Below are 54,641 nucleotides of genomic sequence, written 5' to 3'. Positions count from 1 at the left end.
GCCAGGCGCCCCGCCTGGACCGGCAGACTCAGGCTGCAGCCGAGCAGACTGCTCTTGAAATGCGCGGGCAGGTCATCCGGCCCTTCGTAGTCGTGTTCATAACCGGCCTGCCCCTGGGGCACCAGCTGATTGAAGAACCGCTCGAAGTCGCGACGCACCGCCCCATCGGCATTTTCATTGATGGTCAACGAAGCCGAGGTGTGCTGCAGCCAGAGGTGCAGCAGGCCGATCCGGCATTCGCCAAGCTCGGGCAATTGCTCCAGCACCTCAGCGGTGATGAGATGGAAGCCACGCGCCCGAGCGCGCAGGGAAAAGCTCCGCTGCAGCCACATGAACAACCCCCGCCGACTGACTGGGCGCGCATTCTAGCGCGACGATCGGAAAAGCAAAGCGGTGATTGCACACCGCTGGCGTGCAGTCTAGACACAGCAGGCTGGCGGTTGTTCCAGCCGTATGGCGGACATGAAAAAGGCGCCTCGCGGCGCCTTTTTGCAGAGCGGCGGCTTACAGGTTGTAGCCACGCTCGTTGTGCAGGGTGAGGTCCAGACCCACGGTTTCCTCTTCCTCGTTGACTCTCAGCCCCATGACCACGTCCAGAACCTTGAGGATCACGAAGGTGACGATACCGGTGTAGACGATGGTGAAGGCCACGCCCTTGAACTGGATGAACAGCTGGGCACCGATGTCGGTCACGGTACCGAAGCCACCCAGGGACGGGGCAGCGAAGACACCGGTCAGCAGGGCGCCGACGATGCCGCCGATGCCGTGCACGCCAAAGGCGTCCAGGGAGTCGTCGTAGCCCAGCTTGCGCTTGAGGCTGGTGGCGGTGAAGAAGCAGATCACGCCGGCGGCGAGGCCGATGATCAGGGCGCCCATGGGACCGGCGGTACCGGCGGCCGGGGTGATGGCGACCAGACCGGCGACCACGCCGGAGGCGATGCCCAGGGCGCTCGGCTTACCGTGGGTGATCCACTCGGCGAACATCCAGCCCAGGGCGGCAGCGGCGGTGGCGATCTGGGTGGTCAGCATGGCCATGCCGGCGGTGCCGTTGGCAGCGGCGGCGGAACCGGCGTTGAAGCCGAACCAGCCGACCCACAGCATGGCGGCACCGACCAGGGTATAGCCCAGGTTGTGCGGAGCCATGGGGGTGGTGGGATAGCCCTTGCGCTTGCCCAGGACCAGGGCCGCGACCAGACCGGCCACACCGGCGTTGATGTGCACCACGGTGCCGCCAGCGAAGTCCAGTACGCCCCAGTCCCACAGCAGGCCGCCGTCACCGCTCCAGACCATGTGGGCGATGGGCGCGTAGACGAAGGTGAACCACAGGCCGGTGAAGACCAGCATGGCGGAGAACTTCATGCGCTCGGCGAAGGCTCCGACGATCAGCGCGGGAGTGATGATGGCGAAGGTCATCTGGAAGGTGACGAAGACGCTTTCCGGGAACAGGGCGGTGGCCGAGGTCACGGCATCATGCTGCAGACTGGACAGGAAGGCCTTGCCCAGACCGCCGATGAAGGAATTGAAGTTGGTGACGCCCTTCTCCATGCCGGTGGTGTCGAAGGCCAGGCTGTAGCCGTAGACCATCCACAGGATACTGACGAGGCCGGTGATGGCGAAGCACTGCATCATCACCGAGAGGACGTTCTTGGCACGCACCATGCCGCCATAGAACAGCGCGAGACCCGGGATGGTCATGAACAGCACCAGGGCTGTCGAGACCAGCATCCAGGCCGTATCCCCGCTGTTGATGGCTGGTGCCGCAGCCGCTTCCTGGGCCATGGCCAGGCCCGGCAGCGCTACGAAAGACATGAGGGCTCCTAGCCCTGCGTAGGTGCGCAGAGTCATCGTTGTTTCTCCTGGGGCTCGTGTGGGGTTGGGCGGTCGGTTAGCGCGTCAGATGGCGTCTGTGTCGGTTTCGCCGGTGCGGATGCGGATGGCTTGCTCGAGATTCACCACGAAGATCTTGCCGTCACCGATCTTGCCGGTGTTGGCGGCCTTGGTGATGGCCTCGATGACGCGGTCGAGCTGATCGTCGGCGATGGCGACGTCGATCTTGACCTTGGGCAGGAAGTCGACGACGTATTCGGCGCCGCGATAGAGCTCGGTATGGCCCTTCTGACGGCCAAAGCCCTTGACCTCGGTAACGGTGATGCCTTGCACACCGATCTCGGACAGCGACTCACGCACGTCGTCGAGCTTGAACGGCTTGATGATGGCGGTGACTAGTTTCATGAACTTCTCCCGATTGAGTTGACTGGCCCCAGGAAAACAAACCCCGGCCCAAGTCTAGCGCAGTGACCGTCTGTTTAACCGTTGGCGTGGTAATCGCCGTGGTCACGGCAGAAGCGGCCAGAGCGCGCCTCTGCCCCAGGCGCCCTCTGACGCCCGTCTCTGCTATCGGCAGTAGCAGAAAGCTTGCCAGGTTTGTGAAGGTGTACGGATTTCGGGCGCCAGCCCGCCTGGCGCGCCTCCTGAAGGGGCAATGCCCAGTCCCGCGGGCAACACTTTGCACCAACAGCGAACAGCTCTGGCCCGGGACTGGCACCAAAGCGGTGCAGAGGCGCGGCCGGGGGCGGCACACCCGCTGTGCTACACTCGGGCCGTGATCCATTGCAGGGGATAAGCCATGTCTACCACCCGTTCGCTGTTCGATTCCCTGACTCAGCAGGCCAGCCGGCTGTTCGGTCAGGACTCGCCGCTGCCCAAGGCCGAGATCGAAAGTCAGTTCAAGGCACTGCTGCAAGGCGCCCTGAGCAAGCTCGATGTGGTCAGCCGTGACGAATTCGATGCCCAGATGGCCGTGCTGGCCCGCACCCGTGCGCGCCTGGAAGCCCTCGAGGCACGCCTGACCGAGCTGGAAAAGCCGCAGACCGCCGAGGTCAAGCCGCCGGTCACCCCGGCCACGGACGTCGCGCCCGCCGATTGATCCCCAAGGGCGCGCCAGGATGGTGCAGCCCTGAGTCTGGCGAATCACGATCAAGGAGAGATCATGTCGCTTGCCCTCGTTCATACCCGCGCCCAGGTGGGCGTGGAAGCGCCGCCGGTATTGGTCGAGGCGCACCTGGCCAATGGCCTGCCCGCCCTCACCCTGGTCGGCCTGCCGGAAACCGCCGTCCGCGAAGCCAAGGATCGGGTGCGTAGCGCCATCCTCAATGCCGGCTTCGAATTCCCCAGTCGCCGTATCACCCTCAATCTCGCGCCCGCCGACCTGCCCAAGGACGGCGGCCGCTTCGACCTCGCCCTGGCCATCGGCATCCTCGCCGCCAGCGGACAGCTACCGACGCAGGGCCTCGACGGCTATGAATGCCTGGGTGAGCTGGCCCTGTCGGGCGCGGTGCGGGCGGTGCGCGGCGTGCTGCCTGCAGCGCTGGCGGCCCGAGCCGCCGGCCGCATCCTGGTGGTGCCCCGCGCCAATGCCGAGGAAGCCTGCCTGGCCAGTGGCCTCAGGGTGCTGGCGGTCGATCACCTGCTGGAGTTCGCCGGTCACCTGAGTGGCCAGGCCGTGCTGAACACCTATCAGCCCAGCGGCCTGCTGCGCACCCCACTGCCCTATCCCGATCTCGCCGAGGTCCAGGGCCAGCAGGCGGCCAAGCGCGCCCTGGTGGTGGCCGCGGCGGGTGCCCACAACCTCCTGCTGGCCGGTCCACCGGGAACCGGCAAGACCCTGCTCGCCAGTCGCCTGCCAGGGCTCCTGCCGCCCCTGGATGAAGAAGAGGCGCTGCAGGTGGCCGCCATCCATTCGGTGGCCGGTCCCGAGCCGCTGGAACACTGGCCGCAGCGACCCTTTCGCCAGCCGCACCATTCGGCGTCCGGCCCGGCGCTGGTGGGCGGCGGCAGCCGACCCGGTCCCGGCGAGATCACCCTGGCCCACCGCGGCGTGCTGTTTCTCGACGAGTTGCCGGAATTCGATCGCAAGGTGCTGGAAGTGCTGCGCGAGCCTCTGGAAAGTGGCGAGATCGTCATCGCCCGGGCACGGGAGCGGGTGCGCTTTCCGGCCCGCTTCCAGCTGGTGGCGGCGATGAATCCCTGTCCCTGTGGCTACCTGGGTGATCCCAGCGGCCGCTGCCGCTGCAGCCCGGAGCAGATTCTGCGCTACCGCGGCAAGCTGTCCGGTCCGCTGCTGGACCGCATCGACCTGCACCTGACGGTAGCCCGCGAGCACCTACGGCTGGGCGCCTCAGCGGCCAGTGAGCTCACGACGGCGGAGGCCGCGCGCCAGGTGGCCGAAGCCCGGGCCCTCCAGCTGGCGCGCCAGGGGCGACCCAACGCCCTGCTCGGCCTCGATCAACTACACCAGGTCTGCGCCCTGAGCGAGGCCGATCAGCGCTGGCTGGAAGGCGCGGGCGAACGCCTGAATCTGTCCCTGCGCGCCCTGCACCGGGTGGTCAAGGTGGCCCGCACCCTGGCCGATCTCGCCGGCCAGGCCGAGATCCAGCGGCCACAGCTGGCGGAAGCGCTGCAGTATCGGGCGAGTCACTAGGCACCGGCAGGCGGGCCGTAGTGTCGCGGCGGCTCCTGCAGGCGATCTCGCAGCGCCTGGTTTTCCTGGGCCAGCTCGAAGCACATGGCCCGCCACTGGTGGGCCAGCTCGCGATAATCGTCCCGCTCCGCCCGCAGCATGGTCAGCATGCGTTCGACGGCCTGCACCGCCTCGTTGGATACGCCCATGACACCCCTCCTCTTATACTGTATTTGTATACAGTAGTCAGAGTATTGCAGCCAGGCAAGGGTCAAGGTGCGCAGGAATGAAAAAGGGAGGCCTGAGCCTCCCTTTCACTGCTGCCGGAACGCTCCGGTCAGCTGAACCGACCCACCTCGGCGCTCAGGTCTTCCGCCAGATGACGCAGCTCGCCAGCGGTGCCGGCCAGCACCTCGGCGGCATCGCGCTGGGCGGCGTTGTCCACGGCGATCGCCTGGATGTTGCGGCTCAGGGCAGTGGCGGTGGTGCTCTGCTCGGCAGTGGCCTGGGCGATGCCGGAGAATTGCTCCACCGCCTCGGCGACCTGCTGGTCGATGCTGCGCAGTGCGTGGGCCACGTCGGCGTTGCGCGCCAGGCCCTGCTCCATCAGGCGATTGCCTTCGTCGATGGCGCCCATGGCACGCTGGGTCTCGCCCTGCACCGCGCCGATCATCTGCGAGATCTCGCGGGTGGCTTCGCTGGTGCGACCGGCCAGCTGCCGGACTTCGTCGGCGACGACGGCGAAGCCACGGCCCTGCTCGCCGGCCCGGGCCGCTTCGATGGCCGCGTTGAGCGCCAGCAGGTTGGTCTGTTCTGCGATCCCGCTGATGACGCCGATGATGCCGCCAATCTGCTGGGAGCGGCCGTCCAGGCCCTTGATGAGTTCGGCGGTGCTGGCCAGGGAATCGGCGATCTGTTCCAGGGCGCCCGAGGCGCCCTGCATGGCCTGGGTCCCGGTGCGGGTCTGCTGGGCGTTTTCCTGCACCAGGCGTTCGGTGCGCTGCATGCCGTCGGCGATGTTCTGGGCGGTGGCGCTGAATTCCTCCACGGCGCTGGCCATGCTGTCGACCTGGCTGGACTGCTCGGCGGAGCGCCTCAGGGTCTGGTCGGAGAGCTGGCTCAGTTGCTGGGACCGCTCGGTGACCGCGCGCGAGGAGCCACGCACCTGCTCGACGGTGGAGGCCAGGGCATCGGCCATCTGGTTGAAGCTCTGGGCGAGTTCGCCGATCTCGTCCTGGCTGCGCGCCTCGACGCGCACGCTGAGCTGACCGCGACCCAGGGCCTGGGCCCGCTCCACCAGCTGGCCCAGGGGGCTCAGCTTGTGCCGCAGCAGGACGACCGAGGCGACCACCGCCAGCACCAGGGCGATCAGGCTGCCGATGGCCAGGCGCAGGCCGACGGCGTGCACCGGGGCGTCCAGCTCGGCCTTGGGCAGGGTGGCGACCACGGTCCAGCCTTCGCCGGCGACCGGCGCGCTGACGCTGAGGAAGTCTTCATTGCCGTCCTGCCAGGTGTGCTCGCGCTGCTTGGGATCGCTCTTGAGCGCGGCGAGCAGTTCGTCATTCTTTTTCGCATTGGCCGGCGGCACCAGCCAGTGGCCCTGCTCGTCGAGCAGGGCCAGGGAGCCGGTCTCGCCGATGCGCAGCTGGGTCAGCTGGGCCAGTTGCTGGGCCTGGGCGTCGGTGTAGTCGAAGCCGACGAAGAGCACGGCGATGACCTTGCCGGCGCCGTCGCGGACCGGGGTGTACTGGGTCATGTAGGAGCGCCCGAACAGCTGGGCGCGCCCGACGTAGTTCTGCCCCTGCAGCAGACCCGCATAGGCCGGGTGCTTGCGATCAAGCTGGGTGCCGATGGCGCGGCTGCCGTCCTGCTTCTTCAGCGAGGTGGTGATACGGGTGAAGTCGTCGCCATCGCGGACGAAGATGGTGGCGACGCCACCGGTCAGCCGGGTGAAGTCGTCGACCTTGCTGAAGTCGCTGTTCAGCGCCTGACCGGCGAACAGCAGGGCGGGGGCCGTGGCGCTGCCCAGGGGCAGTCGCTCGCCAGCCAGGCTCAGGCCGCCATCGAAGCGACGCTCGAACAGATTGGCCAGCCGCTGGGTGCTGATCTTCAGGGTGCTGAGAAAGGTCTGCTGCTGATCGGAAAGCAGCCGGGCCTCGCTGCCCAGGTGCTTGCGCTGGGTGCCCTCGATGGACACGCTCAGGGCATGCAGGGCGAACAGACAGCTGCCGGCGATCACGACAATCAGTACCAGACTGAGGGCCAAGGCAAGTTGTCGGGCGATACTACGACGCGGGGAAATGACCATAGGGGGCTCCAAAGCGCCTACATCCCTGTAGGGCAGTACGAATTTGAGGGCAAGGGCGGTATCAGCGAGCGACCGCTCTAGGGCAGTCTTCTTGGCGGTTAACTGTTCTTTTATCGGCAGAGGTACGATGAACTAAAGCGAATGGCAGCAGTCTGGCGCCTTATTTATGGCGAATGACCTCTGGAAGGCTTTGGGACGCCACCTCCTGCTGCAGGAAGTCAGCCAGCTGGCGCAGGCGCGCCTGCCCCCGGCGATTGCGTGGCCAGACCAGGTAATAGGCATCGCCGCTGGCCACCGCCTCGGGCCAGGGCAAGGCGATGAGCCCGGCCGCCACGTCTTCGGCGAGCATCACCAAATCGCCGATGGAAACCCCGTAGCCACGCGCCGCCGCGGCCATGCCCAGCTCCAGGGTGTCGAACACCTGACCACCACTCAGGGGCACCGCCTGGATCAGGCCCATGGCCTGCAGCCAGCGGCGCCAGTCACGACGGTCGAAGGTAGGATGCAGCAGCTCTTCCCCTTGCAGCCGCGCCAGGTCCCAGACGCCCTCCCGGGCGGCAGCCGGCGAGCAGACCGGCACCAGCCACTCCTCGAACAGCGGCACCACCTCCCAGTCCGCCGGGAAGCGGCCGTCGCCGAGCAGCACCGCGCAGTCGAAGGGTTCATGGACGAAGTCGACCCGGTCGCTGGCCATCCAGACACTGGTGAGCTGGATGTCCAGTTGCGGACTGAGCTGGCGAAAGCGCGCCAGACGCGCCAGCAGCCAGCGCAGCGACAGGGTGGTGGGCGCCTTGAGTCTCAGGGTGCCCTCGGCCACGGCGAGATTGCCGCAGGCCCGCGCCAGGGCCTCGAAGCCCTCGCTCAGCCCCGGCAAGAGCAGCTTGCCGGGCTCGGTCAGCGCCAGCTGACGCCCGGCGCGCTCGAACAGGCGGCAGCCAAAGGTCTCTTCCAGCGTCCGCACATGGCGACTGACCGCACTCTGGGTCAGTGACAACTCCTGGGCCGCGCGGGTGAAGGAGCCATGGCGAGCGGCGGCCTCAAAGGCGCGCAAGGCATACAGCGGCGGCAGACGCGAGGAGTGCTCGGGCATGACTCAGACTCATGGATGGCATGGTTATTTTCCGATTGTGGGCGGCGCGCCCGCATCCAACAATGAGTTCTTGTCAAACGTCGGCCACCTGCTCAGCGAGATCCACCCATGTCTCTGCCGCGTCTCGAACTGCTCGCGCTGTTGCGTCTCGCCCTGCCCCTGATCGGTGCACAGCTGGCCTATGTAGCCATGGTCTTCACCGACACCCTGATGATGGGCCGCCTGGGTCTGGCAGCTCTGGCCGGTGGCGGCCTGGGGGCGGCGGTCTACTCCTTCGTCTCGGTGATCTGCGTGGGCGTGATCACCGCGGTGGCCAATCTGGCGGCCTTGCGCCGGGGTGCGGGGGATACCGCAGGGGTGGCGGCGGTCACCGCGGCCGGGATCTGGATCGCCGGGGTGCTGGCGCTGCTGGCCGGCACCCTGCTGTGGCATATCGAACCGCTGCTGGCCCTGGCCGGCCAGCCGGAAGAGAGTCGCCAGGCGGCCGGCGTCTTCCTGCGCTGCCTGGCCTTCGCCCTGCCCGGCCACCTGCTGTTCATGACCCTGCGCGGTTTCACCAGTGCCCTGGAAAGACCCGGGCCGGTGCTGACCATCGTGCTCGGCGCGGCGCTGCTCAATGCCCTGTTCAACCTGGCGCTGCTGCACGGCTGGAGTGGCCTGCCGCAACCCGGGCTGCCAGGCATCGGCGCGGTGACGGCGGTGGTGATGAATGGCGCGGCGCTGTGCCTGGCACTGTACATCGCGCGCCATCCGGCCTACGCCGCCTATCCCCTCGCCCACTACCTGCGGCGTCCGGACCGCCGTGCCCTCGCCGACACCCTCGGCCAGGGCCTGGCGATCAGTGGCACCTATGCGGTGGAAGCCTGCCTGTTCCTGTCGGCGGCGCTGTGCATGGGCGCCCTGGGTGCCACCGCCCTGGCGGCCCATCAGATCGCCAACCAGCTGGTCTACCTGGTGTTCATGCTGCCGGCCGGCCTCTCCTATGCCACCAGCATCCGCATCGGCCAGCACCAGGGCGCGGGCCGGCCGCGCGAGGCCCTGCTGGTGGGCCGGCTGGCCATCGGCGGCGGCGCCCTGGTGATGCTGGGCATCGCCCTGCTGTTCTGGAGCTTTCCCGGCTGGCTGGTGAGGCTGTTCCTGGCGGATGCGCAAAGCCCGGTGGCGGAGCTGGCACGCCAGCTGGTGCTGATCGCGGCGGTGTTCGTCCTCTTCGACGGTACCCAGAGCATCGCCCAGGGTGCGCTGCGGGGTATCCGCCAGGCACGCCTGGGCTTCTACGGCGGATTGCTCTGCTACTGCCTGATCGGCGCCAGCGGTGCCTGGCTGCTGGGCGTCCAGCTGGGTATCGGCCCCCATGGCGTCTGGTGGGGCCTGGCATTTGGACTGGCCTGTGCGGCGCTGCTGCTGACCGGTGCCTTCGAATGGCTGATGCGGCGGCAGCTGGGCGCGGGCTCCGCGGCGGTTGCGCCGGAGCCGCTGGCCGCGCCGCGCGGCGTGGCACAAAACGGCTGAGCGCCGCGGCGGCGCAAGCGTTTTACCAAGTGGTCCACTTTTGCCCGCTGCGCTAGACTAAAGGCTTTGGGCCACCCCGGCGTTGCGACCGGTGTTCCGGGCCCCAGGATAGCCAGAGATGCAACGTTTCATCGTCGCCGACGACCATCCGCTGTTTCGTGAAGGCCTGGTGCGCATCCTGCGGCAGCTGCAGCCTCAGGCGCGGGTGGAACAGGCAGACAGCCTGCAACAGGTCCTGGAACTGGCACGCCAGGGCGAGCCGCCCAGCGGGCTGCTGCTGGACCTGCTCTATCCTGGCCAGGACCTGAGCTTTTCGCTGCGCGCCCTGCGCCAGGAATTCAAGCGCAGCACCCTGATCGTGGTCTCGATGCTGGAAGACGCCACGGTGATCGAACATATCCTGGCAGCCGGCGTGGACGGCTTCATCGGCAAGGCGCTGCCGCCAGCGGCCATGGCCGAGGCGATCGCCGACTGCCTCGCCGGGCAACCGGTGGTGCGCTATGCCATGCCGAGCCTGGCCCCGGTCAACCTGGCGCCCGATAGCCGGGTGCAGGCGCTGACGCCGCGGCAACTGGAGGTGCTCGGCCTGATCACCCAGGGCCTGAGCAACAAGGAGATCGCCCGGATCCTGGCCATCTCGCCCTTTACCGTGCGTATCCATGTCTCCGCCCTGCTGCGCACCCTGGGCGTCAGCAGCCGCGCGGCGGCGGCCGCCTTCGGCGCCAAGGCCGGTCTCGGCGCCCAGCGCTCACTCAGCTAGCCGCGACGCGAAAGGCCAGCAGCAGGGCTCGCAATTCCGCCGGTCGCACCGGCTTGGCCAGCACCGGGATCTCGGCGTCGCCCAGCGCCTGCTGCACCTGGGGGATGTCATGGCCGGTCACCACGATGGCCGGAATACGCCGGCCCTGCAGCCGATTGAGATAGGCGATGCAATCGGCGCCCGAGGCGCTGCGATCCAGATCGAAATCGGTGATCACCAGGTCGCAGCTCACGGCGCCGGAGGGGGTGCTGGTGGCGGTGGTGACCTCGCAGCCCCAGCTGCGCAGCAGGGTCGCGGTGGCCAGCAGCACATTGGCATCGTCTTCGACGAGCAGGATCCGCCAGCCGGCGAGCAGGTGCTGGGGTCCGCTCACCGGTCGTGGCCGCGCCTCCAGCGGCAGGGTGGCCAGCGGCAGGCCCTGGAGCGCGACCGCGGTACCGCGACCGAGGCGCGAGCGGATGGTCAGCCGCAACTCGAGCAGGGTGGCGATGCGTTGCACGATGGACAGCCCCAGGCCGACGCCCTCGATGTCGCGATCGCGCGTTTCCCGCACCCGATAGAATTCCTCGCACAGGTGCGGCAGGTGCTCGGCGGCGATGCCCGGCCCCTGGTCGTAGACCACCAGGGCGAGCTGGCCCTGGCGGCGGCGCACCGCCAGCAGCAGGGGCTTGCCCGGAGCGTACTTGAGGGCGTTGGACAGCAGATTCTGCAGCGAGGTGAGCAGCAGCGCCGGGTCGCTGTAGACCTGCAGGCCACAGGCACGCCAGCGAATCTCCACCCCGGCCCAGCGCGCCGCCTCGGCGTTCTGCCGCACCAGGTCGCCGAACAGGCTATCCAGATCGACCACCGTGCGCCGCGGACTGACCTGCTTCTGATCGAGGGTGTAGATGTCCAGCAGCGAGCGGAACAGCTGCTCGACGCCGAGCAGCGAGCGGTCGATGTTGTCGACCAACCGCCCCTGATCGGCGCTCAGCTGGCCGTCGCGCAGGCAGGCGGTGAACAGGCCGATGGAGTGGATCGGCTGGCGCAGGTCGTGGCTGGCCTGGGCCAGGAAGCGCGCCTTGGCCAGGTTGGCCGCCTGGGTCTCGCGCAGCGAATCCTGGATGCGGGCCAGCAGGAAATGCACGTAACCGGGCACCAGCAGCGCGGTCACCAGCATCATCAGCGCCACCGTGGGATAGCGCTGCAGGAAGGGCATCCCGGCGATGATGGCGGTCAGGGCGGTCAGCGACAGCCCGGTGGCCAGCAGCAGGTAGCCACGCCCATAGCGCAGGCCGTTGCCCACCGTGACCCAGAGCAGCACGCCGAACAGCGGCAGCAGGGCCTCGCCGCTGGTGATGGAGGAAAAGGTGATGGCGCTGAAGTCCAGGCTCATGGCCAGCAGGCGCCGCCAGGGCTTCACTCCCGGTCGCCGGCGGATCTCGAAGAACAGGCCGACGGCCGCCACGGCGAACAGGGCGTAGCACAGCAGGTTGGCCAGCAGGATGGACGTGTCGAACAGCCCCCAGGCCCAGGCGCCGATGATGTAGGCCGAGGCGGGCAGGATGAAGGCCAGGCGCACCTTGGCCTGACCGAGTTCGGGATCGCGGGGGCTGACGCCCAGGGTCTGGGTCGCTGCGCTCATGACGCCAGATAACCCAGTTGCCAGGCTCGCGGGATCAGGCGAAAGATCACCGCCAGGATGGCGGCCAGGGCCGCGCTGGCGTACCAGGCCGCCAGGCCCAGTCCCGCCTCCAGCGCAGCGCCCAACACCCCGCCGAGCAGCATGCCCAGCCAGGGCACCAGCTGGATGCGCCAGCCGCGGCGGCGTTCGCCCAGCAGCCAGTGACCCAGGCCGCGTCCGAAACGCGACAGGGCGCCGGTGACATAGGTGAGGCCGATGGGCAGGCCATAGACCTGCTCCACCACCGCATTGACCATGCCCATGGCGAACACCCCGGTCAGCAGCGCCAGGTGGCCCAGGGGCAGGCTGGCCGCCAGCACCAGCAGCAGGGCCAGCAGGCCGAGCAGCAGGCAGGCGCGCTGGCGGGTCAGCCGCTGCAGCAGCACACCGCCGGCATTGCCCAGCACGAAGGTGCCGATGGCCAGCGCCAGGTGCCCCGCGGCGGCCCAGCGGCCTGCCGCCACATCGGCAGCGAGACGGGTGGTATTGCCGCTCATGAAGGAAACGAAATCGCCGGTGGCGAGAAAGCCGATGGCATCGGTCATGCCGGCCAGCAGCGACAGGCCGGCGACCAGCGCCAGGCCGACCGCGCCATGCCGTGGTGTCACGGGCGGAAGAGAAGCAGAGGGATTCATGGCAGCCATCCTGGCGCGGCAGCGAAACACGGCTGCCAGTGTGGAACGTCCAGGGTTCCGGCGCCATGGGCGGCCTCCTGGAAGGCGCCCTGGGCTAGACTGATGGACCCGCCTGGCCGGAGGCCTCGTGACCACGCCCCTGTTCGCCCTGGTATTGCTCGCCGCCCTGTTGCACGCCGGCTGGAACGCCCTGCTCAAGATCGGCCTCGATCGCTTTCTCACCGCCAGCCTGATCCAGATCGGCGCCGGCCTTGCCGCGCTGCTGGCGCTGCCCTTCGTCGCCCTGCCGCCCGCCGTGGCCTGGCCGTGGATCGCCCTCTCCGCCCTGCTGCACATCGGCTACAACGCTTTTCTCGCCCGCGCCTATCGCTATGGCGATCTCGGCCAGGTCTATCCCCTCTCTCGCGGCAGCGCGCCGTTGCTGGTCAGCCTGGTGGCCTTTCTCGCCCTCGGCGAAAGGCTTTCGGCACCCGCCCTGCTCGGCCTCGGCCTGCTGGTGACCGGGCTCGCCCTGATGGCGCTGCTCGGCGCTCGGCGCGGCACGCCACCCAGCCCGGCGCTGCTGGTCTGCGCCTTCACCACCGGCAGCTTCATCGCCGCCTACACCCTGGCCGATGCCCTCGGCGCCCGCGCCAGTGGCAATGCCGTGGCCTATGCCCTCTGGCTGTTCGCGGTCAACGGCGTGGTGGCGGCGCTGGTCCTGCGGCTGAGCCGCGGCGCCACGGCCTTCGCCGGGCTCGGTCCGCACTGGCGCGCCGGGCTGGCGGGCGGCGTCATGTCGATGCTGGCCTACAGCCTGGTGATCGTCGCCACCACCCAGGCGCCCATCGGCCTGGTCTCGGCGCTGCGCGAGACCAGCGTGCTGTTCGCCCTGCTGATCGGGGTCTTCTGGCTGCATGAAAGCCTGCCGCTGGGCCGCATCTGCGCCGGTCTGGCCATCGTCGCCGGGGTGGTGGCGATCAAGCTGGCCTGAACGGAGCGCCGCAGGAGCGGCTAAGCTGAGCCTTCTTTCGACCAGGACGGACCCATGGGCAAATCGCTGCGACTTTCGGAAAAATGGTTCAACCGCGGCCTCTGGCTGCTGGCGCTGGTGTTCGCCGGTTTTCTCATCGGCCTGGGCGGCACCCTGGTCGGCGATCTGCCCCAGGTGGAGCAGCAGCAGCGTCTGGAAGACTTCATGGACCCTGCCGCCACCGCCGCGGCCCGGGAAGACCAGCGCCAGGCCCAGCTGGCCAGTCGTCAGGCCAGCGACGCCCTGGAACAGGCGCAACTGCGGCAGACCGCGGCCGCGAGCAGCTACCAGGCCAATCGCGAGACCTTCGACAACTGGCTGGCGACCCGCCAGACCACCCAGCGCCCCGAGCAGGACGCCGAACTGATCGCCCGCAGCCGCGCCCTGGACGAACTCAAGGCCGGCGAGCGGGTGGCGGAGCAGGAGGTGGAACGCCAGCAGCAGGCGCTGCTGGATGCCGAGCAGCGCGCCGACAATGCGCAGCGCAGTCTGGCCACCCTCGGTGAGTCGGCGCAGTCGGCCTGGCTGGAGGCGCGCCAGCAGGCCGAGCTGCGGGTCTTTCTCTATCGCCTGGCGCTGACCCTGCCCCTGCTGGCGGTGGCGGCCTGGCTGTTCGTCCGCCAACGCAAGAGCACCTGGTGGCCCTTCGTCTGGGGCTTCATCTTCTTCGCGCTGTTCGCCTTCTTCGTCGAGCTGGTGCCCTATCTACCCAGCTATGGCGGCTATGTGCGCTATCTGGTGGGCATCCTGCTGACCGTCCTGGGCGGGCGCTACGCCATCCGCGCCCTGCAGGACTATCGCGCGCGTCTGGCGCTCAAGGAAGCCCAGCCGGACACCGTCAGACGCGAAGAGCTGCACTACGACACCGCCCTGGCGCGGCTGGCCAAGGGCGTCTGTCCGGGTTGCGAGCGACCGGTGGACCTCAAGGACCCGGGGATCGATTTCTGCCCCCATTGCGGCATCGGCCTGCACGACCACTGCGGCGCCTGCCAGACCCGCAAGAGTGCCTTCGCGCATTTCTGCCACGCCTGTGGGACGGCAGCGCGTGGAGGGCCAGGCGCCTAATCCCGCTTCTTTCGCGTCAGCAACCAGACCTCCCTACTCAGCTCCCACAACTCTGAGGGCAATTTGCCGCAAACATAGTCGGATTCGTCTTGTGCCATGAGGCGCATCCCCTCGCGGTGCGATAAACGCCGCGACCCGTCGTTCAAGGCTGCCTTGGGCACACGCATACACGGGCGCTGCAGGTCCTCGAACCAAAAGGTATTCACCGCAGCGCAGGCCTCACTCATGAGCCCCTGTCGCCAAAAAACTGGAGAAAGCCAGAAACCGCGATTGTTATCTGGCTCGTCATGCAGGCTGATGACGCCGATCAGGACTTCTGGATCGCTACGTAGGCGCAGTGACCAGTGCCATTCAATACCCCGCGCCATGCCTGGCAAAGCGATGTCCTGCAAGAAACGCCGAGCGCCATCTTCCGGGTAAGGCCAGGGAATATGCGCGGTCATGTACCGCACGATCTCCCATTGCGGAAAGATCCGCTGGATCGCTTCTGCATCCTCCAGTTGCAAGGGGCGTAGCAGCAAGCGGGGCGTCTGCAGCATGGGCAACGGCATGGCGGACTCCGGTCAGGTTCCCGACTGGAGCCTAACCTACCTTCAGCGCTTGTTCGAACTGGCGTTGACGCCCTTTTCGGTGTGCTCGCCGGCGTGCTCGTGCAGCTGGCCGGTGGGGTCCTGCAGCTGGATGATCTTGCCCTGCTGCCAGGCATCGGCGCCGGGGACGACCGTGGGCGTGGGCAGATCGGCGCGGGCGGCCTTGGTCTCGGTGGAGGAGACGCCCAGGCGGCGGTCACGCTCGGCGAGCAGCTTGGGATCGAGCTGGCCATCGGCGGTGAAGCCCATCATCAGCTGGGGCACGCCCAGCGGCAGCTGCAGGTCCTGATCGGTATGCCAGGTGTGCCAGGTCTTGCCGTAGGTATGCACCAGCTTGTCCATCAGCCGGTGCTCGGCCACCTGGGGCACGCCGGGCGCGACCAGCTGACCCGACTTCACCTCATGCACATGGCTGTGCCAGAGCGCCTTCTCGGCCGCGGGCAGGGTCTTGAACAGCCGCTCGCTGATGATGTACTCGACGCCCATCAGCTTGGCATCGGCGACATTGCCGTCGTAGATCACGCACTGGAACATCTCTTCGCCCAGGACGCTGCAATAGTGGTGAGCTTCCATCTGGCTATCGGGGTGGCCGTTGTAGAAATGGAAGCCGTCCAGATAGGTGTTGAGGGCGGCGATGGGCGGCTTGCGCTGCAGCACGTCGGCGCCGGCTTCGAGCACTCGGGTATCGGTCTGGGCGGGGGCACCCGGCACCGGGACCGGCGACTGGGTATCGTTGGCGGCCTGGGTCAGCGGGGCGCAGGCGAGCAGCAGCAAGGCAGGGAGTCGGCGGGCATTCATGGCGGATTCTCGACGGGAGCTTGCCGGGTTCGAAGGCCGGGCAGACGCCAAGGTTCCACCGCTGCGCTAGGCTCGTCATATGAATGTCATGCAACGGCCATAAATTCGTCATCGTCTGCGCCTGGCCTTTCGGTATAAGCGAAACGCCACCGCCACACCTTTGCACCTCTGGCCTCTTCTCTCTGTCGGGACGACTCAATGAACGCACACAGCTCTCCCTCTGGTCATGCCCTGCGCCGCGTGGTCTTCAACAAGAAGGGCGGTGTCGGCAAGTCCAGCATCGCCTGCAACCTGGCGGCCATCAGCGCCCACGAGGGCTATCGCACCCTGCTGGTGGATCTCGATCCCCAGGCCAACTCCAGCCAGTACCTCACCGGCCAGGTGGGCGACGACCTGCCCCACGGCATCGCCGACTTCTTCAAGCAGACCCTGAGCGGCGGCAAGAAGGCCCAGGCCAACATCCACGCCACCGCCTGGCCGAACCTGGATCTGATCGCCGCCTCGGGCGAGCTGAGCGAGCTGCAGTTCAAGCTCGAAGCCAAGTACAAGATCCAGAAACTCGCCAAGTACCTCGACAAGCTCGGCGAAGACTATGACCGCATCTACCTGGATACCCCGCCGGCGCTGAACTTCTACAGCATCTCGGCGCTGATCGCCGCCGACCGCTGCCTGATCCCCTTCGACTGCGATGTCTTCGCCCAGCAGGCGCTGTACGACCTGATCGAGGAGCTGGAGGAGATCCGCGAGGACTACAACGAGAAGCTCACGGTCGAGGGCATCATCATCAACCAGTACCACGCCCAGGCCAGCACCCCGCGCCAGCTGATCGAGGAACTCCAGGCGCGCGACCTGCCGGTGCTGGCGGCGCCGCTGATGTCGTCGGTGAAGATGCGCGAATCCCACCAGCAGCATCGCCCGCTGATCCACCTCGACCCAGGCCACAAGCTGACCCGGCAGTACCTGGAGCTGTTCGCCCTGCTGGAAGGCTGAGGGCGCCACAGCGCAAGAACGTTCAAGACGGCGGCGACGCGGTGCGGCACCCTGGGCATCCCCTGCCTTCCGGAGCCCTGCCGATGACCGCTTCCCGCCGCCGCGCCTTTCTCCAGGGCGCCTGGCAGATCATGCCGCTGTCGCTGGCCTGCGCGCCCTGGGGCATCCTGGTCGGCGCCCTGGCCATCGAGACCGGACTCAGCGTGCTGGAAGGCCAGGCCTTTTCCCTGCTGGTGTTCGCCGGGGCGGCGCAACTGGTGGCCCTGGGCATGCTCAAGGCCGGCGCGGGCCTCGCCGCCATCCTGCTGACCACCCTGCTGCTGACCTCCCAGCACCTGCTCTATGGCCTGCACATGAGACGTGTCCTGGCGCCCCAGCCGCTGCCCTGGCGGCTGGGTTTCGGCTTTCTGCTCACCGACGAATTCTTCGCCCTGAACCATGCCGAGCAACCGGCCGGCTTCGATCGCTGGCGCGCCCTGGGCATGGGCCTGAGTTTCTATCTGCTGTGGAATCTCTTCACCCTGGCCGGGCTGCTGCTGGGGCGGGTGCTGCCCAATCTGGGCGCCCTGGGCCTGGACTTCTCCATCGCCGCCACCTTCATTGCCCTGGTGGTGCCCCTGGTACGCGACCTGGCCACCGTGGCCTGCGTGCTCACCGCGCTACTGGTGTCGGTGTGGCTGCATCACCTGCAGTGGCAGGGCGCCCTGGTGCTGGGCGGCCTGGCGGGGATGAGTGTGGGCTTCGGGGTGCGCCGCCTGCGGGAGCGCCTGCCATGATCCTCGCCACCGTGCTCGGCATGGCCGTCCTGGTCTTCTGCAATCGCTATCTCTTTCTCGAACCGCGCCTGCCGCTGCGCCTGGGACGCCATCTACGCACCTTCCTGGAATTCGCCGTGCCCGGGATGCTCACCGCCATCTGCGGCCCCATCCTGTTCTCCGGCGAAACGTCGCTGGCCGCGACCCTGGTCGATCCCTACCTGCTGGCGGCCCTGACCGCAGTGGGGCTGATGCTCTGGACCCGGCGGGTGCTGACCACGGTGATCCTCAGCATGGGTGTGTTCTACCTGCTACGCTGGCTCCTCTAGCGCCAGGATGGAACCGATCGGTGCCACGAGAGAGCCATGAACGGACAACAGGAAAATGCCCGCCTCTGGTCGGCCCGCGGGCTGGGTGGCGTCGAGCTGCTGCACGCCCGCTATCGCCACCAGCGCTTCGCACCCCATGTGCATGAAGGCTATGTGTTCACCGTGATCGAGCGCGGGGCCCAGCGCTTTCGCCACCGGGGCGCCGAACACCTGGCCGCGGCCGGCAGCATGGTGCTGATCAATCCGGACGAGTTGCACACCGGCGCGACAGCGGTCGCGGAAGGCTGGCAGTATCGCGGCTTCTATCCGACGCTGGCGCAGCTGACGCCGGTCTTCGCCGAACTGGGACGCCCGCTGGACGCTACCCCGGCCTTCGCCACCAGCGTGCTGCATGATCCCCAGGTGAGTGCGGCCTTCAGCCAGCTGCATCGGTTGGCCGACCATGGCGCCGAGGCGCTGGAGCAGCAGGCCGCCTGGCGCGAGGCGCTGCTGTTGCTGTTCGGCCGCCACGCCTGCCTGGGAGCCATCCCGCAGCCGGGCCGCGAACCCCTGGCGGTGCAGCGCGCCCGCGAACTGCTCGGCCAGCGATTGCAGCAACCGCCCAGTCTCGAAGAACTGGCCCAGGCCGTGGGGCTGTCGCCCTTTCATTTCCTGCGGGTGTTCCGCCGGGCGACAGGCCTGCCGCCCCACGCCTGGCTCAAGCAGCAGCGCCTGACCCGTGCCCAGGGCCTGCTGCGCGCCGGCTGGGCCCCGCTGGAAGTGGCCCTGCAACTGGGCTTCGCCGACCAGAGCCATCTCAATCGGCAGTTCAAGCAGGCCTACGGGGTGGCACCGGGTGCCTATCGGCGCGCCTGGCAGGGTTAGCCGCACACCGACGAGCGGTCCTGGCCGCCGAAACGGCGTGCCAGAGCCTTGCAAGCGACACGCTGAACCAAAGCACCGGGGCGCTGGAGAAACTTTTCGCGGTCAACCCGGGCCTAGTCAGGAAGAGCACCGGCGTTGCCGACCGTGCTCCCCTGCCCCCTTGCCAGAGGTTACCGGTATGACACTCGAAGAACGCATCCGCCAGCGCGCCTATGAAATCTGGGAACGCGAAGGTCGCCCCCATGGCCAGGATTTCGAACACTGGTTTCAGGCCAACCGCGAGCTGGAAGACCAGCCCGACGACAACCTGACCCAAGTCGGCGGCATTCAGAGCAGCGTCGCCCCGCCGGCACCCAAGCCGCGCAGTCGGTCACGCAAGAAGGCGACCGCCGGCGACGCCTGAAGCCAGGCGCTCTTACTTGCGGATCGTGTCGGCCGCCCGCTGGGTGGCCTCCGAGGTGCGCGTGGCCAGCTTGCGTACTTCGTCCGCCACCACGGCGAAGCCACGGCCGGCTTCACCGGCGCGGGCGGCCTCGATGGCGGCATTGAGCGCCAGCAGGTTGGTCTGGGCAGCGATGCCCTGGATGGAGCCGACGATCTCGGTCACCTTCTGCAGATTCTCTTCCATGGTGCGGTGCTGGTCTTCCTGGTTGCCGCGCAAGGATTCCTGCTCGTGCAGGGCATGGACATCGGCCAGCGCGCCCACCACCCGCAACGGCGTGCCATCGGCGGTGCGCCGGGTCTGACCACGGGCGCGGAACCAGCGCACCTCGTTGTTCTTCAGCACCAGGCGATAGGTGATGTCGAAGCCAGTACGACCGCTGCGGTCATTGATGTGGGCACCGAAGGCTTCCAGTACCCGCTCGCGATCGTCCGGATAGAGGCGTGAGGCCCAGCTGTCCAGCACATCGGGAAACTCCTGGACGGTCTCGTAACCGAGCAGGTGGCGAAATTGCGGCGACCACCAGAAGGGATTTCTGGGGTTGAGCGGATCGCCGGCGATCACCTCCATGTCCCAGAGGCCGTCATTGAGCATCTCCCGCGCCAATTCGAAGCGGGTCAGGGTGACGTCCAGTTCCTGATCGCGCAGGCGCTGGTCATGGATGTCGCGCAGGGAGCCAGCCACCCGCAGTGGTACGCCGCGCTCGTCGCGCAGGGTGGCGCCGGTGGCGCGCATCCAGCGGTATTCGCCGGACTTCAGGGCGATGCGATACTGGACATCGAAGGGGGTCTGACCGCTGCGATCCTTCATGTGCGCGGCGAAGGCGTCCAGCACCCAGGCGCTGTCCTCCGGATGCAGGCGCTTGGCCCAGCTGCCGAGTTCGCTGGGAAAATCGCGTTCATCGCGAAAGCCGAGCATGGCGCGGAACTGATCCGACCACCAGAAGGCGTTGCGCGGATTGACCGGATCGCCGGCCACCACCTCCATGTCCCAGAGGCCTTCGCTGGAACCCTGGCTGACCAGCTCGAAGCGGGTCCCCAGGCGCTTGGCCAGCGTCTCGCTTTCGGCCATGCGCGCCGTCAGGGCGGCATTGTCCTGACTCAGCGTCTGCACCTGCTGCTGCAATTCCCGCTGCTGTACCAGCAGCGCCTGCAGCCCCTTGGCCAGGCGTGCCAGGGCAGGATCGCCCTGGAAGCTGCCGCTCTCGGCCAGGGGGGTAGCGGTCTCCGTCGCCGCGGCCAGGACATCCAGCGCGCGCATGATCGAGTAGTGCTTGAGCAAGGCCATGAGCGAATCCTCAGAGGGAGCAGCCGCGGCAAGGGCTGCGCGCGATCCGAGTCCCTGTATCGGCCTCGCCGCTTCGCTCTTTAGCCCATTCCAGAGCCTTTTTTTCACGGTCGCCGCTCTGCCGATCGGTCAGCGCCAGTCGTCCAGCAGCCAGACCTCGGGATGATCGTAATGGGCATCGCCCCGGTGCAGGGTGATGCCCAGGATCTCGCTGCGAAACCCTTCCGCCAGCAGCCAGCGGTAGGCCCCCAGGCGGGCGGTGTTGACGCCGGCCAGCAGGCGCTGCTGGCCATGGTCCCGGGCCAGGCCATCGCAGGCGGCGATCAGCCGGGCGAAGCGCGCCTCCGCCCCCGCACCGGGCAGGACCGCCGCGCACTTCACATAGCAGACCCCGGTGCCCGCCTCGCTGTGGGGCCCGAAATGGCAGACGGCGAAGCCTTCCGCCCGGCCCTGCGCGTCCTGCAGCAGCAGACTCTCGCCGAGCTGCTGTTCACGTACCGCGGCCATCTCGGCGGAGACATCCAGCCCTGGCGCATTGGCCCGGCCCACCTCGGCGCAGGCCGCCAGCAGCCGGTCGGGCTCGGCCGACCGGGAAAGGCGCAGCGCCGGCGGCGCCGGCTGCGCCTGCAGCGGCCGCCCCATCACCGCGGTCAGGGTACGCGGCCAGAAGCCGAAGCCCTGGTAGAGCCCCAGGTGCCGCGGACTGTCGGGAAAGGTGAAGAGTCCGGCGTGCACCAGCTGCCAGGCGTCGAGCCGCTCGACCGCGGCGCCCATCAGCGCCTTGGCCACCTTGGCGTCCCAGTAGTCCGGGTGCACCGCCAGCGGACCGAGGATGCCGTGGCGCCCCCAGCGGGTGACGCAGACGGCGCCGACCAGGCGCTCGCCGTCGAGGGCCTTGAACCAGGTGGTGTGGGGCGCGGCGAAGCGACTGCGCACATAGTCGCGGTCATTCCAGAATTCGCCCGGCTCGGCGGCGCCCATCCAGGTGGCGAACGCCAGGCGCACCACCTCGGTGGTGGCCGGCAGGTCGGCGGCGGTGAGGGGTTCGACACTGAAGGTGGGGCTGGACATGGGATGGCTCCTGGGCTGTAGGCCTTGGACCCGCCCGGCCGGGGCTTTGCGCCCGGGCGGCAATCGCCGGTTACAGCAGCAGCACCGCCGCCCAGCCGAACAACAGCATCGGCAGGCTGAAGTGCAGGAAGGACGGCACCACGGTGTCCCAGATATGGCTGTGCTGGCCGTCCACATTGAGACCCGAGGTGGGGCCCAGGGTGGAATCCGAGGCTGGCGAACCCGAGTCGCCCAGGGCGCCGGCGGTGCCGATCAGGCAGACGATGGCCAGCGGCGAAAAGCCCAGGTGCAGGCACAGCGGCCCCAGGATGGCGGCGAGGATGGGCACGCTGGAAAAGGACGAGCCGATGCCCAGGGTCACCAGCATGCCCAGCAGCAGGAGCAGCAGCGCGCCCAGGGCGCGGTTGTCACCGATCAGGCCGGCGGCGGTGGCGGCCAGGTCCTTGATCTGGCCGGTGGCGGTCAGCACCTCGGCGAAGCCGCCGGCGGTGAGCATGATGAAGCCGATCACCGCCATCATCTTCGCGCCTTCGCTGAACAGCTCGTCCGCCTCGCGCCAGCGCACCACGCCGGTGGCGGTGAAAACCACGAAGCCGACCAGGGCACCGAGGATCATGGAGTCCAGCCAGAGCTGCACGCCAAAGGCGGCGATCACGGCGACCAGCGCCACCAGCAGGGTGCGGCCGTTGTAGGGGCGGTCGGCCCGCTCGGTGCGGGCGACCAGACTGAGGTCGTAGCGGCGCGGCCGGCGATAGCTGACAGAGACCGCCAGCAGCAGGCCGACCACCATGCCCAGGGCCGGCAGCAGCATGGCGCGACTGGGGTCCACGCCGCTGACGTCCACGCCGGCGCGGGCGACGCTGGCCAGCAGGATGTCGTGCAGATAGAGGCTGCCGAAGCCCACCGGCAGGAACATGTAGGGGGCGATCAGGCCGAAGGTCATGACGCAGGACAGCCGCCGGCGATCCAGCTCCAGGCGCGTCAGCACATAGAGCAGCGGCGGCACCAGCAGCGGGATGAAGGCGATGTGGATGGGCAGGATGTTCTGCGAGGCGATGGACACCGCCAGCAGCAGACCGAGCAGCGCCCAGCGCAGCGAACGTCCGCCCTGGCTGGCCTGCCGCTCCATCAGCGCCAGGGCGCGATCGGCCAGCATGTGCGCCAGCCCCGACTGGCTGATGGCCACGGCGAAGGCGCCCAGCAGCGCATAGGAGAGCGCCACCTTGGCGCCATTGCCCAGGCCGGCATTGAAGGCCAGCAGGGTGCCTTCCAGGCCCAGGCCGCCGACCAGGCCACCGGCCACCGCCCCGGCGATCATCGCCACCACCACATGCACCCGGGCCAGACTCAGTATCAGCATGAGTCCTACCGCCACCACCACCGCATTCATCGCCGACTCCGCACCACCAAAAGGGCGCGCACTCTGCCGCAGCCCGGCGCGGGCGTCAAAGGCGCGGGATGGATGGCGCGGCGTCCCGCGTGTCCACAGCAGCCGGGCCGGACTGCGCCTGGAACCCTCCCGGTGGGGACTGCGGGTCGCGGCCGCGGGACAGCCGGCAGGCGTTCCGCCGCCGAGCGATCCTGCGTGCAGGACAGCTTCATGCCCACGCCAGCGCTCTGGAATGAACCTTTCAGCGCCTGGGGGCGTCTGACGCGGACGCTTCCCCGGTCACGCCAAGGATGAACGGCCCATGCAAGACGCCATCGACATGTTGATCACCGCCTTCAGTCCGCACTCCTGCCTGGCCGTCCCGCGGCGCGCCGATCGCACCCTGCTGTTCACCGTCACCGACACGGCCCGTGCAGTCACGGTCACCAAGGCGATTCCCCTGTGCAGCCTGGAATGCACGGCCACCCTGGCCACGGTGATCAAGGATCTGCAGCGCGATCTCGACCGGGCGCTCGGCACCCTCAGCCCGGCAAGCCTCGCCGACCTGCGCCAGCGTGGTCCGCGGGTGCAGCGGTTCGAGAGTTGAGGGGAGTTGGCCGCGGGGATTGAGCGTTGGCTGAGTCGCCCTCACCCCAGCCCTCTCCCTGAGGGAGAGGGGCCGCTACGGCGTGGAGAGGTAGCTCTACCGTAAGGTGGATGACGGCGCAGCCTCATCCACCGCAGATCCCGAGCCTGCCAGTGGAAAAGGCCTGGCGGTTTTCCACGCTACGGACGGAGCTTGCCGGAGAGCGTGAGTGTTGGCTGCGCGCCCTCACCCCGGCCCTCTCCCTGAGGGAGAGGGGGTCACCTGGAGTGAAGGGGTGGCACTGTCGTGGGGTGGATGGCGGCGCAGCCTCATCCACCGCAGATCCCGAGCCAGCCAGTGGAAAAGGCTCCGCGGTTTTCCACGCTACGGACGGCGCTTGCCGGAGAGCGTGAGTGTTGGCTGCGCGCCCTCACCCCGGCCCTCTCCCTGAGGGAGAGGGGGTCACCTGGAGTGAAGGGGTAGCACTGCCGTAGGGTGGATGACGGCGCAGCCTCATCCACCGCAGATCCCGAGCCAGCCAGTGGAAAAGGCTCCGCGGTTTTCCACGCTACGGACGGAGCTTGCCGGAGAGCGTGAGTGTTGGCTGCGCGCCCTCACCCCGGCCCTCTCCCTGAGGGAGAGGGGGTCACTCGGAGTAAGGTGGGGACTCTGGCGCAGGGTGGATGACGGCGCAATCTCATCCACCCCTGGCCATGCCGCTCAGCGCCGGCTGGTGCGGGTGCTGACGTCGACCCAGACCGCCAGGACCAGGATGCTGCCCTTGACGATCATCTGCCAGTAGCTGTCCACATCGAGCATGGACATGCCGTTGTCCAGGCTGGCGATCACCAGGGCGCCGAGCAGGGCGCCGTAGACGGTGCCCGAGCCGCCACGCATGGAGGTGCCGCCGATGAAGCAGGCGGCGATGGCGTCCAGTTCGCCCATGGTGCCGGCCGAGGGCGAGCCGGCGGCCAGGCGGGCGGTGTTGACCAGACCGGCCAGGGCGCACATCACGCCCATCAGGCCGAAGATGCCGAGCTTGATCGCCTGGACGTTGATGCCCGACAACCGCGTGGCTTCCAGGTTGCTGCCCACCGCATAGATGCGCCGGCCGAACACCGTCTGGCTGGTGATGTAGCTGAACACCCCGAGCAGCACCAGCAGGATCAGCACCGGCACTGGGATGCCGTCGTAGCGGTTGAGGGTCTGGATGAAGGCCACCAGCACCGCGCCGATCACCACCACCCGCAGCACGTCGCGCCACAGCGGCGCCAGGGCGAGGCCGAGGGTCTTGCGCTTGCTGCGCTGGCGCCAGGTCAGCACCACGGCCACCGCGAACAGCAGCACGCCCAGGACGCTGCCCACCACCGGCGGCAGATAGCCCTGGCCGAGGTAGACCAGCTCCGGCGACACCGGGGCGACGGTGACGCCGCCGGTGAGACCGAGCAGCACTCCGCGAAAGGCCAGCATGCCGCCGAGGCCGACGATGAACGACGGTATCCCCCGATAGGCACTCAGGTAGCCGTTGATCAGGCCGATCAGCAGACCGCCGGCGGCCACCGCCAGCAGGGTGATCGGCAGGGGCACGTGGTAGGTGACGTCGAGTATCGCCGCCACCCCGCCGAGCAGGCCGAGTTGCGAGCCCACTGAGAGGTCGATCTCGCCGGCGATGATCACCAGCACCATGCCGCAGGCGAGGATGCCGGTGATGGACATCTGCCGCAGCAGGTTGGAGAGGTTGCGCGGGGTGACGAAGCCGCCTTCGGTCTGCCAGCTGAAGAACAGCCAGATCAGGGCCACGGCGATCAGCAGGGCGAGCATCTTGTAACGGGTGAACAGCTGTTTCACGGCGTGCATCAGAAGTGCTCCCGGGCTTGGGCGACCGCCCGTTCGGTGGTGCCCAGGGCCGCGGCCAGTACCCGCTCCTGGGTCAGATTCTCATTGGGGAAATCGCCGCGCAGCCGGCCTTCGCCGAGCACCAGTACCCGGTCGGAGACGCCGAGCACCTCGGCCAGCTCCGAGGAGACCATGACGATGGCCACGCCCTCCGCCGCGAGCAGGCCGATCAGCCGGTAGATCTCGAACTTGGCGCCGACGTCGACGCCGCGGGTGGGCTCGTCGAGGATCAGCACCTTGGGTCGCGCCAGCAGCATCTTGGCGAGTACCGCCTTCTGCTGGTTGCCGCCGGAGAGGCCGGTAATGGGCAGGAAGGGGCTGCTGGTCTTGAGTTGCAGCCGGGCGATCTCGGTGTCGATGCAGGACAGTTCCGCCTCGCTGTCGATGCGACTCAGGTGGGCGAATCTGTCCAGCACCGTGAGGGTGATGTTCGAGCCCACGCCCAGGTCGGGAATGATGCCCTGGCGCTTGCGATCCTCCGGTACCAGGCAAAGGCCGGCGCGGATGGATTTCAGCGGGGTGCGGGTATCGATGCGCTGGCCATTGAGCCAGACCTCGCCTTCGTAGCGGCCGTCGTAGGCACCGAAGATGGCCGAGACCAGTTCGGTGCGCCCGGCGCCCACCAGCCCGGCGATGCCGAGGATCTCGCCGGCGCGCACGGCGAAGGAGACGTCGTCGACGCGCTTGCGCTGGGGATTGTCGACGTCCAGGCAGGTGAAGTGACGCGCCTCGAAGATCACCTCGCCGACCTGGTGGGGGATCTGCGGATAGAGGTTGGTCATGGCCCGGCCGACCATCTGGGTGATGATGCGGTCGATGTCCATCTCGGCCATGGGCGTGGTGGCGATGTGCTTGCCATCGCGGATCACCGTGATGGTGTCGCAGATGGCCGCCACCTCGTCGAGCTTGTGCGAGATATAGACGCAGGCGACGCCCTGGGCCTTGAGGTCGCGGATGATGTCCAGCAGCACGGCGATCTCGGAGGTGGTGAGCGCCGAGGTCGGTTCGTCGAGGATCAGCAGCCGGGCGTTCTTGTTCAGCGCCTTGGCGATCTCCACCAGTTGCTGCAGACCGCCGCCGTACTGGGACACCGGCAGGGCCACGTTCATGTCCGGCACCTTGAGCCGGCGCATCAGCTCGGCCGAGCGCTGCAGCATGGTCGGATAGTCCAGCCGCCCGCCGAAGCGACGCGGTTCGTGGCCCATGAAGATGTTCTCGGCCACGGACAGATCGGGTACCAGGGTCAGTTCCTGGTGGATGATGACGATGCCGGCCGCCTCGGATTCGGCGATGGACTGGGCTTCCAGCGGACGCCCGTCCCAGCGGATCTCGCCTTCCCAGGTGCCGTGGGGATAGACCGCCGACAGGACCTTCATCAGGGTGGACTTGCCGGCGCCGTTCTCGCCGCACAGCCCTACGCATTCGCCCGGACGCACCTTGAGATCGATGCCGTCCAGCGCCCGCACCCCGCCAAAGCTCTTGGCGATGCCGTGCATTTCCAGCAGATAGTCGGCCATGGCCGCTCCTTGCCCAGGGGCCGCCCGACGCCAGGCGTCAGACGGCCAGCCGGTGGCCAGTGGTTATTTGCCGTCGATCTGGGCCTGGGTGTAGAAGCCGTCCTTGACCAGCAGGTCGACGTTGGCCTTGGTCAGCTCGGTGGGGGTGAGCAGCAGGGTGTCGACCTTCTTGGTGCCGTTGTCGTAGCTTGAGTTGAAGGCCGGCTTCTCGTTGCGCACCAGTTGCACCGACAGCTTGGCCGCCTCGGAGGCGATCAGCTTGAGCGGCTTGTAGACGGTCATGGTCTGGGTCCCGGCGATCACCCGCTTGATGGCCGCGAGGTCGGCGTCCTGACCGGACACGGCGACCTTGCCGGCCAGCTTCTGCGCGGCCAGGGCCTGAATGGCGCCGCCGGCGGTGGCGTCGTTGGAGGCGACGATGCCGTCGATCTTGTTGTCGTTGGCGGTCAGGGCGTTCTCGACGATGGCCAGGGCCTCGGTCGGGTTCCACTCCTTGACCCACTGCTGGCCGACGATCTTGACGTCGCCCTTGTCGATGGCCGGCTGCAGGACCTTCATCTGGCCCTGGCGGAGGATCTTGGCGTTGTTGTCGGTGGGCGCGCCGCCGAGCAGGAAGAAGTTGCCCTTGGGCTGGGCCTTGAGCACGCCACCGGCCTGCATCTCGCCGACCTTCTCGTTATCGAAGGAAATGTAGGCGTCGATGTCGGCGTTGAGGATCAGGCGGTCATAGGAGATCACCTTGACCCCGGCCTTCTTGGCCTCGGCCACCACGTTGTTCAGCACCGTGGCGTTGAACGGCACGATGACGATGGCATCCACGCCGCGAGAGATCAGGTTCTCGATCTGCGACAGCTGGCGCTGCTCGTTGGCGTCGGCGGATTGCACATAGACCTTGGCGCCGAGTTGCTCGGCGGCGGCGACGAAGTAGTCGCGGTCACGGGCCCAGCGCTCCAGGCGCAGGTCGTCGATGGAGAAGCCGATCTTGGGATGCTGGGCGTCGGCCTGGGCGAAACCGGTGGTGCACAGGGCGAGCAGACCGGCGAGCAGGGTCGTCTTGAAATTCATGGTGGCGTCCTTGGTTATTGTTGTTGTGGAGCGAGAGAACGGATTTGAGTGTAACGATTCAGCGCGCTTGCACAAGCGGGTCGGGCAGGCTTTTCTGCCGACCCGCTCGCGATCGCTAGCGGTACAGGTAACGGTTGACCACGCCTTCGAGCAGCTCCTGGCGACCGCTCACCGGCTGGGGCGCCAGACCCTGGCTGAAGGTGTGCTCGGCCAGTTGTTCCAGGCTCAGCTGGCCACCGAGGATGCGCTGACCGAGGGTCTGGTCCCAGCCGGCATAACGCTCGGCCTTGAAGTTGCCCAGGGGATCGTCCTGCAAGAGCGCCGCGGCGCGTTCCAGCGACAGCGCCAGGGTGTCCATGGCCGCCACGTGGCCGTGGAACAGGTCGACGTCGTCCAGGCTCTGGCGCCGCACCTTGGCGTCGAAGTTGAAGCCGCCGCGGGTGAAGCCGCCGCCCTTGAGGATCTCGTAGATCGCCAGGGTCATTTCCTCGACGCTGTTGGGGAACTGGTCGGTGTCCCAGCCGTTCTGCGGATCGCCACGGTTGGCGTCGATGCTGCCGAACACGCCGAGGGCCACGGCGCTGGCGATCTCGTGCTGGAAGCTGTGCCCGGCGAGGGTCGCGTGGTTGGCCTCGATGTTGACCTTGATCTCCTTCTCCAGCCCGAACTGCTGCAGGAAGCCGAAGACGGTGGCCACGTCATAGTCGTACTGGTGCTTGGTGGGCTCCTGGGGCTTGGGCTCGATCAGCAGATCGCCCTGGAAGCCGATGCGGTGCTTGTGCTCCACCACCATGCGCATGAAGCGGCCGAGTTGGTCGCGCTCGCGCCTAAGGTCGGTGTTGAGCAGGGTCTCGTAGCCTTCGCGGCCGCCCCACAGCACATAGTTCTCGCCGCCCAGGCGGTGGGTGGCGTTCATCGCCGTGCAGACCTGGGTGGCGGCGCAGGCGAAGACTTCCGGGTCAGGGTTGCTGGCGGCGCCGGCGGCATAGCGCGGGTGGCTGAAGCAGTTGGCGGTGCCCCACAGCAGCTTGAGGCCGGACTCGCTCTGGTGGCGCTCCAGATCGTCCACCAGGCGAGCGAAGTTCTCGCGGTACTCGGTGAAATTGGCGCCTTCGGGGGCGACGTCGGTGTCGTGGAAGCAGTAGTAGTCCACGCCGAGCTTGCTGAAGAATTCGAAGGCGGCGGTGGCCTTGGCGCGGGCCTGCTCCAGGGGCGAACCCGCTGCCTGCCAGGGCCGCTGGAAGGTGCCCTGACCGAAGACATCGCTACCCGGCCAGACGAAGGTGTGCCAGTAGCAGACCGCCATGCGCAGGTGCTCGCGCATGGGCTTGCCCATGACCAGGCGGTCGGCTTCGTAGTGGCGGAAGGCAAGCGGAGAATCGCTGTCGGGCCCGGCGTAGCGGACTTTCTCGACATTGGGGAAATAAGCCATGGCGTTGTCCTTGTTCTTATCTGTCGCACCCGATACGGCGTACCGGTTTGCGTCGATGGTAGCGCCGCCACCCAGGCTGCCTATTGTGAAAATCACCAGAGCCAGGTGCGATTTTGCCGCTTGAGAGGAGGGCTCGCCGGTCGTAGTCTGGAGCCCCGCCCGCGCCTCCTGCCGGAACCCCGCCATGCCCAGCCAGCCGCCCGTCCACCGCGTCGCCCTGCTGTTCAACGGCAGCAAGATCTATGACAGAGGCATCCTCACCGGCATCGGCAACTACCTGAGCGGCACCCGGGCGCGCTGGGATCTGTTCCTGGAAGAGGACTTCCTCTGTCGGCTCAAGGGCATCGAGCGCTGGCAGGGCGACGGCATCATCGCCGACTTCGACGACCCGGCAGTGAGCGCCGCCCTGGCCCACAGCGCGCTGCCGGTGGTGGCCGTCGGCGGCTCCTACGCGGCCCCGACCGACTACCCGCCCGGCATTCCCTACGTGGCCACCGACAACGCCGCCCTGGTGCGCCTGGCCTATGACCACCTGATCGAATCCGGCCTGACCCGCTTCGCCTGCTTCAGCCTGCCCGCCGCCGACACCAATCGCTGGGCCGGCGAGCGCGAGGCGGCCTTTGCCGCCCTGCTCCGTCGCGACGGCCTGCCGGTGGAGATCTATCGCGGCCTGGAGACCAGCGCGCCGCTATGGGATACGGCGGTGGAACAGCTGATCGCCTGGCTGGAAGCCCTGCCCAAGCCGGTGGGCATCCTCGCCGTCACCGACGCCCGGGCGCGGCAACTCCTGCAGGCCTGTTTCACGGCCGGCATCCCGGTGCCGGAACAGGTGGCGCTGGTGGGCATCGACAACGATCCGCTGGCGCGCACCCTGACCCGCGTGCCCCTGACCTCGGTGATCCAGGGGACCGAGGCCATCGGCCGGGAAGCGGCGCGACTCCTGCACCAGCGCCTGCACGGCGTCGAACTGGGGGCGCCACGGGTGCTGATCCCGCCGGAGGGCATCAACGTCCAGGCCTCCAGTCGCCACCAGCCGGTGCGGCATCCCCAGGTGATGCGCGCCCTGCACTTTATCCGCCAGTACGCCTGCCAGGGCATCAAGACCGAGCAGGTGGCCAGCTATGTCGGCATCTCCCGCTCGGCCCTGGAGACGTCCTTTCGCCGCGAACTGGGGCGCAGCGTCCACGACGAGATTCTCGGCTTCAAGCTGGCCGCCGCGGCCGTGGCGTTACAGGAAGAGGCCCCGAGTCTGGCCGAGGTCGCCCGGCGTTGCGGTTTCACCTCGGCGCAGTACCTGCACGCGGTGTTTCGCCGGGAGTTCGGCTGTACCCCGCGCCAGTACCAGCAGCAACCCCGCGTCCTGGCGAGCGCCCATGAAAAAGCCCGTCCGGAGACGGGCTTTCAGGTAGCTGCCGCGGCTTATTTGCCGACGGTCTGACCCAGGAACCAGGCGCGTTCTTCGGCCTGGTCGATCCACTCTTCCAGCAGGCTGGTGGTGGAGACGTCATTGGCGTCGTCGGTCAGGGTGTGGGTGGTGCGCATGTAGGCTGCCAGCGACTGGTTATCGTCATGCAGCTCGGTCAGCATCTGGTCCGCCGACAGATCGGTGGCATCGCTGCTGGCCAGGCGCTTGAGTTGCACCATCTGCTCCAGGGAGCGCACGGTGGGCTGGCCGATCTTGCGGGCACGCTCGGCGATCAGGTCGGTGATGCCGTACAGCTGGGCAGCTTGCTCGTCCAGCAGCAGGTGGTAGTCGCGGAAGTGCGAGCCCTTCATGTGCCAGTGGTAATTCTTGGTCTTGATGTACAGCGCGAAGACATCGGACAGCAACACGGCCAGGGCTTCACCTACGGCCTGCTGGTTCTGCAGGGTGGCGTCTTCGCCCTGATGGGCCTTCTGCTTGACGCTGGAAACGGTCTTGAGTTCTTGCTTGGCATTGGCAACGGCCATGAGAGATCTCCTGTCAGGACGTGAAGAGAAAAAGGGGTTCGCCTAGTTGGCGCGAACATCAACGTCTGCAGAAATCGACCGCACCAGACGAAAAATCGTTCATCGAATTTGCCTATCGCCACCCTGGGCATGACGAATGGTTGCCCCTGTTGCGACTGCGTTTCATTGCCCACCCCAGAGGCCTTCCCCTGCCGCGGCCGTTGCGCTTGTAGCTACCCCCGTAGGTAAAACCGTTTGTCTGCTTTGCCGCCAAACCGACGCCGCGTGAGAACTGCTGCTCATTGCGCCCGGTCACCTAAAAGGCAAGGCACACGAACGGTCGCCGAGAACTCTCTGCCGGCCACGACAAGGTTCTGCCCACAGGTACCCGCGTATGACGACGCCCCTCAATTCCGCTCAGGGACAACCCTCGCAGACCAAGGACGGTGCTACGGCAGAGGCCCATCTGCACGACCTCAAAGAGGTCGCCCAAGACACGGTGCAGGATGCCAAACAGGAAGGTGCTGCCCAGTACGAACACTATCGGGACACCGCTGCCGACCAGCTCGGTGCCCTTGCGCAAAGCGCCCAGGCGGCCGCAGACGAACTGGAAGACAAGGACACCCTGGGCCTGGCGCACTATGTCAGCGACATGGCGCAGAGCCTGACCGGCCTGGCCGAGGATCTGCGTGGCAAGAGCGCCGAGCAGTTGCTGCACCAGGCCGGCACCCTGGCGCGCGACAATCCGGCCCTGTTCCTGACCGGCAGCATTGCCATCGGCTTCGGCCTGTCGCGTTTTCTAAAGGCCTCCACCCAGCCGGACACCGGCAGCCATTCCCGCGTCAGCGGTCCCGACGAGATGCCCTCGCTGACCACGCCCGCGGTCGCGGCGGAAAACGAACTGGTGGAGCCGGCGGCCGGTGCCGACGTCATCCACACCAACAACATTCCCAAGAGGCCCGACCTCCATGCGCCGACCACCACCGGCAGTGGCGACCCCCTCGGCGGTGCGGCGATCAATCCGGCGCGTACCGGCAGCAGCCTGAACAGCGGCACCTCATCCAGCCACCTGGATCGTCCCACCCTGAGCGGAGACAAGCAGCCATGATCAACGAGAATCCCACTCCGCGTTCTCCCGAGGGCGATACCTCGGTCGTCGGCCTGGTCAAGCAGCTGGTCCACGAGGTACCGGCGCTGTTCACCAAGGAACTGGCGCTGGCCAAGGCCGAACTGGGCGAGTCGCTGCGCACCACCAAGGCCGGTGTGGCCGGGGTCGCGGCCGGCGCCATCGTGCTGCTAGCCGGCTTCATCGTGCTGCTCATGGGCATCGTCTATTTCCTCTCCCAGTACCTCACCCCCTGGGCCGCCGCCCTGCTGGTGGGCGCCGTGGTCATGGTGATCGGCTTCATCATGCTGCAGTCGGGCAAGAAACAGTTCGAACCGTCCCACTTCACCCCTGATCGCACCGTCAACAGCCTGCAGAAGGACAAGGACGCCGTACGGAGGGCCGCACAATGAGCATCACCGATCAGATCGATCTGGAATCCAGAAAGAATCCCGAAGAACTCGAACGCGAGATCGACCAGAAGCGCGAGCGCATCGAAAACCTGGTAGGGGCCCTGGAAAGCCAACTGTCACCCGGTCAGCTGTTCGATCAGGCGTTGTCCTACACCAAGGGGCACGGCGGTGAATTCGCCCACAACCTGGGCAACACCCTCAAGGCCAATCCGGTGCCGGCCGTACTGACCTCGGTGGGTTTGCTGTGGCTGGCGCTGGGGCAGAATCGCACGCCGGCTCCTGCCACGACGGGCACCCCGCTCAAGGACAGGTTGTCCGGTGCGCTGGACTCGGTTGCCGGCAGCGCAGGCCATACCCGCGATTCTCTGAACCGTGGCAGTCACGACGTGCGCGACAAGGTCACCGGGCTGGGCGAGAGCGTATCGGCCAAGGCCTCCGAGACCGGGGAGCGGCTGACCGATAGCGCGGCTCATGCCAAGGACGCCCTGGCCGACCAGGCGCAACAGCTCAAGGGTACCTTCGAGACCCTGCTACGCGAACAGCCGCTGGTGGTCGGTGCGCTGGGCATCGCCCTTGGCGCCCTGCTGGGGGCCTCGCTGCCGCGTACCGAGACCGAGGATCGCGCGCTGGGCAAGCACAGCGACAAGCTCACCACCAAGGCCAAGCAGGCGGCCAGCAGAGGCTACGAGCAGGTCAAGGCGGCGGGACAGGACGTGGCGAAGGACGCGCGCCAGGCCAGTCCTGACAGGCGCCAGCCAGGCGGTGCAGGGGTTTCGTCCAGCGACCTGGGTAACGATCCCGATGCCGGGGTCGAGTCGATGGCCGGCTCACCCGCCGCAGGCACTGGCAGTACCCTGGGGTCCACCCAGGCGACCGCGGGCATGAATGTCGGTCGTACCGCTGTTCAGGGCAATACGCCTGGTGCGGTAGGCGACGAGAGCGGCATGGCAGCCCCGCCACGCAGCTTCTGACCGTACTGGCTGCAGGGGTCAGCAGAGCACCCCGGCGACAAAAGCAAAGGCGCACCGGTCTGAACCCGTGCGCCTTTGCTTGTTTCAGCGCCCGCCTCAGTAACCCGGATCCGGATTTTCCTTGGGCTGCTCGGGGCGCTTGTCGTTCTGCGGGCGCTGTTCTTCACCGCCCTGATTGAGTTCCTTGTGGGTCTCGCCGACCTTGCCGGCGTTTTCCGGCTTATGGTCGAGATCGTCGCGCTTGGCCATGATGCTCACCTCTTGTGGCTGAGTACCTTAGGCAACGGGGCGGCGCCAGGGTGCCCCGCCCGCACTGATCAACGCAGGGGCGGCGCCATGAACTCCGGCCCCACCGGGTCCTTGACGTGCTCGGCGAGGATGGCGTCGATGGCGGTCAGGTCCTCGGCGGACAGCTGCCAACCGAAGGCTTCGTCGAGGCCCTGCAGTTGCTCAGGCTTGCGCGCGCCCCAGAGGGCGATGGTCGGCCCCTGGTCGAGGATCCAGCGCACCGCCAGGGCCAGCATAGACTTGCCATGGCGCTCGCGGGCAAAGGCGGTCAGGGCCTCCACCGCGGCCAGATACTGGGCGAAGCGCGGGGCCTGGAACTTGGGATCGCCCTGGCGCAAGTCGTCGCCATCGAATTGCGTCTGGGCATTCATGCGCCCGGACAGCAGGCCGCGGCACAGCGCGCCATAGGCCAGCACCACCAGGCCATGGCGCTGGGCGTAGGGCAGCACGTCGGCCTCGATGGCGCGTTCGAAGAGGTTGTAGGGCGGCTGCACCGTGGAGGGGTTGGCGAACTGGCGGAAGGCCTCCAGTTGCTCGGGCGAATAATTGCTCACACCGATGGCGAGGATCTTGCCCGCCTGCCGCAGGCGCTCCAGTTCGCGCGCGGTTTCCTCGTGGGGTACCTGGGGATCGGGCCAGTGCACCTGATAGAGGTCGATGCGATCGGTACGCAGACGCCGCAGGGAGTCTTCCACCTCCTGGCGAATGCGGGCCGCGCTGGCATTGCGGCGCACCTCTTCGTTGGGCCACTCCAGGGCTACCTTGGTGGCGATCACCGCCTGGTCACGGATGCCCTCCAGGGCCTTGCCGACGATTTCCTCGGAACGGCCAAAGCCGTACACCGGCGCGGTGTCGATCAGGTTGATGCCGCCCTGCACGGCGCCACGGATGGTCTCGATGGAGCGGGCTTCGTCGGTACCGCCCCACATCCAGCCACCGATGGCCCAGGTGCCGAGGGCGATGCGGGAAACGGGGGTATCGATACCCGGGATACGTAGGGTTTCAGTCATGGAAAGCTCCAGGCGGCAACGCCAGTTGGAAGGATCAACCTTGTGAGGCTAATTCAAAAGGCGTTGAATAGGGCTCAACGAACGCTTGACCCTTATCGCGCGAGGATTGTGCATGCCTACCCTGAATCGCGGCGAACTGGCCGATCTCAATGTCTTCGTCGCCCTGGTCCGGCGGCGCAGCTTTCGCCAGGCCGCCATCGAACTGGGCGTCACCACCTCGGCGCTGAGCCATGCCCTGCGCCAGCTGGAGACCCGGCTGGGGGTCAAGCTGCTCAATCGCACCAGTCGCTCGGTGGTGCCGACCCTGGCCGGCGCGGCGCTGGTGGAAAAGCTCGAACAGGGTTTCGCCCTCATCGGCGAGGCCCTGGGCGAGCTGGACCAGCACCGCGACGCCCCGGTCGGGCGCCTGCGCCTGAGCGTGCCGCGCGATGCGGCGCGGCTGCTGCTGACCCCTACCCTGCCCCGGCTGCTGGCCGCCTATCCGCAGTTGCAACTGGACATCAGCGTCGAGGATCGCCCGGTGGACATCGTCGCCGACGGCCTCGATGCCGGCATCCGCTATGGCGACACCGTGCCCCAGGACATGGTCGCCCTGCCGCTCACCGATGAATTGCGCTGGATCGTGGTGGGCGCCCCCGCCTACCTCGACCGTCACGGCCGACCGCAGCAGCCGGAGGAGCTTGCCGAGCATCGCTGCGTGCGCCTGCGGCTGGGCAACGGCGCCCTCTATCGCTGGGAGCTGGGCGGCGGCGCCACCACGCGGACGATCGACGTGCCCGGCCCGCTCACGGTCAACGAGACCGAGACCTCGATCCAGGTCGCCCTCGACGGCCTGGCCCTGGCCTATTGCCTGGAATGGCGGGTGGCCGACGAATTGCGCGACGGACGCCTGGAGCAGGTGCTGCCCGACTGGGCCTCGCCCGGCGCGCCGCTGTGCATCTACTACCCGAGTCGGCGCCAGCCGCCACCCGGCCTGCGCCAGTTGATCGAGGCCCTGCGCCAGACCTGGACCGGGCGCCACCCTGAGGGCGCGAACCAACCGCCGCGCCCGGGGGTCCCCTGACCACGCCATGATCGCCTGACCGAGGAGGCCCTCTTGCCCACTGCCAACGCCGCCGCAACCGACCTGCCGCTGCCCGTGGAGCGCGAACTCAGCCCCCGGGCGCTGCTCACCGGGGCGCTGCTGGGCATCCTGCTGACCCCGGCCAATGTCTATGCCGGCCTCAAGATCGGCTGGTCGTTCAACATGTCGATCATCGCCCTGCTGGTGAGCTACGGCCTCTGGCACCGCCTGGGTCGCCGCCTGCAGCAACCGGGCTGGACGCTGCACGAGAGCAACATCAACCAGACCGTGGCCTCGGCGGCCGCCAGCATCGTCTCCGGCGGTCTGGTCGCGCCCATCCCGGCCTACACCCTGCTGACCGGCCAGCAATTGCCGACCCTGCCGCTGATGGGCTGGGTGTTCGCGGTGAGCTTTCTGGGCATCTGGGTGGCCTGGTATCTGCGGCCCCTGCTGCTGGCCGATGCCAGTCTGAAATTCCCCGAGGGCCTGGCCACCCTGGAAGCGCTGCGCCAGGTCTATGCCAGCGGCGCCGAAGCCCTGACCCGCCTGCGGGTGCTGCTGGGCGCCCTGGCGCTGTCGGCGGCGGTCAAGCTGGTGGACAGCTTCGCCTGGACGCTGCCGCGGGCCGCGCCCTCGCCCGCCCTGGAACGCCTGACCTTCAGTTTCGATCCCTCGCTGCTGCTGCTCGGCTTCGGCGGCATCATCGGCCTGAGGGTCGGACTGTCGCTGCTGCTCGGCACCCTGCTGGCCTGGGGCGCGGTGGCGCCCTGGCTGCTGGCCAGCGGTGTCGCCGCCTTGCCGGCCGGCGCCAGCGGTCCGCAATACGCCTTCCTGGTGCAGTGGCTGCTCTGGCCAGGGGTGAGCCTGATGGTCAGCGCCACCCTGGCTGCGCTGGCCGTGCGGCTGATCACCCTGCCCCGCGCCGAACGCCGTCGCCAGGGCTGGCAGCGGCCCCGCGCCTGGCCGCTGGCGCTGCTGCTGGTGGCGGCTCTGCTGGTGGTGGTGCTGCAGGTGCGGCTGTTCGGCATAGATCCCTGGCTGGCGCTGCTGGCCCTGCCCCTGGCGCTGTTTCTCGCCGCCATGGCCGCGCGGGTGGTCGGCGCCACCGGCATCCCGCCCATTGGCGCCATCGGCCAGCTGTCGCAGCTGACCTTCGGCCTGGCCGCTCCCGGGCAGGTCAACATCAACCTAATGGGCGCCAATACCGCAGGCGGCGCGGCGGGCCAGAGCACCGACCTGATGAACGACTTCAAGGTCGGCCAGGCCATCGGCGCCACCCCGGCCAAGCAGGTGGTCGCCCAATGCCTGGGCATCGCCCTGGGCGCGGTGACCGGGGTGCTCACCTACCGCCTGCTGATTCCCGATCCCCAGGCGCTGCTGCTCAGTGCCGCCTGGCCGGCACCGGCGGTGGCCCAGTGGAAGGCGGTGGCGGAGACCCTGACCCAGGGCCTGGGTGCCCTCGATGGCGCCATGCGCCTGGGCATCGTCCTGGGCGCCCTGGCCGGCTTGCTGCTGGGCCTGGCCGAGGCCCTGCTACCCAACCGCCGCGCTCACTGGCTGCCCAGCTCGGCGGCCCTGGGGCTGGCCTTCATCCTGCCGGCCTCGGTGGCGCTGATGATGACCCTGGGCGCCCTGCTCACCGCCTTGGTGCGCTGGCGGGCGCCGGGCCTGGCCGAGCGCTTCGCCCTGGCCGCCGCGGCCGGCCTCATCGCCGGGGAAAGTCTGGCCGGGGTCGGGGCGGCGTTCTGGCAAATGCTTGCCACCTGAACTGCGACAACGTGTCAACTGGACAATAATTTCCAGACGTAATGTCGCGAACCTTTCAATAACCTTTCAAACCCATGAAATTCGGGGGTTCCGGTCCGATTCAGCTTGCCAGCGCGCTTTTGCAACACATAAGGTTACAAATAGCGCGACCCACCCGCGAGAGGTCTGGGCGCCCTGCGCGAGCTGTCTCCTATAACAAACTCAATCCGAGCTAGCAGTCATGGCCACCACCTCGAAAGCCAAATCCGTTTTCCGCGTCGTCAGCGGAAACTTCCTCGAAATGTACGACTTCATGGTCTATGGCTTCTATGCCACGGCCATCGCCAAGACGTTCTTCCCCGGCGACAACGAGCTCGCCTCCCTGATGCTGTCGCTGGCCACCTTCGGCGCCGGCTTCCTGATGCGCCCCCTGGGGGCCATCTTCCTCGGCGCCTACATCGATCGCCACGGCCGTCGCCACGGCCTGATCGTCACCCTGGCGATGATGGCCCTGGGTACCCTGCTGATCGCGGTGGTGCCGGGCTACGCCACCCTGGGCGTCGCCGCACCGCTGCTGGTGCTGCTCGGCCGCCTGCTGCAGGGCTTCTCCGCTGGCGTCGAACTGGGCGGCGTGTCCGTCTACCTGTCGGAAATCGCCACCCCCGGTCGCAAGGGCTTCTTCGTTTCCTGGCAGTCCGCCAGTCAGCAGGTCGCGGTGGTCTTCGCCGGCGTGCTGGGCGCCCTGCTGAACCACTGGCTGTCGCCCGCCGAGATGGGTGAGTGGGGCTGGCGCATTCCCTTCCTGATCGGCTGCCTGATCGTGCCCTTCCTGTTCATCATCCGTCGTTCCCTGGAAGAGAGCCCCGAGTTCGAGGCGCGCAAGCATCGGCCGACCTTCGGCGAGACCATGACCTCCATCGGCCAGAACTTCGGCGTGGTACTGGCGGGCGTGGCCATGGTCTCCATGACCACCGCCTCCTTCTACCTGATCACCGCCTACACCCCGACCTTCGGCCGTCACGAGCTGCACCTGACCGATCTGGACAGCCTGATCGTCACCGCCTGCGTGGGCATCTCCAACTTCATCTGGCTGCCGGTGATGGGCGCTCTGAGCGACCGCGTCGGCCGCCGTCCGCTGCTGATCTTCGCCACCGTGCTGGCCATCCTCACCGCCTACCCGGCGATGATCTGGCTGACCCACGCCCCGGGCTTCTCGCGCCTGCTGATGGTCGAGCTGTGGCTGTCCTTCCTCTATGGCACCTACAACGGTGGCATGGTGGTGGCCCTGACCGAGGTGATGCCGGCCCATGTGCGCACCACCGGCTTCTCCCTGGCCTACAGCCTGGCCACCGCGACCTTCGGTGGCTTCACCCCGATGGTCTGCACCTGGCTGATCCAGGAGACCGGCAACAAGGCCGCCCCCGGGATGTGGCTGACCCTGGCCGCCGTGCTCGGCCTGGTCGCGACCCTGACCCTGTTCAAGGGCAACACCCAGCCGCGCTTCAAGACCGTCACCGCCTGACAGGGCTGTCGCAGAGCGGCAGGCCGTGCCGCTCTCGCGCCCACCCAGGTCGCTCCGCGCATCGAACTGTCATGACCTTTTGCTATGGTCTAGACCAGATGACCGCATACCGCGGTCGCCGTGCCGGAGCCCGCCGATGCCCTCCCTTCCCCGCCTTCTCGCCGGCCTGGCCGGCGGTCTGCTCAGCCTCACCGCTGCCGCCACCGAGCTGACCCACTGGCCGGCCGATGCCGCCCGCCAGCTGGATGCCCTAATCGCCGCCAATGCCAACCAGGGCAACTACGCGGTGTTCGACATGGACAACACCAGCTATCGCTATGACCTGGAAGAGGCCCTGCTGCCCTTCCTGGAGATGAAGGGCGTGCTGACCCGCGACACCCTGGATCCCTCGCTCAAGCTGATCCCCTTCAAGGACGTCGGTGGCCACAAGGAGAGCCTCAACAGCTACTACTACCGGCTGTGCGAGGTCGACGACCTGGTCTGCTACCCCTGGGTCGCCCAGGTGTTCTCCGGCTTCACCCTGCAGCAGCTCAAGGGCTACGTCGACGAGCTGATGGCCTACGGCAAGCCGATCCCCGCCACCTACTACGGCAAGGACGACAAGATCGAGACGGTGGAGATCAACCCGCCCAAGCCCTTCACCGGCCAGCAGGAGCTCTATCACAAGCTGATGGAGAACGGCATCGAGGTCTATGTGATCAGCGCCGCCCACGAGGAGCTGGTACGCATGGTGGCCGCCGATCCGCGCTACGGCTATGGCGTGAAGCCGGAAAACGTCATCGGCGTCACCACGCTGCTCAAGGACCCGGCCACCGGTGCCCTGACCACCGCCCGCAAGCAGATCGCCGAAGGCAAGTACGATCCCCAGGCCAACCTGAAGCTGCAGGTCACGCCCTATCTCTGGACCCCGGCCACCTGGTTCGCCGGCAAGTACGCGGCCATCCTCACCTACATAGATCCCTGGAAGAAACCCATCCTGGTCGGCGGCGACACCCCGGTCAGCGACGGCCCCATGCTGTTCCAGGGCGTGGACGCCGCCAAGAACGGCATCCATCTGTGGATCGACCGCAAGTCCAAGTACCGCACCCAGATCGAGGCGATGATGAAGAGCAACGCCGAAGGCCAGGCCAAGGCCGGTGTGGCGGTGAACGCGGACAAGCACTGGGTGATCGTCAAACCCGAAGACATCCAGTAGGCCGGCGGCGATCGGGCGGGCTAGACTGGAGACTCCTTCTGCCCGCCCTGGAGCCCGCCATGGAACACCTGGTCCTGACCGTCATCGCCCCTGATCGCCCCGGTCTGGTGGAAGCCCTGGCCGACTGCGTGGCCGCCCAGGGTGGCAACTGGCTGGAAAGCCGCATGGCCCACCTGGCCGGCCAGTTCGCCGGCATCCTCTCGGTGGAAGTGGAACCGGAATTGCGCAATGGCCTGGTGGAGACGCTGCAGCAGCTGGCCATTCCCGGCCTGCGCATCCTGGTCGGCGAACCCGGCCAACCTGCTGCAGTGGGCGCGCCGCTGGTGCAGCTCGACCTGCTGGGCAACGATCGCGTCGGCATCGTCCGCGACATCACCCGAGCACTGCATCAGGTGGGCGTCAACGTCGAGCGCCTGTCCACCGAGACCCGCCCGGCGCCCATGAGCAGCGAGGCGCTGTTCCACGCCACCGCCCTGCTGGCGCTCCCGGCGGACCTCGAACTCGAGGCCCTGCAGGCCCACCTGGAAACCCTCACCGACGACCTGATGGTGGAGCTCAAGCTCTATCGGCACGGGCACGACCAGCACTAAGTAGGCTTCAGAGCGACGATCTATAAAGGTCTATAAAGATCTTTAATCGCCTTTAAACAGGGAATGGTCGATGCCTGAGCGCTTCTATCACCGCCATGCCATGGCTACCACCTATGCCGCCAAGATTATGGCAGACCCGCTGCATCCCGGTCTGTTCTTGGCAGCGCCATGGCGAACCGGCAAGACCACCTTCATGCGTGAAGACTTGGCGCCTGCCCTCCAGCTCGCGGGTGCTGAGGTGATCTACGTCGATCTCTGGTCGAATCGACAGACTGATCCGGCCGAGTTAATCAACCAGGCGGTACAGGTATCCATCGAGCGCAATCTTGGTCTAATCGCCAAGCTGACCAAGCAAAGTGGTGTGGTGAAACTCAAGGTGGGTGGGGTCGAGATAGATACCGGCAGCATCGGCAAAGCCAAGGGCATAACCCTGGCCGCTGCGCTAGCCGCGCTGTCGGATAGTCTCGGCAAGCCGATAGCGCTCATTATCGACGAAGCTCAGCATGCCGTGACCACCACGGCTGGCAGCAATACGCTCTTCGCCCTCAAGGCGGCTCGCGACGAATTGAACGGCTCACACCATCATGGTTTGAGACTTATCTGTACCGGTTCCAGCCGGGACAAGCTGGCGATGCTCAGAAACAGCCGCGATCAAGCCTTCTTCAATGCGCCGCTGGTAAACTTTCCCCATCTCGACAGAGGCTATGTGGACTGGTTCTGCGCGCAGTCCAGGCTCGACTTCGCCCTCGATCCAGAAGTGGTCTGGAGCAAATTCGTCGAAGCGGGCTATCGCCCCGAGGCGATGCAAGCAGCCCGTGAGGTACTCGAATACTCGATGATCGATGATGCTGCAGTGGGCAATGCCGCTTTCGCTGAAGCCGTCGACGAGCATGTGCGAGAGATGTCAGAGAGCGCGCTCGCCGTGATTCGCAGCCTCACACCGATTCAAGCGGCCGTGTTGAAGGTAATGGCGGTCCAGGGTAAGGAGTATGCGCCCTTCGAGCTGGCCACACTCGGCAAGTACGCAGACATGCTGCAGCTCTCCGGCATGAACGAGGCCCAGGCCCAAGAGGCCGCCTACGCGCAGAATGTGCAGCAGGCATTGGCTGCCTTGCAGGAGAAGGCATTGATCTGGAAAGCTGAGCGCGGCGTCTATGCCATCGAGGAACAAGGACTGCCGGACCTCATGCGTAGCGCCGGCATGCTCCCGGACGCTTCGGCAAACTAAGGTGCTCAGCTGACCATCGGGGTGGCGAGCCCTATCGCTCACGCCCCTTCTCCAGCCGCCGCCGGATGCCCTCGGGGACATCGTCCGGCAGCGGCATCCGCCCATCCGCCGGCAGGGCTTCCAGGCCGGCTTCGTCCAGCAGCACCAGCACTTCTTCCTTGAGACGACTCAGGGCAAAGGCCTGCCAGGCCTCGCGTACCGAGGGGAAGAGGTCCAGTTCGTAGTCGAAGGTCCGGATCGGCCGCCGGCTTTCCAGGGCGGCCCGCAAGAGCGGCTGGGCATGGGGGTGGCGCAACTGGTGCAGAAAGGCTTCGCGCAGTTCCAGGCGATCGTCCTGGGTCAGGCGCGGCAGTGGCAGGTAGCGTTCGGGATCTTCCAGTTCCTCGCGCTCTTCCAGACTGAGGTCGTCCGGATCGAGCAGGCGCAGGGCGCCGCTGGCAAGGTCAAGGAAGTGGGTGCCTCGCTCCCGGCTGTCGAGGGCGGCAGCCAGCAGATCGAGGTCGAGGGTGAGGGGGCGCATGGCAGGACTCCGGCACAGGCGAACAGGAGCGGAGCTCTATCTCCGCTCCTGTTGCGACCCTAGCACCGGAGCTCGCGTTCAGCCCTTCCGCTGATAGGGAAAGAAGCGCCGCTCGCGCAGGTCGTGCTCGATCTGCTCCAGGCTCTTGCCCTTGGTCTCCGGCACCAGGCGCCAGATGAACAGCAGCGCCACCAGGGAAATCCCGGCATAGAGCCAGAAGGTGTGGGCGGCGCCCAGCTTGGTCACCAGGCTCAGGGTGGTGAGGGTCACCAGCAGGTCGAAGCCCCAGTGGCTGAAGGCACCGACGCTGGCGCCCTTGCCGCGCACGAACAGCGGATAGACCTCGGCGTTGATCAGCCAGATGCAGACGCCGAAGCCGCCGCAGTTGAGCATCAGGTAGGCGGCCAGGCAGGCCACCACCGTCCAGCGCTCGACATCGGTCTGGGGACCGGCGCCCTGGAACAGGTAGCCCATGATCGCCAGGGCGATGATGGAGCCGGGAATCAGCGTCAGCAGATAGCGGCGGCGACCGATGCGATCCACCAGGAAGCTGCCGACCACGGTCATGATCACCACCAGGATGGTGCTGCAGCCGGTGGCCAGCACCGCGGTCTGATCGGAGAAGCCGGCCTGGGTGAGGATGGTCGGCGCATAGTAGATCAGCGCGTTGTTGCCGGTGATCTGCGAGAACATGGCGATGCCAGCGCCCACCAGCAGGGCCGGTCGGACCCAGGGCGAGAACAGGTCGCTCCATTTGCCTTCCGGCGCGTTGCTCACGGTCTTGATCTCGGCCAGTTCGGCCTCGGCCGCGGCCTTGCCACCGCGGACCCGCTCCAGCACCGCCAGGGCATCACCCTCGCGACCCTTGACCAGCAGCCAGCGCGGACTTTCCGGCAGCACCGTCATGCCGGCCAGCAGGATCAGCGCCGGCACCAGGCCGAGGCCGAACATCCAGCGCCAGTGCTCGTCCAGGGCGAAGCCGGTGAAGTAGGCCACGGTGATGCCGAACACCACCATGAACTGGAACAGCACCACCAGCTTGCCGCGGTGCTCCGGCGGCGCCACCTCGGCGATGTACACCGGAATGATCTGGGTGGAGCTGCCGGCCGACAGACCGAGCAGAAAGCGCGACAGGATCAGCAGGGTGACGTTAGGCGACAGCGCCGAAAGCACAGAGCCCAGGGCGAACACCAGGGCCACGCCGATAATGGTCTTGCGCCGGCCGAGGCGGTCGGAGATCGGGCCGGTGCCGAGGCAGCCGAACAGGGCGCCAAAGATGATGGCGCCGGTCACCAGTTGCTTGACGGTGTCGTCCATGGCGAATTCGCGGCCGAGGCCGAGCAGGGCGACGCCGATGATGCCGGTGTCGTAGCCGAACAGCAGGCCGCCGAGGGCGGCGATCACGGCGATGAGCACGACCAGCCCCTTGCGCGGGGTGGCCGCCACGGGTGCGGCGAGCGAGGGTGATGAAGCGAGCATGGGGAAATCCTTTCTTGTTTTGCCAGGGCAAGGATCGCGGTGGCAACCCGATCCACCCGCGCAGGCGGGCCGTGGGGAGCATGGCCCAGAGAAAAGCGCGATGCGGCAGGCAGAGAAACGTTAGGTGAATCGTTTCACCTAATACTGCCAGTTGTAACAGGACTTGTGAAAAGCATCACGAATAGCGACCGGCAGTGCCTAGCTGCCGATGGTCAGCTCCTGGAAGCGCTGCTCGGGCAGCGCGGCCGCGCCCTGGCCCGGGCGCAGCGCCTGGTCGCCCAGGCGCTCGACCAGGAAGTCGATGAACACCTTGAGCTTGGGCGGCAGGTGGCGCGTCGCCGGATAGAGCAGCCAGGCGCCGCCGTGGTAATGCGGCAGAAAGGACCACTCCGGCAGCACCTGGACGATCTCGCCGCGGGCCAGGGCCGCCTGGGCGGTGAACAGTGGCAGGCTGCCGATGCCGATGTGGCTGAGCACCGCGTCCAGGCGTACCCCGGTGTGGTTGGCGGCGTAGCGTCCGCGCACATTGACATGGACCACCTTGGCGCCCTGGCGGAATTTCCAGCGCGAATCGGCCGGCTCTTCCGCCAGGTAGATGCAGCTGTGCCCGGCCAGATCGCGGGGATGGGCGGGCTTACCGTGCGCGGCCAGGTACTGCGGCGTGGCGCAGAGCAGGTGCTCGATGGTCAGCAACTGACGGCCCACCAGTCCGGGCGGTGGTCGGTCGGTGATGCGGATAGCCAGGTCGACGTTCTCGTCGATCAGATCGACATAGCGGTCCTCCAGCAGCAATTGCACGTCCACCGCCGGGTAGCGCCGCAGGAAGTCGGCCATGTGCGGATGGATCACCGTGCTGCCCACCGCCTTGGGCACCGACAGCCGGACGATGCCGGCCGGCGCCTGGTTGAACTGGCCACTGACCTCCAGCACCGCTCGCGCGGCGCCGACCATGTCGCTGCAGCGCCGAAAAACCTCCTCTCCCGCCTCCGACAGCCGCAGCTTGCGCGTACTGCGATTGAGCAGTCGCGTGCCCAGGGCCTTCTCCAGGCGCGCCACGCTGCGACTGGTGGAAGACGGGGTCAGACCGAGCTGGCGGGCTGCCGCAGAGAAGCTGCCGCTCTCCACCACCCGGACGAAAATGGCCATCTCGCTGAGCAGCGGCAGGGGAAGATTTATGCTCACAGCGCAAAATTCCTTTGGAGAGAGGGTGGATTATCACCCTTGCGTGCGCTCTTTAGAATGAGGATGTTTCTCGTTTTCTAGGTAGTAGACGTATGACCGAGCGCCTGTATTTTCTGAGCGACAGCCTGATCGCCGAGGTCGAGGTCCACGCCTGTAGCGCCGCCGAGGACGGTTTTGTCGTCGAACTGCTGGCCACGCCCTTCCATCCCCAGGGCGGTGGGCAGCCCAGCGACACCGGCTGGATCGGTACCGCAGAGGTGACCCGGGTGGTCCAGGACGGCGAACGCATCCTGCACCACACCACCCGCCCCCTGTCGCCCGGCCGCGTGCTGGCCCGGGTCGACGAAGACCGACGCCAGCTGCATTCGCGGCTGCATTCGGCCGGGCACCTGCTCGGCCACATCGGCGAGGCCCATGGCTGGAAGCCGGTCAAGGCCCATCACTGGCCGGGCGAAGGCCGCATCGAATTCATTCCGGGCGAGGCATCCCACCCGCTGGACAGCGAAACCCTGCAGGCGCACTTCGACGCCCTGGTGGCAGAAGACCTGCCGCTGCACGTCGAGGTGCAGGCCGATGGCCAGCGCCAGGTGCGCTTCGGCGAGGACGTGGCGCGCTATGCCTGCGGCGGGACCCACGTGCGTTCCCTGCGCGCGGTCGGCGCCCTGAGCGCCCTGGGCGTCAAGGAAAAGAAGGGGCGCCTGCTGGTGAGCTACGACATGGCTGGCGCCTGATCAACCGCTCACCTCACCCGCAGAAAGGAAGCGCCATGCTGCTCGAACTCGACGCTCTCGACACCGAGAGCCTGCTCCGTCTCACCGAGGAACGCCTGCTGGCGGTACGGGTGCGCCGCTTCGTGCCGCGCCCGCTGGCCGACGACCTCGGCCAGCAGATCCTCGGCAACGGCTTCGCCACCTACACCAATGCCCCCAGCATCGGCCGCATCGGCATGGCCTTCTACGAGGCGGAACACCAGCGCGCGCAGATGGACGACTATTTCGCCAGCGTCGCCAGCAACCTGGAAGAATTGCGCCGGCGCTGCCGCCCCTATCTCAATCCCATCGACCTGGTGCGCTGCACCCTCGACGAGGTCTGGCCCGCCGGCGCCCGCCTGCAGACCCTCTGGGGTCGCAAGATGTACGTCGGCCTGTCGCGGGTGGTGAAACCCGGGGTGCGCTTTCTCGCCCACCACGACATCTTCGCCAAGGACGCGCCGGGCAGCGAGGAAGCCGAAAGCCTGGTCGCTCAGCTGGCCTGCAACGTCTACCTGACCATGCCCAGCCGGGGCGGCGAACTGCAGCTCTGGTCACGCGAACTGGCGCCGGAGGCCTTCGACGCCCTGCGCGGCGACAGCTACGGCATCGAGCCCGACCGGCTCGGCCCGCCCTGCCTGACCATCCGCCCCGAACCGGGCGACCTGATTCTCTTCAATTCCCGCCGCATGCACGCCGTGACGCCCGGCAACGACCAGCCACGGCTGTCGCTGTCGTGCTTCGTGGGCTATCGCGGGGCGGCCGAACCCCTCACGTACTGGAGCTGACATGTCCCCCTACCTGAGCGAATTCCTCGCCCTGGCGACCATCCACTTCCTCGCCGTGCTGGCGCCCGGCCCGGATTTCGCCGTGACCGTGCGCCAGAGCGTGAGATACGGGCGCCTGATCGGCCTGTGCACCGCCCTGGGCATCGGCGCCGGCATCTCGGTGCACGTGCTCTACACCCTGCTCGGCATCGGCGCCCTGATGCATGCCACGCCCTGGCTGCTGGGGGTCGCCAAGGTGGTCGGCGGCGCCTACATCCTCTGGCTGGGCTTCAACCTGATCCGCAGCAAGCCCACCGCCGCGCCGCTGGACGACAGCCAGTGGCAGCAGGCCGACCTGCAGCGGCAGTCACCCGGCAAGGCCTTCCTCACCGGCTTCCTGACCAACGCCACCAACCCCAAGGCCACCCTGTTCTTCCTGGCCATCTTCACCACCGTGGTCAGCGGCAGTACGCCGCTGACCGTCCAGGGCCTCTATGGCCTGTGGATGTGCGCGGTCAACGCCGGCTGGTTCGCCCTGGTCAGCCTGCTGTTTTCCAGTCCGCGCGTTCGCCAGACCTTCCTGCGCCTGGGCCACTGGTTCGAGCGAACCATGGGCCTGGTGCTGGTTTTCTTCGCCGGTCGACTGCTGTTGTCGGCGCTTTGACGTCAGTCCATTCGTATTGGAGGTCCTCCATGCCCTACGTCCACCGCGCTCCCGCTGGTATTCCCACGGAAAAGTTCGTCGTCCGCCTGCCCGACGGGATGCGTGAACGCATCGCCGCCGTGGCTCGCTCCCATCGGCACAGCATGAACACCGAGATCGTCGCCTGGCTGGAACGCAGCCTGGTACAGGACGGGGTGCTGGAGCAGCCGCAGGTCGAAGCGGACGACGAGTTGCTCAATGCCAGCGAGCAACTGCTGCTGCAGCGCTTTCGCCAGCTCAACGAGCGTCAGCAGAATGCGCTGATCTCGGTGCTGGAGCTGGAGTTGCCCGTTCCCGTGCACAGCCGCGAAACCGCCTGAGTCGGTTCGTCACCACCGCGGACGGAACCGGCCGTCGGCAGCAGGGCCGCCCACCAGGCGGCCCTGACGTGCGGCTTTCAAGTATCGATCGGGACGGCCGATGAAGAAGGTCTTCGTACTCTCTTCCGGAATTCCCATGTCTGTATCCAAAGCCTCCTGGCTGAGCAATCTCGGCATTTCCAAGAAGCTGGCGCTGGGCTTCGGTGCCCTGCTGGTCATGGTGACGGTGGTGGCGCTGTTCGGTTACCTCACAGCCAACACCCTGCTCGACCGCATCACCAAGACGCGCTACAGCGGTCAGCTCAAGGCCGACGTGCTCGACGTCAGGATCGACGAAAAGGCCTACCTGCTCGATCCCAGCGCGGCCAATGCCACCCGGCAACAGGCCACCCTGGCCAGGGTGACGGAAGACATCGGCAAGGGCCTCACCCTGCTGACCAACCCGGCCAACGTCGCCATCCTGGGCAACATCCAGCAGGAGATGAAGACCTACCAGGAGCGCTTCGCTGCCCTGCAACAGGCCAACCAGACCAGCGCCGAGGCGCAGAAGGAACTGACCCGGGTCTCCGACACCGTTACCGAGACCCTCGACCAGCTGTTCGAACTGGTCTTTGCTCCGGGTGGCAGCTACAGCACCGCCGACCTCAAGGCCCTGGCCGAGATGAAGGCGCAGATGGTCGGTGTGCGCCTGGCCATCCGTCGCTTCCTCGGCACCCCCGATGACAGCAAATCCCAGGCGACCCTCAAGGTCATTGACGAGTTGCTCAAGACCCTGGCCAGCGCCCAGAAGCAGATCGACGGCGATACCGCCGCGCGCCTCTACAGCGCCACCCAGGACGTGACCCGCTATCGCGCCTTTTTCGAATCCATCGTCGCCCAGAATCGCCAGGCCCAGGCCGCCGTTGCCAGTCTGCAGGAGCAGGGCAACAAGCTGGTGCAGTTGCTGGATCAGCTGGGCGAAGGCCAGCTGAAGTCTGCCGCCGCCGAGCGCCAGGCCGCACTGCTCAAGCTGCTGCTGAGCAGCCTGATCGCCCTGCTGATCGGCATTGCCGCCGCCTGGCTGATCACCCGCCAGATCACCCAGCCGCTGGCGACCGCCATGGCCATGCTCAAGCGCGTCGCCGCCGGCGATCTCACCCAGCGCAGCGAGGTGAGCCGCCGCGACGAGCTGGGCGAACTGCAACGCACCACCCAGGCCATGGCCGATGACCTGCGTCAGCTGGTCGGTGGCATCGCCAGCGGCGTGGGGCAACTCAGCAGCGCGGCCGACGAACTCTCGGCCTTTGGCGTCCAGACCAGCCGCGGTGCCACCCAGCAGCGCGACGAGATGCATCAGGTGGCCACCGCCATGAACGAAATGGCGGCCACGGTGCACAATGTCGCGCAAAACACCGCCAACGCCTCCAGCGCCGCGCAGAACGCCGACGGCATGGCCCGCGAAGGCAGTCGCACGGTCAAGCGCGCGGCCGAGGAAATCACCCTGGCCGCCGAAGAGGTGCAGGGCCTGGGCGATGCCATGGAGCGCCTGGACGCCGCCAGCGGTCGCATCGGCAGCGTCATCGACGTGATCAAGGCGATCGCCGAGCAGACCAACCTGCTGGCGCTCAACGCCGCCATCGAAGCCGCCCGCGCCGGCGAACAGGGCCGCGGCTTCGCCGTGGTGGCCGACGAGGTCCGCTCCCTGGCCCAGCGGACCCAGGAATCCACCCAGGAAATCGGCGAACTCATCGCCACCCTGCAGCAGGGCACTACCGAAGCCAGTGCGCGGATGCAGGCCAGCCGCGACCGCACCCTGGGCACCGTGACCCTGGCCCAGGACGCCGAGCGCGCCCTGGAGGTCATCTACCAGGCGGTGGCGGAGATCCAGAATCTCAATCAGCAGATCGCCACCGCGGTGGAAGAGCAGAGCCTGGTCGCCGAGGAGATCAACGGCAACGTGGTCAAGGTCAGCGGCCTGGCCGAGGAATCGGCCACTGCCAACGCCCATGCCGCGGCCTCGGTCAACGAGCTGGCCCGCCTGGGCGGCGATCTGCAGCAGATGGTCGCGCGCTTCCGCGTCTGACCTCGGCGCGCCGGCGCCAGGCACGGGCGCCGGTGGTCTCAGGCTTTCGGCGTCAGCATCTGCCCCTGGATGCCGTCGCCGATCACCAGGAAGTGACCGCCGGCGACGTGATGCAGGGTGCGCAGGCCATCCTGGCCGCGAAAATCCCAGCGTCCCTCGCGAAACACCCGGGTATCAGCCCGGGCGGCGAGTACCTCACCGAGAAACAGATCATAGCCCTGCTGGTTGTGCGCCTCGGGCAGCAAACGGCATTCCAGCCAGGCCACGCAGCCGGCGATCAGCGGCGCGCTGACCTGTTCGCCCGCCAGCGTCTCGATGCCGTAGGCGGCGAACTTGTCCAGTTCGCGACCGCTGGTGTTGCCTACCGTCTGCACCAGATCCACCTGGGCGGCGCAGGGCACGCTGAGCACGAAGCTGCCCTCGGCTTCCAGCAATTCGCGGGTCCAGGTCTGCTTGTCGAGCACCACCGCCACCTTGCCCGGCTCGAAATCCACCGCCATGGCCCAGGCCGCGGCCATGACGTTGCGCCGGCCGGCGTGGGCGGCGCTGACCAGCACCGTGGGACCGTGGTTGAGCAGGCGATAGGCCTTGGCCAGGGGGACGGCGGCAAGGGTCGAATGCATGGCTGGACTCCCGAGGGAAAAGCCCCAGGTTAACGCAGCCCTTGCCGTTCGACGCCGCGCGGGTAAAAAATTGCCGCTTTGCGCCGCGCTCGCCAAACGCCGGGGGACATCCGGGGTCTATCGCCCACTCCCGGTATGGGACCGACAAGAAACCTGCGTTAAGGATGACCTCTATGCCCACTCGCCTGGCTCTCTCCGCCCTGCTGTTCTGCGCCTGCTGTCTCGGTCTGCCGCTGGCCCAGGCACAGACCGCCAGCCCCTCGCACGGGCCTTCCGCTACCCAGCCACTTCTCTCCAGCTCCATCAACGACTTCAGCAACGAAGACTGGGATCGTGGCGTCCTGCGCCGGGTGGCCGGCGTGACCATTCCGGCGACCCCGGCCAACGTCGAGGGCTTCATCAGCGGGCGGCAGGTCCAGCTGGGCGACGGCGAGTGGCGCGCCATCACCGAGGTCCAGCGGGTCGGCGACAACCTGGCCGTGTTCGTCGAGGGCCAGCCGCTGGATGCCGAGAACGTGGGTTATCCCCGGCGTCTGGCGGTGGACGATGCGCCCGGTACCGGGCGCCATCTGCAGCGCCTGCCGGGGCGCTTCAACACCCCGATCAACGACTTCACCAACCAGGACTGGCTCAAGGGCATCTACCGCAAGGCCGCCGGCATTTCCATCCCGGTCACCGAGCGCAATCGCGAGGAATTCAAGCCGGGCGCCATCGTCCGCCTGGCCGACGGCCAGGACTATGCCGTCACCCACGTCAGCGAATTCGGCCGCAGCATGGGCGTGTTCCTCGACAGCCCGGTGCTGCCCGGCGAGAAGTACGGCTATCCGCGCCAGCTGACCTTCGTCGCACCACCGCCCAAGCCCTGAGACCGCGGCTGACCGGCGCTGGTAGAATCCCCCGCCCAGCGTCGTCACCCCGGTCCGCCATGTCCAAGCTCAATCCCCGCCAGGCCGAAGCCGTGGCCTACATCAGCGGCCCCCTGCTGGTGCTGGCCGGTGCCGGCTCCGGCAAGACCAGCGTCATCACCCGCAAGATCGCCTACCTGGTGCAGCAGTGCGGTGTCCGCGCCCAGTACATCTGCGCCGTGACCTTCACCAACAAGGCGGCGCGCGAGATGAAGGCGCGGGTGGCCAGCCTGCTGAAAGCCGGCGAAGGCCGCGGCCTGACCGTCTCGACCTTCCACAACCTCGGGCTGAACATCATTCGCCGCGAGTACGTGCACCTGGGCTACAAGCCGGGCTTCTCGATCTTCGACGAGGGCGACATCAAGGCGCTGCTCACCGACATCATGCAGAAGGAATACCAGGGCGACGACGGCCTGGACGAGATCAAGAACTACATCGGCAACTGGAAGAACGACCTCATCCTGCCGGAAGAGGCCCTGGAAAAGGCGCGTACGCCCAAGGAGCAGACCGCCGCGGTGGTCTACCTGCACTACCAGCGCACCCTCAAGGCCTACAACGCGGTCGACTTCGACGACCTCATCCTGATGCCGGTGAAGCTGTTCCAGGAGCATCCCGAGGTGCTGGAGCGCTGGCGCAACCGCATCCGCTACATGCTGGTGGACGAATACCAGGACACCAACACCAGCCAGTACCTGCTGGTGAAGATGCTGGTGCAGGAGCGCGCCCAGTTCACCGTGGTGGGCGACGACGACCAGTCGATCTACGCCTGGCGCGGCGCGCGACCGGAAAACCTGATGCAGCTCAAGGACGACTTCCCCTCGCTCAAGGTGGTGATGCTGGAGCAGAACTACCGCTCCACCAGTCGCATCCTCAGGTGCGCCAACGTGCTCATCGCCAATAACCCCCACGTGTTCGAGAAGCAGCTGTGGAGCGAGATGGGCCACGGCGATCCGATCCGGGTATTGCGCTGCAAGAACGAGGATGGCGAGGCCGAGCGCATCGCCCTGGAGATCCTTACGCTGCACCTCAAGACCCAGCGGCCCTACGCCGATTTCGCCATCCTCTATCGCGGCAACTACCAGGCCAAGCTGATGGAGCTCAAGCTCCAGCACCACCAGATTCCCTACCGGCTCTCCGGCGGCACCAGCTTCTTCGCCCGCCAGGAGGTCAAGGACGTGATGTCCTACCTGCGCCTGCTGGTGAATCCGGACGACGACAACGCCTTCCTGCGGGTCATCAACGTGCCGCGCCGGGAGATCGGCTCCACCACCCTGGAAAAGCTCGGCAACTATGCCGGCAGCCGGGATCGCTCGATGTACGCCGCCGCCGACGAGATCGGCCTGGGCGAGCACCTGGACGCCCGCTTCACCGAACGCCTGTCGCGCTTCAAGCGCTGGATGGACGGGGTCCGCCAGAACTGCGCGGGCGAGGATCCCATCGGCGCCCTGCGCAGCATGGTGATGGACATCGACTACGAGAACTGGATCCGCCAGAACGCCAGCTCCGACAAGGTCGCCGACTTCCGCATGGGCAACGTCTGGTTCCTCCTGGATGCGCTGAAGAACATCCTGGAAAAGGACGAGGACGGCCAGATGACCATCGAGGACGCCATCGCCAAGCTGGTCCTGCGCGACATGCTCGAACGCCAGCAGGAAGAAGAGGAAGGCGCCGACGGGGTGCAGATGATGACCCTGCACGCCTCCAAGGGCCTGGAATTCCCCTATGTGTTCATCATGGGCATGGAAGAGGAAATCCTGCCGCACCGCTCCAGCATCGAAGCCGACACCATCGAGGAGGAGCGCCGCCTGGCCTACGTGGGCATCACTCGCGCGCGCCAGACCCTGGCCTTCACCTACGCCACCCGGCGCAAGCAGTACGGCGAGCTGATCGACTGCACCCCCAGTCGCTTCCTCGACGAATTGCCTCCCGAGGACCTGCAGTGGGAGGGCCTGGAAGAAGCACCGCAGGAACAGAAGGCCGCCCGCGGCAACGACGCCCTGGCGGCGATGCGGGCGATGCTGAAGAAGGGCTGAGGACCTGTGCCGGCGCTCACCCTCACCCCAACCCTCTCCCGGAGGGAGAGGGGGCATCCGAAGTCACCCTGACGGTTCACCACACGCCAACCAGTCCCCCTCTCCCGGAGGGAGAAGGGGCGCCCGAAGCTACTCCGAGGTTTCGCCCCACGCCAATCAATCCCCTCTCCCTCTGGGAGAGGGTTAGGGTGAGGGCCTACCCCACGCCAAGCTGACACCCTCACCCCAGCCCTCTCCCGGAGGGAGAGGGGGCTAACGCGTGCTGCATCGAGCTTCGGCACGCTGCCTCAGGCCCAGGCGCTACACCCAGCTGTTCCCAGCACTGGAGCGATCCCCTCTCCCCCAGGGAGAGAGTTAGGGTGAGGGCCCGCCCCACGCCAAGCTGACACCCTCACCCCAGCCCTCTCCCGGAGGGAGAGGGGGGCTAACGCATGCTGCGTCGAGCTTCGGCACGCTGCCTCAGGCCCAGGCGCTACACCCAGCTGTTCCCAGCACTGGAGCGATCCCCTCTCCCCCAGGGAGAGAGTTAGGGTGAGGGCCCGCCCCAGGCCAAGCTGACACCCTGACCCCAGCCCTCTCCCGGAGGGAGAGGGGGGCTAACGCATGCTGCGTCGAGCTTCGGCACGCTGCCTCAGGCCCAGGCGCTACACTCAACTGCTCCCAGCACTTGAGCAATCCCCTCTCCCTCTGGGAGAGGGTTAGGGTGAGGGCCGCCCCACGCCGGCCGGCCCCCCGCGCGCCGG

The 54,641-nt window shown here is 67.3% G+C and carries 52 protein-coding genes and 3 pseudogenes (1 of these 55 running past the window's edge); 30 read left to right on the top strand and 25 right to left on the bottom strand.

Translation table 11 applies throughout. The annotated features are described in order from the left end of the window. From QMX82_RS06415 to glnK, 3 genes are all read right to left on the bottom strand, one after another. On the bottom strand, positions 1-332 hold the 5' portion of the coding sequence (locus QMX82_RS06415; protein WP_208693576.1) for a secondary thiamine-phosphate synthase enzyme YjbQ. It extends 88 nt beyond the left edge of the window; the window shows 332 of its 420 coding nt (coding positions 1-332); the start codon lies at positions 330-332; its stop codon lies beyond the left edge, outside the window. 172 nt (positions 333-504) lie between these two features. Then, positions 505-1,845: an ammonium transporter gene (locus QMX82_RS06410; protein WP_282281561.1), complete on the bottom strand. Its 1,341-nt coding sequence runs from the start codon at positions 1,843-1,845 to the stop codon at positions 505-507. Positions 1,846-1,893: 48 nt separating this feature from the next. Continuing rightward, positions 1,894-2,232, bottom strand: a complete 339-nt coding sequence (gene glnK, locus QMX82_RS06405) for a P-II family nitrogen regulator (protein ID WP_003096476.1) — start codon at positions 2,230-2,232, stop codon at positions 1,894-1,896. Between the two features lie 394 nt (positions 2,233-2,626). Here glnK and QMX82_RS06400 point away from each other — a divergent pair, with 394 nt between their 5' ends. Next, positions 2,627-2,926, top strand: a complete 300-nt coding sequence (locus QMX82_RS06400; protein WP_027597470.1) for an accessory factor UbiK family protein — start codon at positions 2,627-2,629, stop codon at positions 2,924-2,926. Positions 2,927-2,989: 63 nt separating this feature from the next. Then, positions 2,990-4,480 carry a YifB family Mg chelatase-like AAA ATPase gene (locus QMX82_RS06395; RefSeq protein ID WP_282281560.1) on the top strand — a complete coding sequence of 497 codons (1,491 nt, stop codon included), beginning with the start codon at positions 2,990-2,992 and terminating at the stop codon, positions 4,478-4,480. Here QMX82_RS06395 and QMX82_RS06390 read toward each other — a convergent pair. The 3 genes from QMX82_RS06390 to QMX82_RS06380 all read right to left on the bottom strand — a co-directional run bounded on the left by QMX82_RS06390 (position 4,477) and on the right by QMX82_RS06380 (position 7,857). Further along, a complete protein-coding gene (locus tag QMX82_RS06390) occupies positions 4,477-4,668 on the bottom strand; it encodes a hypothetical protein (RefSeq protein ID WP_208693572.1) in 192 nt (63 codons plus the stop codon). The two genes, QMX82_RS06395 and QMX82_RS06390, sit on opposite strands and share 4 nt — an antisense overlap. Before the next feature lie 128 nt (positions 4,669-4,796). Further along, complete coding sequence (locus QMX82_RS06385) at positions 4,797-6,767, bottom strand: methyl-accepting chemotaxis protein (RefSeq protein ID WP_208693571.1); 1,971 nt, start codon at positions 6,765-6,767, stop codon at positions 4,797-4,799. A gap of 160 nt (positions 6,768-6,927) precedes the next feature. Next, positions 6,928-7,857 carry a LysR substrate-binding domain-containing protein gene (locus tag QMX82_RS06380; protein ID WP_208693570.1) on the bottom strand — a complete coding sequence of 310 codons (930 nt, stop codon included), beginning with the start codon at positions 7,855-7,857 and terminating at the stop codon, positions 6,928-6,930. 108 nt (positions 7,858-7,965) lie between these two features. On the opposite strand from QMX82_RS06380, the gene QMX82_RS06375 reads away from it, so the two are divergent. Then, entirely contained in the window at positions 7,966-9,369 is a 1,404-nt protein-coding gene (locus QMX82_RS06375) for a NorM family multidrug efflux MATE transporter (RefSeq protein WP_282281559.1), read from the top strand. A 118-nt stretch (positions 9,370-9,487) separates the two neighbouring features. After that, positions 9,488-10,129, top strand: a complete 642-nt coding sequence (locus QMX82_RS06370) for a LuxR C-terminal-related transcriptional regulator (RefSeq protein ID WP_282281558.1) — start codon at positions 9,488-9,490, stop codon at positions 10,127-10,129. On the opposite strand, the gene QMX82_RS06365 is transcribed toward QMX82_RS06370, so the two are convergent. Then, positions 10,122-11,753 (bottom strand): ATP-binding response regulator, encoded by a 1,632-nt coding sequence (locus QMX82_RS06365; protein WP_282281557.1) that lies wholly within the window; start codon positions 11,751-11,753, stop codon positions 10,122-10,124. The two genes, QMX82_RS06370 and QMX82_RS06365, sit on opposite strands and share 8 nt — an antisense overlap. Continuing rightward, positions 11,750-12,427, bottom strand: a complete 678-nt coding sequence (locus tag QMX82_RS06360; RefSeq protein WP_208693566.1) for a YoaK family protein — start codon at positions 12,425-12,427, stop codon at positions 11,750-11,752. Before QMX82_RS06360 ends, QMX82_RS06365 begins: the two co-directional genes overlap by 4 nt. A gap of 127 nt (positions 12,428-12,554) precedes the next feature. Here QMX82_RS06360 and QMX82_RS06355 point away from each other — a divergent pair, with 127 nt between their 5' ends. After that, positions 12,555-13,400, top strand: a complete 846-nt coding sequence (locus tag QMX82_RS06355; RefSeq protein WP_282281556.1) for an EamA family transporter — start codon at positions 12,555-12,557, stop codon at positions 13,398-13,400. Positions 13,401-13,454: 54 nt separating this feature from the next. Continuing rightward, entirely contained in the window at positions 13,455-14,504 is a 1,050-nt protein-coding gene (locus QMX82_RS06350; RefSeq protein ID WP_282281555.1) for a serine endopeptidase, read from the top strand. On the opposite strand, the gene QMX82_RS06345 is transcribed toward QMX82_RS06350, so the two are convergent. Together QMX82_RS06345 and QMX82_RS06340 are read right to left on the bottom strand one after the other, a co-directional pair. Further along, the gene (locus QMX82_RS06345; protein ID WP_282281554.1) at positions 14,501-15,055 is read right to left on the bottom strand and encodes a GNAT family N-acetyltransferase; all 555 of its coding nucleotides are present in this window, start codon (positions 15,053-15,055) and stop codon (positions 14,501-14,503) included. The two genes, QMX82_RS06350 and QMX82_RS06345, sit on opposite strands and share 4 nt — an antisense overlap. A 42-nt stretch (positions 15,056-15,097) precedes the next feature. Continuing rightward, positions 15,098-15,892, bottom strand: coding sequence for an OBAP family protein (locus tag QMX82_RS06340; protein WP_282281553.1), 795 nt, complete (start codon positions 15,890-15,892; stop codon positions 15,098-15,100). A 231-nt stretch (positions 15,893-16,123) separates the two neighbouring features. Between QMX82_RS06340 and QMX82_RS06335 the strand changes: the two genes are divergently transcribed. The 5 genes from QMX82_RS06335 to QMX82_RS06315 all read left to right on the top strand — a co-directional run bounded on the left by QMX82_RS06335 (position 16,124) and on the right by QMX82_RS06315 (position 19,233). Continuing rightward, positions 16,124-16,882, top strand: coding sequence for a ParA family protein (locus QMX82_RS06335; protein ID WP_133862059.1), 759 nt, complete (start codon positions 16,124-16,126; stop codon positions 16,880-16,882). An 83-nt stretch (positions 16,883-16,965) separates the two neighbouring features. Next, complete coding sequence (locus tag QMX82_RS06330; RefSeq protein WP_273805703.1) at positions 16,966-17,658, top strand: AzlC family ABC transporter permease; 693 nt, start codon at positions 16,966-16,968, stop codon at positions 17,656-17,658. Beyond that, positions 17,655-17,966, top strand: coding sequence for an AzlD domain-containing protein (locus QMX82_RS06325; RefSeq protein ID WP_282281552.1), 312 nt, complete (start codon positions 17,655-17,657; stop codon positions 17,964-17,966). Before QMX82_RS06330 ends, QMX82_RS06325 begins: the two co-directional genes overlap by 4 nt. A gap of 36 nt (positions 17,967-18,002) precedes the next feature. Continuing rightward, positions 18,003-18,830, top strand: coding sequence for an AraC family transcriptional regulator (locus tag QMX82_RS06320; RefSeq protein WP_208693559.1), 828 nt, complete (start codon positions 18,003-18,005; stop codon positions 18,828-18,830). 178 nt (positions 18,831-19,008) lie between these two features. Continuing rightward, positions 19,009-19,233, top strand: a complete 225-nt coding sequence (locus QMX82_RS06315; RefSeq protein ID WP_007159825.1) for a DUF2934 domain-containing protein — start codon at positions 19,009-19,011, stop codon at positions 19,231-19,233. Positions 19,234-19,254: 21 nt separating this feature from the next. Here QMX82_RS06315 and QMX82_RS25975 read toward each other — a convergent pair. From QMX82_RS25975 to QMX82_RS06300, 4 genes and pseudogenes are all read right to left on the bottom strand, one after another. Further along, a pseudogene (locus QMX82_RS25975) lies at positions 19,255-19,512 on the bottom strand (methyl-accepting chemotaxis protein); the annotation flags it as partial. 27 nt (positions 19,513-19,539) lie between these two features. Further along, positions 19,540-20,259: pseudogene (locus QMX82_RS25970) on the bottom strand (PAS domain-containing protein); the annotation flags it as partial. Between the two features lie 429 nt (positions 20,260-20,688). Then, a complete protein-coding gene (locus tag QMX82_RS06305) occupies positions 20,689-21,630 on the bottom strand; it encodes a GNAT family N-acetyltransferase (RefSeq protein WP_282281550.1) in 942 nt (313 codons plus the stop codon). A gap of 70 nt (positions 21,631-21,700) precedes the next feature. Next, complete coding sequence (locus tag QMX82_RS06300) at positions 21,701-23,020, bottom strand: Na+/H+ antiporter family protein (RefSeq protein WP_208693556.1); 1,320 nt, start codon at positions 23,018-23,020, stop codon at positions 21,701-21,703. Positions 23,021-23,321: 301 nt separating this feature from the next. Here QMX82_RS06300 and QMX82_RS06295 point away from each other — a divergent pair, with 301 nt between their 5' ends. Then, positions 23,322-23,606 (top strand): hypothetical protein, encoded by a 285-nt coding sequence (locus tag QMX82_RS06295; protein ID WP_133862013.1) that lies wholly within the window; start codon positions 23,322-23,324, stop codon positions 23,604-23,606. A 699-nt stretch (positions 23,607-24,305) separates the two neighbouring features. Here QMX82_RS06295 and QMX82_RS06290 read toward each other — a convergent pair. From QMX82_RS06290 to xylA, 4 genes are all read right to left on the bottom strand, one after another. Next, positions 24,306-25,442: a sugar ABC transporter permease gene (locus QMX82_RS06290; RefSeq protein ID WP_282281549.1), complete on the bottom strand. Its 1,137-nt coding sequence runs from the start codon at positions 25,440-25,442 to the stop codon at positions 24,306-24,308. Then, positions 25,442-26,998, bottom strand: coding sequence for a D-xylose ABC transporter ATP-binding protein (gene xylG, locus QMX82_RS06285; protein WP_208693554.1), 1,557 nt, complete (start codon positions 26,996-26,998; stop codon positions 25,442-25,444). Before xylG ends, QMX82_RS06290 begins: the two co-directional genes overlap by 1 nt. A 63-nt stretch (positions 26,999-27,061) precedes the next feature. Then, positions 27,062-28,063, bottom strand: a complete 1,002-nt coding sequence (gene xylF / locus QMX82_RS06280; RefSeq protein WP_059229005.1) for a D-xylose ABC transporter substrate-binding protein — start codon at positions 28,061-28,063, stop codon at positions 27,062-27,064. Between the two features lie 115 nt (positions 28,064-28,178). Then, positions 28,179-29,495 carry a xylose isomerase gene (gene xylA / locus QMX82_RS06275; RefSeq protein ID WP_282281548.1) on the bottom strand — a complete coding sequence of 439 codons (1,317 nt, stop codon included), beginning with the start codon at positions 29,493-29,495 and terminating at the stop codon, positions 28,179-28,181. Positions 29,496-29,679: 184 nt separating this feature from the next. Between xylA and QMX82_RS06270 the strand changes: the two genes are divergently transcribed. Then, on the top strand, positions 29,680-30,933 hold the full coding sequence (locus QMX82_RS06270; protein WP_208693552.1) for a XylR family transcriptional regulator: 1,254 nt from the start codon (positions 29,680-29,682) through the stop codon (positions 30,931-30,933). Here QMX82_RS06270 and QMX82_RS06265 read toward each other — a convergent pair. Then, positions 30,915-31,445, bottom strand: a complete 531-nt coding sequence (locus QMX82_RS06265; protein WP_158890586.1) for a Dps family protein — start codon at positions 31,443-31,445, stop codon at positions 30,915-30,917. The genes QMX82_RS06270 and QMX82_RS06265 overlap by 19 nt on opposite strands. A gap of 373 nt (positions 31,446-31,818) precedes the next feature. On the opposite strand from QMX82_RS06265, the gene QMX82_RS06260 reads away from it, so the two are divergent. Genes QMX82_RS06260 through QMX82_RS06250 form a run of 3 tightly spaced genes read left to right on the top strand, consistent with a single transcriptional unit; the run spans position 31,819 to position 33,913 of the window. Then, a complete protein-coding gene (locus QMX82_RS06260; RefSeq protein WP_282281547.1) occupies positions 31,819-32,532 on the top strand; it encodes a hypothetical protein in 714 nt (237 codons plus the stop codon). Further along, complete coding sequence (locus QMX82_RS06255) at positions 32,529-32,942, top strand: phage holin family protein (RefSeq protein ID WP_208693551.1); 414 nt, start codon at positions 32,529-32,531, stop codon at positions 32,940-32,942. Before QMX82_RS06260 ends, QMX82_RS06255 begins: the two co-directional genes overlap by 4 nt. Then, on the top strand, positions 32,939-33,913 hold the full coding sequence (locus QMX82_RS06250) for a DUF3618 domain-containing protein (RefSeq protein ID WP_282281546.1): 975 nt from the start codon (positions 32,939-32,941) through the stop codon (positions 33,911-33,913). Before QMX82_RS06255 ends, QMX82_RS06250 begins: the two co-directional genes overlap by 4 nt. A 96-nt stretch (positions 33,914-34,009) precedes the next feature. Here QMX82_RS06250 and QMX82_RS06245 read toward each other — a convergent pair whose 3' ends face one another. Together QMX82_RS06245 and QMX82_RS06240 are read right to left on the bottom strand one after the other, a co-directional pair. Beyond that, positions 34,010-34,162, bottom strand: coding sequence for a hypothetical protein (locus tag QMX82_RS06245; RefSeq protein WP_017639863.1), 153 nt, complete (start codon positions 34,160-34,162; stop codon positions 34,010-34,012). A gap of 68 nt (positions 34,163-34,230) precedes the next feature. Further along, on the bottom strand, positions 34,231-35,211 hold the full coding sequence (locus tag QMX82_RS06240; protein ID WP_133862019.1) for an aldo/keto reductase: 981 nt from the start codon (positions 35,209-35,211) through the stop codon (positions 34,231-34,233). A gap of 112 nt (positions 35,212-35,323) precedes the next feature. Here QMX82_RS06240 and QMX82_RS06235 point away from each other — a divergent pair, with 112 nt between their 5' ends. The 6 genes from QMX82_RS06235 (at position 35,324) to QMX82_RS06210 (ending at position 42,555) form a co-directional block, all read left to right on the top strand. Next, the gene (locus tag QMX82_RS06235; RefSeq protein ID WP_282281545.1) at positions 35,324-36,274 is read left to right on the top strand and encodes a LysR family transcriptional regulator; all 951 of its coding nucleotides are present in this window, start codon (positions 35,324-35,326) and stop codon (positions 36,272-36,274) included. A 33-nt stretch (positions 36,275-36,307) separates the two neighbouring features. Then, positions 36,308-38,041 (top strand): OPT/YSL family transporter, encoded by a 1,734-nt coding sequence (locus QMX82_RS06230; protein WP_282281544.1) that lies wholly within the window; start codon positions 36,308-36,310, stop codon positions 38,039-38,041. A 220-nt stretch (positions 38,042-38,261) separates the two neighbouring features. Continuing rightward, positions 38,262-39,542 carry an MFS transporter gene (locus QMX82_RS06225; RefSeq protein ID WP_208693547.1) on the top strand — a complete coding sequence of 427 codons (1,281 nt, stop codon included), beginning with the start codon at positions 38,262-38,264 and terminating at the stop codon, positions 39,540-39,542. 136 nt (positions 39,543-39,678) lie between these two features. Further along, the gene (locus QMX82_RS06220; protein ID WP_208693546.1) at positions 39,679-40,737 is read left to right on the top strand and encodes a haloacid dehalogenase-like hydrolase; all 1,059 of its coding nucleotides are present in this window, start codon (positions 39,679-39,681) and stop codon (positions 40,735-40,737) included. A 59-nt stretch (positions 40,738-40,796) separates the two neighbouring features. Continuing rightward, positions 40,797-41,327: a glycine cleavage system protein R gene (locus QMX82_RS06215; RefSeq protein ID WP_187980559.1), complete on the top strand. Its 531-nt coding sequence runs from the start codon at positions 40,797-40,799 to the stop codon at positions 41,325-41,327. Between the two features lie 70 nt (positions 41,328-41,397). Further along, complete coding sequence (locus tag QMX82_RS06210; protein WP_282281543.1) at positions 41,398-42,555, top strand: ATP-binding protein; 1,158 nt, start codon at positions 41,398-41,400, stop codon at positions 42,553-42,555. A 31-nt stretch (positions 42,556-42,586) separates the two neighbouring features. Here the strand turns inward: QMX82_RS06210 and QMX82_RS06205 are convergent, their stop codons facing one another. The 3 genes from QMX82_RS06205 to QMX82_RS06195 form a co-directional block, all read right to left on the bottom strand. Next, the gene (locus QMX82_RS06205) at positions 42,587-43,075 is read right to left on the bottom strand and encodes a UPF0158 family protein (RefSeq protein WP_208693544.1); all 489 of its coding nucleotides are present in this window, start codon (positions 43,073-43,075) and stop codon (positions 42,587-42,589) included. A 78-nt stretch (positions 43,076-43,153) separates the two neighbouring features. Continuing rightward, complete coding sequence (locus QMX82_RS06200) at positions 43,154-44,554, bottom strand: sugar porter family MFS transporter (RefSeq protein ID WP_208693543.1); 1,401 nt, start codon at positions 44,552-44,554, stop codon at positions 43,154-43,156. A 198-nt stretch (positions 44,555-44,752) separates the two neighbouring features. Then, the gene (locus QMX82_RS06195; RefSeq protein WP_282281542.1) at positions 44,753-45,736 is read right to left on the bottom strand and encodes a LysR family transcriptional regulator; all 984 of its coding nucleotides are present in this window, start codon (positions 45,734-45,736) and stop codon (positions 44,753-44,755) included. 92 nt (positions 45,737-45,828) lie between these two features. Between QMX82_RS06195 and QMX82_RS06190 the strand changes: the two genes are divergently transcribed. The 6 genes and pseudogenes from QMX82_RS06190 to QMX82_RS25960 all read left to right on the top strand — a co-directional run bounded on the left by QMX82_RS06190 (position 45,829) and on the right by QMX82_RS25960 (position 50,337). After that, positions 45,829-46,467, top strand: a complete 639-nt coding sequence (locus QMX82_RS06190) for an alanyl-tRNA editing protein (protein ID WP_282281541.1) — start codon at positions 45,829-45,831, stop codon at positions 46,465-46,467. Positions 46,468-46,502: 35 nt separating this feature from the next. Then, positions 46,503-47,273, top strand: coding sequence for a 2OG-Fe(II) oxygenase (locus QMX82_RS06185; RefSeq protein WP_208693541.1), 771 nt, complete (start codon positions 46,503-46,505; stop codon positions 47,271-47,273). 1 nt (position 47,274) lies between these two features. Further along, on the top strand, positions 47,275-47,916 hold the full coding sequence (locus QMX82_RS06180; protein ID WP_158893854.1) for a LysE family translocator: 642 nt from the start codon (positions 47,275-47,277) through the stop codon (positions 47,914-47,916). A 29-nt stretch (positions 47,917-47,945) separates the two neighbouring features. Continuing rightward, positions 47,946-48,275, top strand: coding sequence for an Arc family DNA-binding protein (locus tag QMX82_RS06175; protein WP_158893856.1), 330 nt, complete (start codon positions 47,946-47,948; stop codon positions 48,273-48,275). 100 nt (positions 48,276-48,375) lie between these two features. Beyond that, a pseudogene (locus QMX82_RS25965) lies at positions 48,376-49,638 on the top strand (HAMP domain-containing methyl-accepting chemotaxis protein); the annotation flags it as partial. Positions 49,639-49,791: 153 nt separating this feature from the next. Then, the gene (locus QMX82_RS25960; protein ID WP_372241648.1) at positions 49,792-50,337 is read left to right on the top strand and encodes a methyl-accepting chemotaxis protein; all 546 of its coding nucleotides are present in this window, start codon (positions 49,792-49,794) and stop codon (positions 50,335-50,337) included. A gap of 38 nt (positions 50,338-50,375) precedes the next feature. Here QMX82_RS25960 and QMX82_RS06165 read toward each other — a convergent pair whose 3' ends face one another. Then, complete coding sequence (locus QMX82_RS06165) at positions 50,376-50,960, bottom strand: flavin reductase family protein (RefSeq protein WP_282281539.1); 585 nt, start codon at positions 50,958-50,960, stop codon at positions 50,376-50,378. 173 nt (positions 50,961-51,133) lie between these two features. On the opposite strand from QMX82_RS06165, the gene QMX82_RS06160 reads away from it, so the two are divergent. Then, positions 51,134-51,826 carry a hypothetical protein gene (locus QMX82_RS06160; RefSeq protein WP_208693538.1) on the top strand — a complete coding sequence of 231 codons (693 nt, stop codon included), beginning with the start codon at positions 51,134-51,136 and terminating at the stop codon, positions 51,824-51,826. A gap of 59 nt (positions 51,827-51,885) precedes the next feature. After that, positions 51,886-53,898 carry a DNA helicase Rep gene (gene rep / locus QMX82_RS06155; RefSeq protein WP_208693537.1) on the top strand — a complete coding sequence of 671 codons (2,013 nt, stop codon included), beginning with the start codon at positions 51,886-51,888 and terminating at the stop codon, positions 53,896-53,898. Positions 53,899-54,641: the final 743 nt, after the last annotated feature.

It is taken from the genome of Pseudomonas sp. PS02302 (assembly GCF_029959585.1).
Taxonomy (GTDB): domain Bacteria; phylum Pseudomonadota; class Gammaproteobacteria; order Pseudomonadales; family Pseudomonadaceae; genus Chryseomonas; species Chryseomonas aestiva.
Note: the sequence above shows the minus strand (reverse complement) of the source record. Positions and strands in the feature narration are given on the sequence as shown.

Coding starts and splice junctions, on each gene's coding strand:
- QMX82_RS06410 (WP_282281561.1), bottom strand. CDS start 1,845: ATGACTCTGCGCACCTACGCAGGGCTAGGAGCCCTCATGTCTTTCGTA.
- glnK (WP_003096476.1), bottom strand. CDS start 2,232: ATGAAACTAGTCACCGCCATCATCAAGCCGTTCAAGCTCGACGACGTG.
- QMX82_RS06400 (WP_027597470.1), top strand. CDS start 2,627: ATGTCTACCACCCGTTCGCTGTTCGATTCCCTGACTCAGCAGGCCAGC.
- QMX82_RS06395 (WP_282281560.1), top strand. CDS start 2,990: ATGTCGCTTGCCCTCGTTCATACCCGCGCCCAGGTGGGCGTGGAAGCG.
- QMX82_RS06390 (WP_208693572.1), bottom strand. CDS start 4,668: ATGGGCGTATCCAACGAGGCGGTGCAGGCCGTCGAACGCATGCTGACC.
- QMX82_RS06385 (WP_208693571.1), bottom strand. CDS start 6,767: ATGGTCATTTCCCCGCGTCGTAGTATCGCCCGACAACTTGCCTTGGCC.
- QMX82_RS06380 (WP_208693570.1), bottom strand. CDS start 7,857: ATGCCCGAGCACTCCTCGCGTCTGCCGCCGCTGTATGCCTTGCGCGCC.
- QMX82_RS06375 (WP_282281559.1), top strand. CDS start 7,966: ATGTCTCTGCCGCGTCTCGAACTGCTCGCGCTGTTGCGTCTCGCCCTG.
- QMX82_RS06370 (WP_282281558.1), top strand. CDS start 9,488: ATGCAACGTTTCATCGTCGCCGACGACCATCCGCTGTTTCGTGAAGGC.
- QMX82_RS06365 (WP_282281557.1), bottom strand. CDS start 11,753: ATGAGCGCAGCGACCCAGACCCTGGGCGTCAGCCCCCGCGATCCCGAA.
- QMX82_RS06360 (WP_208693566.1), bottom strand. CDS start 12,427: ATGAATCCCTCTGCTTCTCTTCCGCCCGTGACACCACGGCATGGCGCG.
- QMX82_RS06350 (WP_282281555.1), top strand. CDS start 13,455: ATGGGCAAATCGCTGCGACTTTCGGAAAAATGGTTCAACCGCGGCCTC.
- QMX82_RS06345 (WP_282281554.1), bottom strand. CDS start 15,055: ATGCCGTTGCCCATGCTGCAGACGCCCCGCTTGCTGCTACGCCCCTTG.
- QMX82_RS06340 (WP_282281553.1), bottom strand. CDS start 15,892: ATGAATGCCCGCCGACTCCCTGCCTTGCTGCTGCTCGCCTGCGCCCCG.
- QMX82_RS06330 (WP_273805703.1), top strand. CDS start 16,966: ATGACCGCTTCCCGCCGCCGCGCCTTTCTCCAGGGCGCCTGGCAGATC.
- QMX82_RS06325 (WP_282281552.1), top strand. CDS start 17,655: ATGATCCTCGCCACCGTGCTCGGCATGGCCGTCCTGGTCTTCTGCAAT.
- QMX82_RS06320 (WP_208693559.1), top strand. CDS start 18,003: ATGAACGGACAACAGGAAAATGCCCGCCTCTGGTCGGCCCGCGGGCTG.
- QMX82_RS06315 (WP_007159825.1), top strand. CDS start 19,009: ATGACACTCGAAGAACGCATCCGCCAGCGCGCCTATGAAATCTGGGAA.
- QMX82_RS06305 (WP_282281550.1), bottom strand. CDS start 21,630: ATGTCCAGCCCCACCTTCAGTGTCGAACCCCTCACCGCCGCCGACCTG.
- QMX82_RS06300 (WP_208693556.1), bottom strand. CDS start 23,020: ATGAATGCGGTGGTGGTGGCGGTAGGACTCATGCTGATACTGAGTCTG.
- QMX82_RS06295 (WP_133862013.1), top strand. CDS start 23,322: ATGCAAGACGCCATCGACATGTTGATCACCGCCTTCAGTCCGCACTCC.
- QMX82_RS06290 (WP_282281549.1), bottom strand. CDS start 25,442: ATGCACGCCGTGAAACAGCTGTTCACCCGTTACAAGATGCTCGCCCTG.
- xylG (WP_208693554.1), bottom strand. CDS start 26,998: ATGGCCGACTATCTGCTGGAAATGCACGGCATCGCCAAGAGCTTTGGC.
- xylF (WP_059229005.1), bottom strand. CDS start 28,063: ATGAATTTCAAGACGACCCTGCTCGCCGGTCTGCTCGCCCTGTGCACC.
- xylA (WP_282281548.1), bottom strand. CDS start 29,495: ATGGCTTATTTCCCCAATGTCGAGAAAGTCCGCTACGCCGGGCCCGAC.
- QMX82_RS06270 (WP_208693552.1), top strand. CDS start 29,680: ATGCCCAGCCAGCCGCCCGTCCACCGCGTCGCCCTGCTGTTCAACGGC.
- QMX82_RS06265 (WP_158890586.1), bottom strand. CDS start 31,445: ATGGCCGTTGCCAATGCCAAGCAAGAACTCAAGACCGTTTCCAGCGTC.
- QMX82_RS06260 (WP_282281547.1), top strand. CDS start 31,819: ATGACGACGCCCCTCAATTCCGCTCAGGGACAACCCTCGCAGACCAAG.
- QMX82_RS06255 (WP_208693551.1), top strand. CDS start 32,529: ATGATCAACGAGAATCCCACTCCGCGTTCTCCCGAGGGCGATACCTCG.
- QMX82_RS06250 (WP_282281546.1), top strand. CDS start 32,939: ATGAGCATCACCGATCAGATCGATCTGGAATCCAGAAAGAATCCCGAA.
- QMX82_RS06245 (WP_017639863.1), bottom strand. CDS start 34,162: ATGGCCAAGCGCGACGATCTCGACCATAAGCCGGAAAACGCCGGCAAG.
- QMX82_RS06240 (WP_133862019.1), bottom strand. CDS start 35,211: ATGACTGAAACCCTACGTATCCCGGGTATCGATACCCCCGTTTCCCGC.
- QMX82_RS06235 (WP_282281545.1), top strand. CDS start 35,324: ATGCCTACCCTGAATCGCGGCGAACTGGCCGATCTCAATGTCTTCGTC.
- QMX82_RS06225 (WP_208693547.1), top strand. CDS start 38,262: ATGGCCACCACCTCGAAAGCCAAATCCGTTTTCCGCGTCGTCAGCGGA.
- QMX82_RS06220 (WP_208693546.1), top strand. CDS start 39,679: ATGCCCTCCCTTCCCCGCCTTCTCGCCGGCCTGGCCGGCGGTCTGCTC.
- QMX82_RS06215 (WP_187980559.1), top strand. CDS start 40,797: ATGGAACACCTGGTCCTGACCGTCATCGCCCCTGATCGCCCCGGTCTG.
- QMX82_RS06210 (WP_282281543.1), top strand. CDS start 41,398: ATGCCTGAGCGCTTCTATCACCGCCATGCCATGGCTACCACCTATGCC.
- QMX82_RS06205 (WP_208693544.1), bottom strand. CDS start 43,075: ATGCGCCCCCTCACCCTCGACCTCGATCTGCTGGCTGCCGCCCTCGAC.
- QMX82_RS06200 (WP_208693543.1), bottom strand. CDS start 44,554: ATGCTCGCTTCATCACCCTCGCTCGCCGCACCCGTGGCGGCCACCCCG.
- QMX82_RS06190 (WP_282281541.1), top strand. CDS start 45,829: ATGACCGAGCGCCTGTATTTTCTGAGCGACAGCCTGATCGCCGAGGTC.
- QMX82_RS06185 (WP_208693541.1), top strand. CDS start 46,503: ATGCTGCTCGAACTCGACGCTCTCGACACCGAGAGCCTGCTCCGTCTC.
- QMX82_RS06180 (WP_158893854.1), top strand. CDS start 47,275: ATGTCCCCCTACCTGAGCGAATTCCTCGCCCTGGCGACCATCCACTTC.
- QMX82_RS06175 (WP_158893856.1), top strand. CDS start 47,946: ATGCCCTACGTCCACCGCGCTCCCGCTGGTATTCCCACGGAAAAGTTC.
- QMX82_RS25960 (WP_372241648.1), top strand. CDS start 49,792: ATGGAGCGCCTGGACGCCGCCAGCGGTCGCATCGGCAGCGTCATCGAC.
- QMX82_RS06165 (WP_282281539.1), bottom strand. CDS start 50,960: ATGCATTCGACCCTTGCCGCCGTCCCCCTGGCCAAGGCCTATCGCCTG.
- QMX82_RS06160 (WP_208693538.1), top strand. CDS start 51,134: ATGCCCACTCGCCTGGCTCTCTCCGCCCTGCTGTTCTGCGCCTGCTGT.
- rep (WP_208693537.1), top strand. CDS start 51,886: ATGTCCAAGCTCAATCCCCGCCAGGCCGAAGCCGTGGCCTACATCAGC.